The sequence below is a fragment of the Polymorphospora sp. A560 genome, assembly GCF_045781765.1.
GTDB classification, from domain to species: Bacteria; Actinomycetota; Actinomycetes; order Mycobacteriales; family Micromonosporaceae; genus Polymorphospora; species Polymorphospora lycopeni.
Window position 1 is genome coordinate 2,292,231 of sequence record NZ_CP122282.1, and the last position, 56,443, is coordinate 2,348,673.

The following is a 56,443-nucleotide window of genomic DNA, read 5'->3' on the forward strand; positions in this document are numbered from 1 at the left end:
GAGCCGGCCGACATGTGGCGACACATCCTGAGCCGGGTGGACAGCTTCCACGACGTGGAGACGCCGCTGATCAACGCCATGGAGCGGTTGATCGACTTCGTGACCGTGCCGCAGGATTGACAGCGCCGGACCCCCGGCTCGGCGTCAGGCCAGCCGGTCGGGGTCGCGGGTGAAGACGAACGTGGCGATGTCGAGGGCCCGGGGGGTGCCGTCGGCGTCGCGGCGTACGGCCAGGATCTCGCCGTCGTTGCTGCCCGAGCGGCCGCGCCAGCGGTCGGTGCCTTCCGGGGTGAACCGCCACGCGGTGGCGGCCGGCTGGTCGATCCGGCTGAGCACGAGTTCGCCGTCGCGCCACGCCGCCTGGACCTCGCGCCCCATCCACCACCAGCGGCCGGCCAGTTCGGCGGCCTCGGCCGGCGGCGGCGCGGTGTTGGCCCGCCACGGCCGGGGCGGTTCGGGTTCGGTGTCGAGCACCATGGTCAGCAGGTCCTGGGCGAGCCCGCCGAGCGAGCCGGTACGCAGCCCGTACGCGTTGGCGTAGCCGACGACGGCGGTGCGCGACGGGCGGTGCACGGCGAGCGCGGCGAGGTAGCCGGGCATCGAGCCGCCGTGGCCGACGTAGACCCGGTCACCGGTCCGGTAGAGCTCGAAGCCGAGGCCGTGGCCGCTGGTCCACGAGTCGAGATCGCTGATCACGACCGGCGCGGTCATCTCGGTGAGCGTGGCGGGGGCGAGTACGGCGGGGTCGGGCTCGGCGAGGAACGCCGCCCAGCGGGCCAGGTCGGCCGTTGTCGACCAGAGTTGCCCGGCCGGTGCCATCGCACCGGTGTCGGTGCGTGGTTCCTCGCGCAGCGTCTCGTGCCAGGGGTGTACGACGTAGCCGTGGGCGAACGGCTCGGTCGGGTGGTAGGTGGTGCGGTGCAGGCCGAGCGGTTCGAGCAGCCGTTCGCCGAGCACGGTTGCCCACGGCTTTCCGGTGATCCGTTCGATCACCCCGCCGAGCAGCCCGTACGCCAGGTTGGAGTAGTGGTAGGTGCGGTGCGGCGGGTAGGCGAGCTTGTCGGCGGTGAGGTTGCCCAGCAGGGTGTCGAGGTCGGTGCCGGCGGACCGTTCCCACCAGTCGCCCTCGGGTTCGCGTTGCAGCCCGGAGGCGTGGCCGAGCAGTTGCCGCAGGGTGACCGTGCCGACCGGGGTGCCCGGCAGGTGCCGGTCCAGCGGGTCGTCGAGTGCGACCCGGCCCTCGTCGCGCAACTGCATGATCAGTACGGCGGTCATCGTCTTGCTGATCGAGCCGATCCGGTACTGGCGGTGCGGGTCGGGGGCCGGCTCCTCGCCCGCGCCGGCGAAGTGGACCATGGTGCCGTTCCGGACGACGGCCATGATCAGCGACGGCGCGCGGCCGTCCGCCTGGGCCCGCGCGACGGTGCTGTCGATGCGTCGGGCGGTCTCGGGTAGCAGCGACACGGCGGCGGAACTCCTCGGCTCGGGCGGCCCCACAACGTTACCGTCACGCGCAGAAGTGGTCTCCTGTTGCCACTACGTGACACGATCGATGAGTGGAAGCTGTGCTCTGGATCGTGTTGGGTGTCGTGCTGGCGGTGGCCGAGATCTTCACCGTGAGCCTGTTCCTCATCATGTTCGCGGTCGGCGCGTTCGCCGCTGCGGGCGCGGCGGCGCTCGGCGCCTCCGTGCCGGTGCAGGCGTTGGTGTTCGCGGTGGTGTCGGCGCTGACCCTGGCCGCCAGCCGGCCGGCCGTGCGCCGGCACCGGGAGAAGACGGCGGAGACCGACCAGGAGGGGTTCGGCCTGCAGGCGATCGAGGGGTCGAACGCCCTGGTTCTCGAGCAGGTCGACGCCGATGGTGGAATGGTCAAGATCGACGGAGAGATGTGGACCGCGCGGTCGTACGACGGGACGCAGACCTTCGCGCCCGGTGAACGGGTCCGCGTGATCGAGGTCAAGGGCGTGACCGCCATGGTCTGGCGCGACGACATATGACGGCGGTGCCGCGGGCACCGCGACCAGGTGGGGATGACGGCGGTGCCGGAGGCGCCGCAGCTACATACATAGGGGATGACGGCGGTGCCGGAGGCGCCGCACCTACATATATTGGGAAAAGGTGAGCGCATGGAACTCGTGATCGCAGTCGTGTTCGGGGCGATCGCCCTGATCACGGTGGTCACCCTGATCCGCGCGGTGCGGATCGTTCCGCAGCAGCGGATGGATGTCGTCGAACGACTGGGCAGATACAAGAAGACCCTGGGGCCGGGCCTCAACCTGCTGGTGCCGTTCATCGACGCGGTACGCACCAAGGTCGACATGCGGGAACAGGTGGTCAGCTTCCCGCCGCAGCCGGTGATCACCTCGGACAACCTCGTCGTGTCGATCGACACGGTGCTCTACTTCAAGGTCGTCGACCCGGTGCGGGCGACGTACGAGATCTCCAACTTCCTGCAGGCCATCGAGCAGTTGACCGTCACGACGCTGCGGAACGTCATCGGCTCGCTCGACCTGGAGCGGGCGCTGACCAGCCGCGAGGAGATCAACCGGCACCTGTCCGGGGTGCTGGACGAGACCACCGGCCGGTGGGGCATCAAGGTCACCCGGGTGGAGATCAAGGCGATCGAGCCACCGCCGAGCATCCGTGACTCGATGGAGAAGCAGATGCGCGCCGAGCGGGACCGGCGGGCGGCGATCCTCAACGCGGAGGGGCACAAGCAGTCGCAGATCCTCTCCGCCGAGGGTGAGAAGCAGGCGGCGGTGCTGCGGGCCGACGGTGACCGGCAGGCCCGCGTCCTGCAGGCCGAGGGGCAGGCCAAGGCGATCCGGACCGTCTTCGACGCGATCCACCAGGCCAACCCGAGCCAGAAGGTGCTCGCCTACCAATACCTCCAGGCGCTGCCGCAGATCGCCAACGGTCAGGCCAACAAGGTCTGGATCGTGCCGGCCGAGCTGACCAAGGCGCTCGAGGGGCTCGGCGGTGCGCTCGGCGGGCTCGGCGCGATGGTCGGCGACGCGCCGTCGAAGGAGGTCGACTCCGGCGCGGTCGAGCGGGAGGCGGCGGCCGCCGCCGAAGCCGCGGCCGCCGAGGCGCAGCGGGTCAACGACGAGGTACGCGCCGCGGAGGCGCAGGTGGGTGGCGGCGGCCAGCAGGCTGGCCTCGCGGGGCAGCCGGGTCTGCCGGCGGCGCCGCCGATGACCGCGACCGACTTCCTGAAGAGCTCCACACCGGACCGCGAGCAGGGCTGACCGGGGCGAGGTTCATCCAGCTCAGGACGGATATCCGAGAACCGGTCACGTTACCGCCCGGCACCTGTCACGATCGTTTCTACGACCGGTCAGGTGCCGGTGCCGGTTCCGGCGCCGACCGTCCGAAGGCGACCGGTCGGCAGGTGCCGGGCACCGGCGGGATGCCCGGCCGCGCGGAAGGCCCGGTGCCCATGAACCACGCCAAGCACAGTCGTCCCTCGTTCCTGTCCTCCTCGACCGCGCGGACGGCGCCGCTGCGGATCGTCACCCGGCTCGACGCCGGCCTCGCGGTGCTGACCGCGGCCCCGCCGTCGACCCCGGCCAACCAGCCGGTCACCAACGCCACCTGGGCGTTCTCCGTACGCCGGTTCGTGCGCCTCGCGGTCTGGGCGACGCCGGCGTACGCCCTGCTGTACGGGCTGGTCACCGCCGGCAGTCTCGACGGCGGGCCGGCGCCGTACCTCGAACACGGGTCCGCGCTGCACCTGCTCGGCTGGGTGGCCGCGGTCTGGCTCGGCCTGGTCGCGCTGGTGGCGCTGGCCGGGGTGCAGGTGTCGGCACGCAGCCGCCGGGCCGCCGCCACGGCACTGATGATCGGCATCGCGGGTGCCGCGCTGATGCTCCCGTTCGCCACCCTGCCCGCCGACACGGCGGTCTACGGGCTGGACGCCGGTGTGCTGTCGCTGGCCGGTGCGACCGTCTTCAGCGTCGGCTGGCTGGTGATGGGCTGGTCGGTACGCGAGTCGGGGCTGTTCAACCGCAGCGACGGGGTGCTGCTGATGCTCGCCGCCCCGATGCTGGGCGTCGCCGGACTCCTCGTCGGTCCACTGCAGACGGTCGGGGCGCTGCTGGCGCTGGCCGGTGGCATCGGTGTCGCCATCGGCACCGGGCGGCTCATGCCGGCGGCCGCGAAGCCCGCCGCGGCGGAGCCGGTGACCGCGACGCTGCCGTTCGCCACCGAGGCGGAGCCGGCCACCGCAGCCCAGGCCGGGCCGGTGCCGGCGAGCGCGGCGGCCGCGTCCGGCCCGGCGGCGTCCGGCGCTGCGGTCTCCGGTCCGGCCAAGGTGCCGGCGGCGAGCGCGGTGGCGGCCGAGGCGGTGGCGGCCGGGGCCAGTGCCGTCGCCGCCCGGGTGGCCACCCACGGCAGCCTCGCCGCACCCTGACCGGTCCCGCGCGGTCGACGCCTGCCGGCCCGTCCCCGGGTGGACCCGGGTGCGGGCCGGTGGTGCCATGATCGTCTGCGGCTCGGGTGTTTCCCGCCCGGCGTGTCGGCCGCCTGGACCGCAGACGATCGAGGCAGCGCGGACATCGACGGTCGACCCGGTCCCGGCCCGGTCCGTCGTGGTTCGGCAGAATCGGCGGGTGCCCGTCGAGCTGATCACCGACCCTGACGACGAGCGGATCGGCGACTACCGTGCGCTGACCGACGTCGAGTTGCGTACCCGCTGGGAGCCACCGCACGGCCTGTTCATCGCCGAGGGCGAGCTGGTCCTGCGCCGGGCGCTGCGGGCCGGCTACCGGCCCCGGTCGTACCTGGTCGACGCGAAGCGGGTCGAGCAGCTCGGCGACACCGGGGACGCGCCGGTCTACGCCGCCAGCCAGGACGTGCTGGAACGGGCGACCGGGTTCCACGTACACCGGGGGATGCTGGCCTCGTTCCACCGGCGCGAGCTGCCGACGGCGGCCGAACTGCTCGCCGCGGCCCGCCGGGTCGCGATCCTCGAAGACGTCAACAACCATACGAACCTCGGCGCCGTCTTCCGCGGGGCGGCGGCGCTGGGTGTCGACGGGGTGCTGCTGTCGCCGTCGTGTGCCGACCCGCTCTACCGGCGCAGCGTACGGGTCAGCATGGGCGAGGTGTTCGCGGTGCCGTACGCGACGCTCACGCCCTGGCCGGACGGTCTGGAGCAGGTGCGCGCGGCCGGCTTCACGGTGCTGGCGATGACGCCGGCCGCCGACGCGGTGCCGATCCAGCGGCTGACCGCCGAGCAGCGGGGCCGGGCGGCGCTGCTGCTCGGCGCCGAGGGGCCGGGGCTGTCCCGGCAGGCGCTGGCGGCCAGTGACGTACGCGTCGGTATCCCCATGCGGCGCGGCGTCGACTCGCTGAACGTCGCGGCCGCGGCCGCCGTCGCCTTCTGGGAGCTGGGCCGCGACGACCCCCTCCCCACCTGACCCCTCTCTTGATCCGCGTGATCAGGGAGTAAGGGTGTCTGGTCCCGGGGCGGGCCCGGGACCGGGCGGCGGCGGTCAGGGAGCGTCGTAGCCCAGCGTGTAGGAGCCGGCTCCGCTGACCGACCGGACCTGGTACAGGTAGTACCCGGCCGTGCCGTTGTACGTCAGCGTCTCGTCGGCGCCGGCGGTGGCGCCGGAGGCGACCGTGGCCCACGCGCTGCCGTTCCACTTCTGCAGGTGCAGGTCGAACTCGCTGCCGGCGGGACCGTCCAGGCAGGCGCGGTGCTGGCCGGAGGCGGCGGTGTGGAAGTAGGTGCCGTCCGGCTGGTATGCCGTGCCGCCGCTGGACAGCGAGCCGGTGCGTGAACTCCCGTAGCCGGTGCAGCCGGGGCCGCCACTGATCCTCGCCGCGATGGCGCGGTCCATCACCGCCAGGCTGACCGAGTTGAACGGCTTGGCCAGGCTACGCATCAGCGAGTCCTGCGACGGCCGGTAGATGCCGTACGCGTACTGGTGCCCGCCCTGGTACGCGCCGATCACGCCACCGTCCGGGGTCGCCTGGCCCAGGTAGGAGGCCCACTTCGTACCGCTGGGGTTGGTGGTGACGTTCGGCTGTCGGGGCTCGGATCCGGTGTACGTGGTGCCGGCCGTGAAGTACTCGTCGGCCAGCCCGCCGACCGAGTGCCCCAGTTCGTGGATGGCGATACGGCCGGAGGACGCGTTGCCGCCGGACACCGTGGACAGGCTCGGGTAACCGGCGCCGCCGTACGTGGTGCTGTTGCCGATCGCCACGATCGCGTCGACGCCGGGGGCCTGTGCCGCGTACTGCTTGGCCTTGGTCTCGTTCAGGCACAGCAGTCGGGCGATGCCGCCGCACCAGAAGTACATGTCCAGTGCGGTGTCCCGGCGGACGCCCTGGGTGGGGTCGTTGTCCACCCCCGACTGGTTGGAGATCACGTTGACCAGCCATACGTTGATCGATCCGCGGTGTTTGTTCCAGGGCTCTGTCGCGGCGATCTCGTTCCATTTGGTCTGGGCGTGCTGCCGCAGCAGGCCCATCTGCGACGCCGTGTAGCCGTCGCCCACGATGACCATGTCGAACCGGGTGCTGGACGGTCCGGTGTTCTGCAGGGCGATCACCTCCGCCGCCGCGGCGGCGGCGGACTGCTGCGGCGTCATGGCCGTGGCGCGTTCCGTGGGCAGGTACATCTGGGTGATCGTGCCGTCGGGCGAGAAGACCTCTCGCCATTGCCTGTCCTGCGCCGCCGCCGCGGCGGGCGGCGTCGAGGCGAACAGCAGGGTCGCGGCGAGGACAGCGGCGGCGGCCAGGGGTACGGGACGTCGGTGCATGCGGACGCTCCAGGGGGTTCGAGTGACCTGGGGGGACAGCGCGTGGTGCGTCAACACCATGCCGGTTTCGCACCCGCCGGCGGCAATCCCGAACCGGCATAGCACCCACGTGATCTCGCCCCGTCGTACCACGCGATCAACACCGCCCTGCGGTGACCTACGCGGCGGCGTATGGCCGGGCGTGTAGCCCGCACTGCCACCCTGTGCGGCGTCCGATGATCGAACTCAGCCGGGGCGCTCCGCGAACGACAGGAGCATTCGCGCCTCCAACCGGATCCCGAGCGCCGCGACGCCGTCGTGGCGGAAGAGGCTCAACATGGACCAGGCCTCGACCCAGTCCTCGATCGCGGCCAGCCGGGCCTGTTCGAGCCGGGTGGTGTACGCCAGCGACCACTCGTACGGCTCCAGGCCGGCGAGCACGTCACCGCGCCACAACGCCAGTCCCCGGGCGAGCTGCCCGGCGGCGACCGCCCAGTCGCCGGCGGCCAGCGCCGTCCGGCCACCGGCCACGAGCTGCTCGAACACGTCGGCGTCGCACTCCTGCGACGACACGTCCAGGCGGTAGCCACGGGAGACCAGCCGTGGGCGCGGGTGTCCGGTGGCCGTCGCCCGGTCCAGCACGGCCCGCAGACCCGACATCACGAGTACAGGTTGGCCCGCGCCGAGGCCGGCGGTCGCTCGCCCCACAGCGCGTACTCGATCTCGTCGGAACTCACCACCCGCCCGGCGTGCACCAGCAGGTAGGCGAGCAGGACGCGTTGTTTCTGCCGGGGCAGGGCGACCGTCGTGCCCTCCCGGTCCCGGATCTCGAGTGTCCCGAGCGCGTGGAAGGTCACTGTCCACTCCGGATGGAGACGCCGGCTTCGGTCACCGCGGGCCCCGTCGTCGGTTCGGGGTCAGACACACAGGACACCGTCCGTTCTGCACACTCACCGGTCGCCAGGAAGTGTATGGCGGCGCCGGCCACGGGTCCGGGTCACGTTGTCGCGATCCGCTCGGCGAGCCACGACATCCAGTGCCCCCGGTACGCGTCCTGCAGCTCCGGCAGCCGCCAGTCGCGTCCGGTGACCGTCTGCCGGCACAACGGGCTGCCGCACCGGCAGGTCATCGACCAGGTCTCCGTGCCGGTGAGCGTGGCGTAGTCGATCGTCAGTTCCTCGCCGGTGGGGATGGGTCGGCGAGCGACGACCGTCACCGCGTCCAGGTGCCAGAGATTCGGGTCGCAGGAGTGGTTGCCGTAGCGCACCGGGTGCGCCGGATCGAGCAGCAGGTTGGTGTCCTCCGCGACGGCGACGCTGCTGTAGGGCGGAGGGACGGCGGCCAGTGCCGCGTTGTCCAGCACCGCACCACCGAATGCCATGACCGGCTCGTCCCGGTCGATGGCGTGGGTGGCGAACAGGCCGTGTCCCTCGATGGGCGACGGACCCACCCGGGCCCGCGGCGTCAGCCAGGAGTCGGACGGGTAGCGGCGATCCGGCATCGATGATCCTCCAGGCGCGGCACTGGACCGGCCGGCGGACCAAGGGTACCGGGCGCTGGCCGCCCGGCCCGCAAGGGGTCTAGCGGCAGAACTTAAGAAAATTAAGATCAACCTCTTGAAAATTAATATTCGGCACGGCTAGGTTTCAGGTATGAGAGAGCAGGCGATGGACTGGCAGGAGCTTACGAACCTGACCCGGGGGCAGCCGTTCGTCGTCGAGCGGGTGCGCCTGGCCGGCAACGGTGTCGCGATCGAGGGCGAGTTCGAGCCACCGCAACTGGCTCAGCTCAGCGTCGAGGACCAGGTCTTCGTCACGGCGTTCGTGCGGTGCCACGGCTCCATCAAGGAGATGGAGCGGATCTTCGGGGTGAGCTACCCGACGATCAAGTCGCGGCTGAACCGGATCACGCAGATGCTCGACTTCGTCGAGACCGACCCGGCGCCGTCCCGGGCCGACGTCATCGATCGGTTGCGTCGCGGCGAGATCACCGCGCAGCAGGCACTGTCCGAACTGGAGAGCCGGACATGATGCCGCAGTTGCTGACCGTACGGGTCGAGCGCCCGGCCGGTCGTCCCGTCCGGGTCTGGGTCCCGGTGCTTCCCGTGGTGCTGGTGTTCCTGCCGGTCGTGGTCCTGACCCTGCTGGTGGCGGCCGTGGCCTGCCTCGTTTACCGCGTCAGCGTGGTGCGGGCGTTAGGCACCGGTTGGCGCGTGGTGTCCGCCCTGCCCGGCACCCGGTTCGACATCGAGCACGACCGTACGGCCGTGCTCGTGGCTATCAGATAGGAGCGTGGAGATGAACGAACAGCGTAAGGACATCCTCGACATGCTGGCCGAGGGCAAGATCACCGCGGAGGAGGCCGAACGGCTCATCGCCGCGCTCGAACGGGACGAGCCGCCGCCGGCATCGAGCCTCGACGCCCGGCCGAAGGGCAAGGCCAGGTATCTGCGGGTGATGGTGGACGCCCTCGACGAGAACGGCGTGCCGGGGCGGGTCAACGTACGGGTGCCGCTGCAACTCCTGCGGGCCGGGGTCCGGCTGACGGCCCTGATCCCGCCGCCGGCACTGGGTAAGGCCAACGCCGAACTGGGCAAGTCGGGCGTGCCGATCGACCTGACGCAGCTCAAGCCCGAACAGCTCGAGGCTCTGGTGGATCACCTCGAAGAGATGACGGTGGAGGTCGATCAGCCCGATGCCAAGGTGCGTGTCTTCTGCGAGTAGGCGCCGTCCAGGTGGACGGACCCTCGAGAGGGTGCTGGAACACCCTCCCGAGGCCGCGCCCGCTACAGCAGAGCACGTGAACTGCCAACCTGAAGTCTAGCCACCCGCCGAACCAGCAGGGCCCAGGGCAGCTTCGTCGGTGGCCGCGCCCGTACGGCGCGGTCACCGACGGAGGCCTTCGGGTCGGCGAGGCGATCGGCCGGCAACCTCCAAGATCCGCGTGATCAGGGGCCGCGGCCCCCGACACGCCGGCGACACCCCGGACTTACTCCCTGATCACCGGAATCATGGGCGGCTACCGTTAGCGGGTGTTCCCTACGGTCCGTCACGTGCTGGCGCTCGCGCCGGTGCGGCACGGGGTGCCCCGGATGCTCGCCGGGGCGGCCAGCCTGGACCGGGCGGTGCGCTGGGTGCACGTCGCCGAGGTGCCCGACATCGCGACCCTGCTCGGTGGGGGTGAACTCGTCCTGATGACCGGGATCGGGTTGCCCACCGACGACGCCGGGCTGCGTGCCTTCGTCGCCGACCTGGCCGACGTCGGCGTCTCCGGCCTGGTCGTCGAACTCGGCCGGCGCTTCACCGGGACGTTACCGAAGGTGATGGTCGCCGCCGCCGAGCGGCGCGGGCTGCCGCTGGTCGAGCTGCGTCGGGCCACCCCGTTCGTACGGATCACCGAGGCGGTCCACGCGCTGATCGTCGACGCCCAGCTCACCGAACTGCGGGCGACCGAGGAGATCCATCAGAGGTTCACCGAGTTGTCGGTGGAGGGCGCCGAGCCGGCGGACGTCGTACACCAGGCCGCCGCCCTGGCCGGCTGCCCGGTGGTGCTGGAGAACCTGTCCCGGCAGGTGCTCGCGTACGACACCGCGGGGGAGTCCGCCGAGATGCTGCTCGACGGCTGGGAGCAGCACTCGCGCCGGATCCAGCCGACCGGCCGGACCGCGTACGACTCCGACTCCGGCTGGCTCGTGACCACGGTCGGCGCCCGCGGGCAGGACTGGGGCCGGTTGCTGCTGCGCTGGTCCAACGAGCTGTCCGGCAGCGACCCGCCGCCGACCCGGCTGACGATCCTGGTCGAGCGGGCCGCGTCGACCCTCGCCCTGGGGCGGCTGATCCGCCGGGACGCCGAAGGGCTCGAGCGTCAGATCCACCGCACGCTGCTCACCGCCCTGCTCGACCACTCCCGGCCGGTCGACGAGGTCGCCCTGCGGGCCCGCGCGCTCGGTGTCGCGCTGGAACGCCACCACCTGGTCGGGGTGGTGGTCCGGTTCAGGGCCGACGACGGCGGCGCCGAGGCCGGTACGGAGGCGGCCCAGGCCCGGCTGCGGGACCTGGCCGAGGCCGTCGGGCAGGCAATGCGGGACGCCCGGCTGACCGGTCTGACCAGTGCCCTCGACGACCAGGCGGTGGGGGCGCTGCTGGCGTTGCGCGGCGCCGACGACGAGGAGCGGGCGCTGTCCGCGTTCGCCGCCGCGCTGCGCCGGGTACGCCTCGACGCCGGACCGCCCGGCCGGCCCCGTACCGGCGGTCCGGGCGACCACGGACCGGCCGCCGTGGGTCCGGCGACGCCGGCGAACGGCGTCCCCCGCCCGGGCGGGCTGATCGTCGCGGCCGGCTCGGGGGTCGGCACCCTGCGCGAGGCCCGCCGGTCGCTGATCGAGGCGCGGCAGGTCGCCGACGCCGCCCGCCACGACCGGCGGGACGTGTCGGTGTTCCGGCTGCCGCACGTCGGCCTGGCCGGCCTGCTGCACCTGCTGCGTGAGGAGCCGCGCCTGCAGACGTTCGTCGAGCGGGAGCTGGGGGCACTGCTGGCGTACGACGCGAAGCATCCGCGCGAACAGTTGCTCGGCACGCTGCGGGCGTACCTGGAGAACGGGCGGAACAAGTCGGCGGCGGCGACGGCGGCGCACCTGTCCCGGCCGGCGTTCTACGAGCGGCTGGCCCGGATCGCCCGGATCCTCGACGCCGACCTCGACTCGGTCGACGCCTGCCTGTCGCTGCACGTGGCGCTGCTGGCGCTGGACGCCGTACGGGACACCTGAGCCGGGCGGATCAGCCGGTCAGCCGAGCCCGTTCCTCGAGCCGTTCGATGCGTTCGACGAGGGGGCGCAGCTCCTGCCGGATCGCCGCGCCGAGGACCGCCGTCATCTCCGGCCCGGCGGCGGGTCCGCCCTGCTGCGCCGGCCGGTCGGCCGGGCCGCCGTTCTGAACCGGCTGGGCGGTCTGGGCGCGCAGGTGGACGTATCCCGCCAGGGCGGCGGCGACCGCGCGGCGGGTCAGCCGTAGTTCGGCGCCGAGTGAGCGCAGGACCTTTCCGGCGACACCGTCGGGTTCGGCGATCAACCCCAGCAGCAGGTGCTCACAGCCGACGTAGTTGTGGCCGTACGCGGTCGCCTCGGTGACCGCCAGTTCCAGCGCGCCCGCCGCCGGCACGCTGAACCGCCGCGATCCGGCGGGGGTTACCGGGTCGCTTTCGGCCAGGGTTTCGCGGGCGAGGTCGCGCGCGATCCGGGTCGGCTCGATCTCCACGGCGGGCAGCACCTGCAGGGCGAGGTTGGCGCCCTCGGTCAGCAGGCCGTGCAGCAGATGTCCACTGCCGACGATGGGTGAGCCGTCGACGCGGGCCCGGTCGATGCCGAGTCGCAGCGCGTCGCGGGCCCGGGCGGTGAAGTGCGGCAGCCGGGCGGCGAGGTCGTCGCCGTCGACGTCGCCGAGGCTGGTCTCGCGGATGGCGGTCACCCGGCGTACGGCCTGTTCGAGAGCGCGCTGGCAGACGGCGGAGACGGGCACGCCCGCCTCGCGGACCGCCTCGGCGAGTTCTTCGGGCAGATACACGTTGATCTTCGGCATGGTCGGCTCCTCCTCGTCCCCACCTGTAACCCTGTTATACCCCCATTGGGGTTATAGGGCCAGTGTGAGCCGGAACCCGGATTCGGAACGCTCTTGATCGGGAAGGAAACAGGACGGCGTCGCCGATACAGGGACGCGCGCCGGCCCGCGCCACGGGCCGGCGCCGAGTCAGGCACGGGAGGAACCACCGTGGAGATCACCGGCATCATCACCGCACTGATCATCGGCGCCGTCGTCGGTGCGCTCGGCAGGCTCGTCCTGCCCGGCCGGCAACGCATCTCGTTCCTGCTCACCATCGCCGTCGGGATCGTCGCGGCCCTGCTGGGCACGCTGCTGGCCACCGTGATGGGGGTGGCCGAGACCCGTGGCATCGACTGGATCGAACTATTCATCCAGATCGCCCTCGCCGCGATCGGGGTCGGCATCGTCTCGGCCGCCGTCGGTCGCCGCTGACCGCCGACATCCGGCCGGCTTGATCAAATTCTCTAAACTGCCTGATCATGGCGGCACGACGACCGGACCAGGGCCCGATCGAGCACCGCGGGACACGCCCGCGACGGCGTACGGGGGGTCGGGTGGACCTGGACAAGGGCACCCGGCCCCGCCAGCGCCGGGACGTCTCGGTGCTGCCGGGCCTGCTGGCCCTCGTCGCGCTCATCGGCGGCCCGATCCTCGCCGGTGTGTTCGCCGTACCCATCCGCGCCACGGTGGCCGGCGCCGCCTGCCGGATCACCGGCTGCTCCGGCGTCGGCATGGTCACCGCCGGCTGGCTGGTCGTCGCACTCCCGCTCATGATCCTGATCACCGGCCTGCTGGTCGGCCGCCGGGCGGGCCGGATCGGCCAGGCCGCGTTCATCGTCGCGGGCATCCTGGCCGGCCTCGTGGCCCTGGTCTTCGTGCCCGGACGCGGCACCTCGTTCGCCTCGATCATGCGCGGCGTCGGCGCCGGCGCCGACCAGATGGCCACCGGCCTGCGGTGGGGACTGATCGGACTGGTCGCCGCCGGGGTGCTGGCCGTCGCCGCCCTGATGATGGCGCAGCGGCTGCGTAGCCCCGTCCGGGCGGCCACCGCGACCGTGGCCGCGCTGGCGCTGGTGACCACCCTCGGCGTCGCCTGGGTCCGTGCCACGCCCACCTACCTGACCGCCGCCGACGTCTTCTCCGAGGCGAGCTTCACCATCGGCGGCAACACCCTGACCCGGCAGAGTTCCGCGGACCGGCGCGGCTGTGCCGGCGTCCTGCCCGACGACGGGCCGCTGGAACGGGCACCCTGCATCCGTACGCTGCACGCCACCTTCACCACCGACGACAGCGACGCCCTGGTGAACTTCCGGGCCGTGCTCTATCCGAGCAACGACGACGCCCGGGCCGTGCGCGAAGCCCTGCCGGACGGACTCGCCCCGGCCGACGCGCACGGCGAGGTACGCACCGTCTTCTCGGTCGCCAGTTCCTGGCTGCTCATCGGCGCGGTCGGGCACGCCGACGGCCGTTCGATCCAGACCGGCGACCGCGGCTGGCTGCTGTGGGCGCTGAAGTGCGTCACGTACCGGTTCCTCGGCGTGCAGTCCGGCCTCGGCGTGGACCCGACACCGGAGAACGGCATCGGCCCGCGCCGCCCCTGACCACCGGACCGCGACCGCCGGCTAGAACAGCGCGGTCAACGCCTTGGCGTACGGCGGCGGCACGTGGTTGGGCCCGGCCGGGGTGAACACGTCGGTACGCGACGCCGCCGGCCACGCCTCCGCCGGCACCGCCGCCATCAGCGACCGGACGACCGGCGCCCCGCGCCACTGCTCCTGCTCGGCCAGCAGCCCCAGCGCCACCAGCGACTCCTCGACCTCGCCCACGCACTCGAACGGCTTGTGCGCGTCGATGCCGAGCAGTTCCAGGTAGCCCGGCACCTGCGCCGGGTCGGCGAGCAGGTCGGCACCGAAGATGCCGCCGATCCGGGCCCGCGACATGAACGGCGCCATCGCCAGGAACACGAACCGGCACTTCGGGCAGTCGCCGCACCACCGGGCGCTCGGGTCGTGCAGCTTGAACGCCGCGTTGCAGCTGGTCACCACCGCGTCGTAGCGGTCGAACCGGGCGAACAGCCGGGCGATGTGCAGCTCGGACAGCGACCGCAGCAGCGAGAAGTACGGCTCGGTCAGCCCGGCGTGCTCCGACAGCGCCGCCCGCAGCAGCCCCTCGGCCTCGACCCCCTTCGACCACTGGTGGTTGATCTCGTGACCGTTCCAGATCAGGTTGGGGTCGGACGCCGACCGCTCGTTCGACATCACCACCGGGCCCAGCCCGTGCAGCACCGCCGTGCCGACCGCGATCAGCGAGTTGATCGCGGTGACCGGGATGTGGCCGTTGCGGGCGCCGGCCTTGTTCAGCTCGAACAGCAGCGGGTCGAGCCGGCGGCGGGCGGCCAGCGCCGGCAGCCCGGCCGCCGCGTTCACCGACTCGATCACCGGGTTGGGGTTGACCGAGAACGGCACCGGGTCGAAGCCGCCCTGCCGCAGCGCCTCCAGGCTGACGATCGAGTCCTTGCCGCCACCGACGGCCGACAGCGGCCGCCGGTCGGACGTGTCGACCACCGTCGGCGCCGGCAGTTGCCCCACCGGTACGTCGAGTACCAGCTCCAGCACGTGCGGCAGGTCGTTGCGGTAGGCGTACTCGGCCAGGCCCCAGGTGTAGACGGCCTGGACCAGCGCGGTCGCGGCCGTGCCCAGCGGGGCCGGCGCCGCGAGCGACGGCGGTGCGGCCGCCTTGTAGTAGCTCACCCCGGCGAGCAGGTGCAGCAGCTCCAGCACCCGGTGGAAGGTCAGCATCGTCTCCGCCGCAGGCGGCCGCTCCGGCAGCGGGAACGTCACCGTCTCGGTGAACCGGACCTCGCCGTCGGGGCCGTCGAGGGCGTAGTCGAACGACGCCACCCCGCTGTCCGGATCGAAGGAGTACGACGGGAAGGTGAAGGAACGCATCCCCCGGAGCTGTTCGTTGCGCACACGCCATACTAGGCAGGCCCGACCCTGACCGAAGGAGAATGCCGGTGCGCCTGGCCGACCTGCGCGGACGTTCGGTGGCCGTCTGGGGGACCGGCCGGGAGGGCCGGGCGGCGGTCACCGCGATCGCCGCACACGCGCCCGCCCGACTGGTCGCCGTCGACGACAGCGCCAACTTCCTGTCCCTGCCCTGGGACGGCGAACTGGCCCGGATCGCCCCGCTGCACGGCGGCGACGAGGCGTTCGGGCAGCTGGCCGCCGCCGACGTCGTGGTCCGCTCGCCCGGCGTACCGCAGACCCATCCCTGGGTCGTCGCGCTGCGCGAGCGGGGCATCCCGATCACCGGCGGCACCGCCCTGTGGATGGCCGACCACGCCGACCGGACCGTCGGGGTCACCGGCAGCAAGGGCAAGAGCACCACGTCGAGCCTGATCAGTCACCTGCTCACCGCCGTCGGCCGGCCGAACGTCTTCGGCGGCAACATCGGCGTACCCCTGCTCGACCTGCCCGAGGCCGACCTCTATGTGCTGGAGCTGTCCAGCTACCAGTGCGGCGACCTGGCCGACTCGCCCCGCGTGGCGGTGGTGACCTCGCTGTTCCCCGAGCACCTCGACGCGCACGGCGGCGAGCGCGAGTACTACCGCGACAAGCTCAACCTGCTCGCCCACGACCCGGCGACGATCGTGGTCAACGGTGCCGACAAGCGCCTGCTCGCCGAACTCGCCGCCCTGCCGGCCGTCGCCGGCCGACCGGTCCTGACCGCCGGCCGCTCCGACGTCGCCCCCGGACCGCTGCCGACCGGTGGCCTGGTCGGCGTGGCCGGGCCGGCCGGCGAACCGACCGTGGTCGGCGGGCCCGGACCGGTGGGGGAGCCGGTACTCACCGACCGCCCCGGCGGACCGGTCGTCGACGGCGCCGACCGGTTCCACCTGGCCGTCGGGCCGGACGGCACCGAGTACGTCCACGCCGGCGACCGCCCGCTCTTCCCGCGTGCGGCCCTGCCGCTGGTCGGCCGGCACAACGGCCGCAACCTGTGCGTGGCACTGGCCGTCGTCGAGGCGCTCGGCGTCGACGTGATCGCCGAGGCCGACACGCTCGCCCGGGCGGCCCGCTCGTTCGCCGGGCTGCCGCACCGGCTGGCCGAGATCGCCGACCCGTCCGGGGTGACGTTCGTCGACGACACCCTGTCGACCAGCCCGTACTCGGCGATGCACGCCATCGACGCGTACGACGGGCGGTCGCTGACCGTGATCGTCGGCGGCACCGACCGGGGCCTGGACTACACCCCGCTGCGCGAGCACCTCGCCGACCGCGAGCTGACCGTGATCGGCATCCCGGACAGTGGCGAGCGGATCGTCGAGACGCTGCGCGACCTGCCCGGCGTACGCGCCGAGGTGGCCGAGGACCTCGTCGCGGCGGTGGCCCTGGCCCGTACGCTCACCCCGGCCGGCGGGGCGGTGCTGCTGTCGCCGGCCGCCCCGAGCTACGGCCGGTTCCGCAACTTCGAGCACCGCTCCGAGGTCTTCGTGAAGGCAATCGCCGACACCGCCTGACCTTCCCGGATCCTGCCGGCGCGGATGCCGGCGACCTCAGTCGCCGCCCCCGCAACCGCCGCCACATCCACCGCCGCAGCCCGAGGAGCCCGAGCCGCCGGCGCCACCGCCACCGGCACCCCACTTGTCGTTGTTGCTCGACCCACCATCGTCGGCGGAGGACATGATCAGCCAGGCCCCACCGCCGATGAGACCCAGGGTCAACACCCACTCCATGGCGTCCACGCCGCCGAGGATGCCGCTGAGGACGAAGATCCCGAACCAGATCTGCAACGCTTTCTTGACCACCATTACATTGAAGCTCGTAGGTGGTTGGGAGGTAAGGGTGATCGCGCTGCGCCGCAGGATCCGCATCGACCGGATGACCCGGGCCGTCGACGGTCTGGAGTTACCCGACGCCGTCTTCAAGACATGCCCCTACCGGCCCCGCGAACTCGTCGAGACCGGGCTGCGGCAGTGGCTGCGCTGCTGCGGTGCGGCGATGCGCGACAACCGGATCATCGGCATGCCCTCGCACGCCGTCGACGAGGCCTGGCACGGCCTCATCCTGTGCACCGCCCGGTACACGGCGTTCTGCGCGGCGGCGTACGGCCGCTACCTGCACCACCACCCCGAGGGCGGCGGTCTGCCGGGCACCGTCGCCGACGCGGGATCGATGCACGACCGGCTGGGCCGCACCGTCGTCGCCTGGTCGATGGTGGCCCGGCCCGGTGAGCGGTGCGTGCTGTGGGACCTGGACGCCCGGGTCGGCGTACCCGAACCGTGGGGCATCCCGGCCGAGCGGGTCACGGCGATCGAGGCACTGCTCCACACCGGCTAGGACAGGGTCGCGTGCAGAGCGCGCATCGAGCGGACGGCGGAGCGGATCTCCTGCAGGTAGCGGCCCGGCGTCAGCACCGGAACCGGCATCCGGTCGTCCAGGTCGGACGGCGGATGGCCGACGGTCTCGATGCCGCAGCCGTACGGCAGGCCCAGGGTGCGCAACGCGTCGCAGTGCTGGAACGGCACGTAGATCGGCGCGGTGACCAGCAGTACCGGGTCGCCGGGGGACAGCCGGATCCGGCTGGCCCAGAACCGCTGCGTGTCGGCGGTGTGCGCGCGACGTACGGCGGGGTCGCCCGAAGGGGCGGCCAGCACCCGGACCTGCGGGCCGCCGGCCGGCCGGTAGATCCGCTCCGACCAGGAGCGGTGCGGGTCCTCGCTGTTCTCGCCGTGCGTGGCGACCGGAACGTCCACGCCGAACTCCCGGCGGACCGTCGCGTCCAGGGCGTCCACCTCGGACCGGCAGCCGGTGACGCCGGCCGCCGCCAGCGACGCCGTCTCGTCGGCGGTCAGCGGCCGGAAGCTACCCAGCACGGCCACGGTCGCGGCGGTGAGCCCCACGCCGGCCGTCGCTGATCCGACCGCGGGACGCAGCAGCCGGGCGGCGCACCGGACGCGGGAGACGCAGGCGTGTGCCAGGCCGCCCAGGACGACCAGGTGGGCGTACCCGGACCTGGCCGGCGGCCGTGGGGTGACCAGGCCCAGGGCCCGCGCGGACGCCAGCACCCGGCGGGCGGTTTCCGGCGGCAGTGCGGGTTCGCGGGCCTCCGGCCGTTCCCGGCCGGCGCGGAAGTCCCAGTGTGCGGCCGAGAAGTCGTCGAGCCAGGCCAGGGTGGCGCCCAGGTCCGCCGTCGGCGGCCGGCCGCCGAACGCGGTGACCAGGTCGGACAGTGCCGGCGACCCGAGCCAGCCGGCGATGCCGGCGGCGACGTCGGCGGCCGTGGCACCGGGCGCACCGGTCGGCAGCGGTACGGCGGGCACGGTCACCGGCGGATCGTATCGGTAAACGGCGGGCCGCTCGGAGCGTTCCGCCGGTTGACGGAGTGTCAATCGACGCGTGTCGGTGAGCTACATCCTGACGGTTGCCACGGGTGGTCATCGGTGGCAGCGTGCAAAGATCCGCGTACCCGGGTGAGGGGTTTGCTGCCATGACCACTGACGACCTGCTGGCCCGGCACCGGGCTGTGCTGCCCTCCTGGATGCCGCTCTACTACCAGGAGCCGATCGAGATCGTATCCGGCGCTGGATGCCGGGTCACCGACGCCCAGGGGCGCACCTACCTGGACTTCTTCGGCGGCGTGCTGACCACGATGATCGGGTACGACATACCGGAGATCCGCGAGGCGGTCGAACGCCAGCTGCGCACCGGCGTGGTGCACACCTCCACCCTCTACCTCATCCGCCAGCAGGTCGAACTCGCCGAGAAGGTCGCCCGGCTGTCCGGCATCCCCGACCCGCGGGTGTTCTTCACCAACTCCGGCACCGAGGCCAACGAGGCGGCGCTGCTCGTCGCCACCAACCACCGCCGGTCGCACCAGATCCTCGCCGTACGCAACAGCTACCACGGCCGGTCGTACGCGGCGATGGGCATCACCGGACACCGCAGCTGGTCGGCGTCGGCGCTGAACCCGCTCCAGGTGAGCTGGCTGCACTCCGGCGACCGGCTGCGCGGGCTGCTGTCCCGCCTCGACCCCGAGCAGCACGTCGAGGCGGCCGTCGACGACCTGCGCGAGGTGCTGGCCACCCAGACCTCCGGCGACGTCGCCGCGCTGATCGCCGAACCGATCCAGGGCGTCGGCGGCTTCGTGCACGCCCCCGACGGGCTGCTCGGCGCCTGGAAGAAGGTGCTCGACGAGACCGGCATCCTGCTCATCTCCGACGAGGTACAGACCGGCTGGGGCCGCACCGGCGAGCACTTCTGGGGCTACCAGGCCCACGACGTGGTACCCGACCTGCTGACCTTCGCTAAGGGGATCGGCAACGGGTTCGCGCTCGCCGGGGTCGTCGGCCGGGCCGAGGTGCTCAACGAGGTGCACGCGACCAGCTTCTCCACGTACGGCGGCAACCCGGTCTCCACCGCGGCCGGCAACGCCGTCATCGACTACCTGCTCGACCACGACCTGCAGGCCAACGCCGCCCGGGTCGGCGCGATCCTCGGCGACGGGCTGCGGGCGGCGGTCACCGACCGGGGCATCGTCGGCGACGTACGCGGCAAGGGGCTGATGCTGGCGGTCGAGTTCGTCCAGCCGGGCAGCCGCGAACCGAACACGGCGGCGACCGTCGCCGTGTTCGAGGAGTGCCGGCGCGGCGGGCTGCTGGTCGGCAAGGGCGGCCTGTACGGCAACGTGCTGCGGATGGGGCCGCCGTTGACCCTGACCGAGGACGAGGCCCGCGAGGGCCTGGCGATCCTGGTCGACGCGATCACGAAGGTGGATGGGGCATGAGCGAGCGTATTACCCACTTTGTGGACGGGAAGCCGTGGACCGGGGAGCCGGGGCGTACCGGTGAGGTCTTCGATCCGGCGACCGGCACGGTCAGCGGTCACGTCGACCTGGCCGGCACCGCCGACGTCGACATCGCCGTCGCCGCCGCCGTACGGGCCGGCCGGGAGTGGCGCGACGCGTCGCTGGCCCGGCGTACCTCGGTCCTGTTCGCCTTCCGGGAGATCGTCAACGCGCGGCGGGACGAACTCGCCGCCACCATCACCGCCGAACACGGCAAGGTGCTGTCCGACGCGGCCGGCGAGGTCCAGCGCGGGCTGGAGATCATCGAGTACGCCTGCGGCATCCCGACGCTGCTCGCCGGCGGCCACAGCGAGAACGTGTCGACCGGCGTCGACTCTTACACGCTGCGGCAGCCGCTCGGCGTCGTCGCGGTGATCTCCCCGTTCAACTTCCCGGCGATGGTGCCGCTGTGGTTCGTGCCGATCGCGGTCGCCTGCGGCAACACCGTCGTGCTCAAGCCTTCGGAGAAGGACCCGTCCAGCGCCGGCCTGCTCGCCGCCTGGTTCAGCGAGGCCGGCCTGCCCGACGGCGTCTTCAACGTCGTACACGGTGACAAGGAGGCGGTCGACGCGCTGCTCGACCACCGGGACGTGAAGTCGGTGTCGTTCGTCGGCTCCACCCCGGTCGCCCGCTACGTCTACGAGCGCGGCACCGCCGCCGGCAAGCGGGTGCAGGCGCTCGGCGGGGCGAAGAACCACATGGTGGTGCTCCCCGACGCCGACCTCGACCTGGCCGCCGACGCCGCCGTCAACGCCGGGTTCGGGTCGGCGGGGGAGCGGTGCATGGCGATCTCCGTCGTCGTCGCCGTCGAGCCGGTCGCCGACGCCCTGGTGGAGCGGATCGCGGCCCGGATCGGCGGCCTGCGTACCGGTGACGGCCGCCGCGGCTGCGACATGGGACCGCTGGTCACCGCCGCGCACCTGGCCCGGGTGACGTCGTACGTCGAGGCCGGCGCGGCCGCCGGCGCGAAGGCGGTGGTCGACGGGCGGGACGTGGTGGCCGACGGTGCGGCCGGCGGCTACTGGCTCGGCCCGACCCTGTTCGACCACGTCACCCCGGACATGTCGATCTACACCGACGAGATCTTCGGGCCGGTGCTGTCGGTGGTCCGGGTCGCCTCGTACGACGAGGCGCTGGCCCTGGTCAACGCGTGCGAGTACGGCAACGGCACGGCGATCTTCACCAACGACGGCGGGGCGGCCCGCCGCTACCAGCACGAGGTCGAGGTCGGCATGGTCGGCGTGAACGTGCCGATCCCGGTGCCGATGGCCTACTACTCGTTCGGCGGCTGGAAGTCGTCGCTGTTCGGTGACACGCATGCGCACGGCCGCGAGGGCGTGCACTTCTTCACCCGGGGCAAGGTCGTGACGAGTCGCTGGCTCGACCCCAGCCACGGCGGCATCAACCTGGGCTTCCCCACCCAGACCTGAGTCCCGCCCGCCCCTGACGCGCCCCTGACGCGCGTTGATCAAGGAGAAGTCGCGCGACGAATCGCCGCGATCCGGGCACGGCTTCTCCTTGGTCAACGGCAGGGGGGTTCACTCCCGGTCGAGGACCCGGTACGTGCCGGCTTCGTCCGTGGCGCCGGCGAGATCGGCGAAGTCCACGTTCCCGATGGACAGGTTGGTCGAGACGTCGGCGTACCAGCGGACCGGCAGCCGGAACGTGCGGCCGGGTTCGTCGTACGTGTCGACGGCGAGCAGGGGATTCTCGTCGTCGGTCATCGTGATGGTGTCGGCGAGGAACAGATAGGTCAGCTTGTCGTCGTCGCGGGCGGCGGCATCGAGGTCGACGATCGCCTGGACCGAGATTCCGGCGTAGGCAGCGTCGCTGACGAAGGTCGCGTGGGGATGCCGGTCGAGAAGGCCGATCTGTTCTTGCAGGGCGTGCCATGCGGTGTCGTCGGCGAAGTCGGTGCGGAGAACCAGCGACGTCAGGTCGGCCGGCTGGGGCAGGCGGATCATGTCCGTGATCCTCGCAAGCGTCGGCATGCCGCCGGTGCCCGCAGAACCGGGCGGCCTCGTCCGGGTGTCGCTCAGGCCGGCCCGTAGGTTCTGGCGAGTACGCCTACCGTGGCGGCCATCGCCTGGCGCAGTTCGGCCGGCGCGACGACCTCGACGTCGATGCCGAGCCGCAGCAACTCACCGCAGGCGTGCCCGGTGCTCTCGGTCGGGATGACAGCCTCGATCCATCCGTCGTCGCCGACGGCGGTCGCGGTGGCATCGACTGCCCGGACCACCTCCGGCGGGACGTTGTCGGGCAGCCGCCGACGCCCCTGCGCGGACAGGCGGATGGTGGCGGTGCCGGTGTAGCGGCGGGCCTGGAAATCGTCGAGGTAGGAGGTCCAGTACGCGGCCAGGTCGAAGTCCCGCGGCCGGTCGAACCGTTCGTCGCTCGGCGTCGCGTCGAGGACCTGGGCGACCCGGTAGGTCGAGACGCGGTCGTTGGTGGCGGCCACGAGATACCAGACACCGGACTTGAGCACCAGGCCGTAGGGGCGAAGGTGGCGGTTCACCTCCTGCGGAGCCCGCCAACGGAGGTAGTGCACGTCCACCGCGCGCCCGGTGAGGATCGCGTCGGCGAACAGGGGCAGGTACGGCGTCTGTTCGGGTTCCCGATACCAGCCGGGCGCGTCGAGGTGGAACACCGCCGCGGTCCGCGTCGCCTCCTCGCGCAGCCCTGCCGGCAGCGCGGCCAGCAACTTGAGCCGGGCTGTCATCGTCTCCGCCGCGAGCCCCAGGTCGGCGGCGGGGCCCGGCAGTCCGGCGAAGAGCAGCGCCCGCGCCTCGCTCTCGCTCATTCCGGTGAGGCGGGTGCGGTAACCGTCGAGCAGTTGATAGCCGCCCCCGGGGCCCGGCTCCGCGTAGACCGGGACCCCGGCGGCCTGCAACCGCGCCAGGTCGCGGTAGGCGGTCCGTACCGACACCCCTAGTTCGTCGGCGAGCGTGCGGGCCGACATGCGGCCACGGGATTGCAGCAACAGCAGCACCGACAGCAGTCGACCGGCAGACACGGACGCATTTTCCCGGGAACCCTGACAGCACCTGGCACACGGCCGCCCTACCGTCGGTGCGTTCCCGGCTCGGACCGAACGAGCCGGGAACCCGTACCCGGAAATGAGAGCCGAACAGGAGCCCGTCGTGTCCCCTACCAACCCTGTCGACCGCATCCAAGTGATCGAGCTTCGCCAGTACAGGCTGCGGTCCGGCCGGCGCGACGAGCTCATCGAGCTGTTCGACCGGGAGTTCGTGGAGACCCAGGAAGAGGCGGGGATGGCCGTGCTCGGCCAGTTCCGGGATCTCGATGATCCGGATCGCTTCGTCTGGCTGCGGGGGTTCCGGGACATGGCGGCGCGTCACCGCGCACTGGCGGCCTTCTGCGAAGGTCCGGTCTGGGCCGAGCACGGTCCCCAGGCCAACGCCACCATGATCGACTCCGACGACGTCCTCCTCCTGCGTCCCCTGTCGGCCGGAAGCGGCTTCGTCACCTCCCCGGCCGGGCGGCCCCGGGCCGGCGCCCCGGCGCCGGAGCGATTCGTGTCCGCGACCCTGTGGTCCTTCCCTCCCGGGCGACACGAGGGCGTCGCGCTGGTCCGGGACGGTCTTCTCCCCGTGTTGCACGAGACGGGACCCGCGCCGCTCGCCGTCCTGGCCACCGAGACGGCCCACAACACGTTCCCCAGACTGCCGGTCCGCACCGGGGAGAACGTCGCCGTGATCTTCACCTCGTATCCCGACGAGAGGGCCTACCGGCAGCACCTCGCCGATGTGCGGGATCACCCCGTCGTACGGGACGACATCCTGCCGGGCATCGAGCGGGCGCAGACAGCAGCGCCCCGGGTACTGCGCCTGGCGCCCACCGGCCGCTCGCTCATCTTCTGACCTGGCCGTCGGGTTGGGGTGGGCGGGCGCGGGCGGTGGTGGCGCGGGCGAGTTCGAGGGCGGCGACGCCGACGAGGAACGATGCCAGTGCCCAGCCGGGCATCCCGAGCAGCTGCTCGCCCGCCCGTGGTGCGGCGTTGATGCCGACCAGGCCCGCGGTGGCCGCCGCGAAGCCGGCCACGGTCAGCGCCGACCGGGTCGTGGCCCGGCCGCCCCGCTGGTCGGGTACGGCGTCCCGCAGCCGGTGGGCGGCGCGGGTCTCGACCCGGCCGAAGACCGCGACCAGGCCGGCGAGCAGCACGATCAGCATGAGCAGCCAGGGCACCCGCCAGAGCCACCAGTCGAGCGTGCCGACCGGCGGGGTGGGCAGCACGCCGAGGGCGTCGAGCAGCCCGGCGAGCAGGAGTACGGCGCTGACGTGCCAGAGGAAGACCGTGAGCACGAACGCGTTGATCGCCACGACAAGCGTCCACCCCGCCGTAGCCCCGCCATCCCGCCCTTCCCCACGATCTTGCGGTTGTCGCCTCCCATTGTGGGCAGAAGGGGGAGACAAGTGCAAGATCGCGGGAAGCCGGGAGCCGAGCCGGCGCAGCAGCAGGATCAGGGCGATCTGGGTGGTGGCCAGGGTGAGCAGGGCGAGGCTCGGCGGTGACATGTTGTGCAGTCGCTCACCCGGAATGTTGATCATGCTGACCGGATACGGCCCGAGCCAGGTCAGCAGGACCGTGGCGGTGAACCCGCCGACCAGCAGCGGCACCAGCACCCGGGGCCGGGTCGGCCAGCCCGGCCGGCCCGCGCACGCGTCCCGCCAGGCGAAGCCGACCTGATGGATGGCGAGCCACCCGAACAGGAAACCGCCGACCGCCAGCCCGCCGTGCCCGGCCAGCCGGGCGAGATCCCCTAGTGCGACGAGGCCGGCGAGTACCAGCGGCACCGCGACGCCGTACCGGCGGTGCAGGGCGTACATGGGCCGGGTCAGCAGCACCACCAGCAGGTACGGCGACAGGAACCACAGCGGGATCGCCGCGAACCAGACCGCGTCGCGGACCAGTTTCGGGTCGGCGCCGGCGATCCGGGCGACGAGCGCGGCGAGGGCGAGCGTCACGAGCAGGACCGTGGTCGGTAGCAGCAGCCGGCGGCCCCGGTCGAGCAGCCAGGTGACGGTGCTGCCGCCGCGGTCGCGGTGCGCGGTCAGCGAGGCGGCGTTGGCATACCCGCCGACGAGGAAGAACACCGGCAGCACCTGGACCAGCCAGGTCAGCGGCCAGGCCCAGCGCAGGTCGGGTAGCGCGGAGTGCCCGGTGAGCCGCCCGTCCGGGGTGTGCGCGATGACGGTGACCAGCCAGTGCCCGAGGACCACCAGCGTGATCGCGAGGGCCCGCAGCGAGTCGACGTAGCGGTCCCGGCTCGCCGGGGTGCGCGCGGCGAGCTGACGCAGGCCGGCCAGCGGTCGGGGCATGCCCCGACGCTATGCGCCGGCCCGGCCACCGCGACCGCGAACGCGGCAAGCCGGCCGGCGCGGGTCCGACGCCGTACGGCTGTCGGGGGGCGCTAGGGTACGCACCGGTTTCGCGCCGGCCGGCCCGGGACCGCCGGGCGGGGAGGCGACGGATGGTGTCGGTGCACGAGGCGACGCTCAGCTCCGGCGACGGCATCGTCCTCGTCGAGGATCTGGACTACGAGGCCGTCTCGGCCGCGATTGGCGGGGCCTTCGCCGACTCGGCCGGGCCACCCGGGCACGCGCGGTGGCGCGAAGCTCTTCGGCAGCAGCGGCGGATCCTGCTCATCCGCTGCGCCCATCAGTAGAGCCGGCCCCTGATCCGGGTCGAGGTGTGGGACATGGTTCCGGCGGTGTTCGAGGCGCGAACGGAGATCTACCGGATCCAGGAGGAGACCTTCCGCCTCACGGCGACCGAGTCCGACGCCGTGTGGCGGCGGCTCATCGGTGTCGAGCGCTATCTCCTGCGGCTCTGGCCGGCCGAGGTCTAGCCGTCGGGCGTGAAGGCCGGCGGTACGGGTATGGACCCGCGTGGCCTCACCGCCGGTGCGTGACGTGCGGGTACGTCCCGAACTGCTCTACGTGGCCAGCGGCTGGAGCACGCTGGTCACCGACGTACGGGGGCGGGTCGGCGGCACCGATCCGCAGGGCTTCTTCGCCGACAACACCCGGGTGCTCAGCCGGGAACGGATCACCGTCGACGGGCGGACGCCGACCGTGTTCAGCACGGCCGACGTCGCCGCGCACGCGCAAATGTCGTACGCGGCGTTGGCCGAGGCGGAGGTGTTGCCGTCGGTCGCGGCGTACCTGGTGGTGGAGAGGTTCGTCGGCGCCGGGCTGCGGACCCGGCTGCGGGTGCTCAGCTACGCCGCGGCCCCGCTGTCGCTGCGGCTCGGGGTGGAGGTCGACGCGGACTTCGCCGACACCGTCGAGGCGGAGTCGGGGCGGCGCCGGCAGGAGGGGCCGGTGACCCGGTCGTGGGACGGCCGCGAGCTGCTGTTGACGTACGGGCGGCCGGGGCTCGACCGGGCGGTGGCGATCGGGGTGCACGGCACCGACGGGTTCGGGTACGCCGACGGCGCGTTCACCGTCGACCTGAACGTGCCGCCGCGTGGTGAGGCGTCGGTGGAGGTGCTGGTCGAGCCGGTCTTCGACGGCGTGCGCCGGTACGCCCCACCCCCGCTGTTCACCGACCCGCCCGCCGAGCCGCGATCTTGCACTTCTCGCCCGGCGAATCCGGCGAATGGAGGAGACAACCGCAAGATCGCGGGGACGGGGGAGCGGGACGCGGGGACGGGGGAGCGGGACACGGCGGCGGAGGCACGGGCGGAGCTGCGGCGGGAACTGTCCGGGCTGCGGTCGACGAATCAGGGCGTCGCCATGGCCTGGGCGACCGCCGTACGGGATCTCGCCGCGCTGCCGCTCGGCGAGCCGGCCGGCCCGACGGCGCCGTTCGCCGGACTGCCGGCGTACCAGCAGATCTTCGGCCGGGACACGCTCGCGACCTCCTGGCAGGCGCTGCTGGCCGGGCCGACGATGCTGCGCGACAGCCTGCGCCTCAACGCCGGCTACCTGGGCCGGCGGTTCGACGACTGGCGGGACGAGGAGCCGGGCAAGCCGCTGCACCAGGCCCGGCGGGGGCCGGTGTCGGTGCTCGGGCTGGACGCCTTCGCGCGCTACCACGGCGACTACGCCACCGGTCCGGACTTCCTGTTCGGCCTCGGCCAGTACCTGGCCTGGACCGGTGACCTCGACACCGTACGCGAGCTGATGCCGGCGGCCCGGCGGATCGTGGCGTGGCTGGACCGGTACGGCGACCTCGACGGTGACGGGTTCCTGGAGTACCGGTGCCGGTCGGCGGCCGGGGTGCGCAACCAGGGCTGGAAGGACTCCGACACCGCGATCGTCGACGAGCGGGGCGAGGTGGTGGGCAACCCGATCGCGACCAGTGAACTCCAGGCGTACTGGTACGCCGCCCTGCGGCACGGGGCGCTGGCGTTCGCCGCGACCGGCGAGCGGGCGTACGCGGTCCGGCTGGTCGGCCGGGCGGCGGCGCTGCGCCGGCGGTTCCAGCGGGCGTTCTGGCTGCCGGAGCACGGGTTCCACGCGATGGCGTTGGGGCCGGACGGCCGGCCGGTGGTGTCGGCCAACTCGAACGACGGGCACCTGCTGGCGGCCGGGATCGTGTCGCGCCGGGTCGCCCGGGTGGTGGCCGACCGGCTGATGAGTCCGGACATGTTCAGCGGCTTCGGGGTCCGGACGCTGTCGGCGGACCATCCGGCCTACAACCCGTTCAGCTACCACCGGGGCAGCGTCTGGCCGGTCGAGGCGGGCACGGTGGCGCTGGGGCTGGCCCGGTACGGCTGCTGGCCGCACCTGCATGCGGTGGCGGAGGGCCTGTTCGCGGCGGCCGGGATGTTCGAGGGGCACCGGCTGCCGGAGGTGCTGAGCGGGCTGTCCCGGTCCGAGACGCCGTACCCGGGGGTCTATCCGGACTCGTGCTCGCCGCAGGCGTGGTCGGCGAGCACGGTGGTGGCGATCGTGCAGGCGCTGCTCGTGGCCCGGCCGGTCGGTCCGCTGCGGACCCTGCTGGTCGATCCGCACCTGCCGGCGTGGCTGCCCGATCTGGAGATCGAGGGGGTACGGGTCGGTGGGGCGATGTTCGACCTGCGGGTCCGTCGGCGCCGCGACGGTACGGCCTCGGTGCGTACCCGGGGTGACCGGATCCTGGTGCTGCGCCGGCCGCCGCGGGACGCCCGGCGCTGACCGCCGCGCGTTCGTGCCGGTCAGGGCGTCGGGACCTGTTTGACAAGATCAAAGGTTAGGCTAACCTGAGTGACATGGTGGATGTGCTTCAGCCGGGAAGCGCCCGGCCGCGGCAACGCGACGGGCTGCGGGCGGCGAACCTCTCGCTGGGCTACCAGGGACACCCCGTCCTGCGCGACGCGGGGGTCGACCTCACCGAGGGCGCCGTCACCGTGCTGCTCGGGCCGAACGGCAGCGGCAAGTCCACGCTGCTGCGCGCGCTGGCCCGGCTGCACCGGGTGACCGAGGGCAGCATCACCCTCGCGGACGGATCCTCGGCGGCCGATCTCACCGCCCGGCAGTTCGCCCAGCGGGTGACCCTGCTCACCCAGAGCCGCCCGGTCCCCAGTGGAGTCACCGTCCGCGACGTCGTCGGCTACGGCCGCCACCCGTACCGGGGCGGCTGGCGCTCCACCGACCCCGACGGGCCGCGCGTCATCGCCTGGGCCATGGAGGTCACCGGCGTGGACACCATGGCCGGCCGGGGCGTCGACGAACTGTCCGGCGGTGAACTGCAACGGGTCTGGCTCGCCACCTGCCTCGCCCAGGACACCCGGATCATCCTGCTCGACGAACCGACCACCTTCCTCGACCTGCGCTACCAGGTGGAGATCCTCGACCTGGTCCGCGACCTCGCCGACACCCACGGCGTCGCCGTCGGCCTCGTCCTGCACGACCTCAACCAGGCCGCCGCGATCGCCGACCGGATCGTGCTGCTGCACGGCGGCCGGGTCCGGGCCGCCGGACCACCGGCCGACGTCCTCACCGAGGAGATCCTCACCGGGACCTACGGCATCCCGATCGAGGTGACCACCGACCCCGTCACCGGCCACCTCAACACCCGGCCGGTCGGCCGGCACACCCACCGGAGCACCGCCGCGGCCTGACCCGCCCCGACCACCAACCAGCCGCCCGCCGGGACCCGGCGGGCCGGTCCATCCTGCCTGTCGTCAAAGAGAGAATCATGAACCGACGCACCCTCCTCGTCACCGCCCTGTCCGGCGTACTCCTGCTCGGCGCCTGCGGCACCACCGAGCCGACCCCGACCGGGAACGATGCCGGCGCCGCCCCCAGCACCGGGCCCGTCACCTTCACCGACAGCCGGGACAAGGAGATCACCCTCGACGCCCCGGCCACCAAGGTCGTGGCCCTCGAATGGGCGGAGGTCGAGCAACTGGTCACCCTCGGCGTCATGCCGGTCGGGGTCGCCGACGTCAAGGGCTACGGCACCTGGGTGACCGCGGCCAAGCTCGACGCGTCCGTGACGGACGTCGGCACCCGCGCCGAACCGAGCGTGGACTCCATCGTCGCCCTGCAACCCGACCTCGTCCTCGCCCGCTCCAACCGCGGCGCCGAACTCGTCGCCCAGCTCGAGAAGTACGTGCCGGTGCTGGTCACCGCCGGCAGCGACACCGACGACAACCTGGGCCGGATGCGCGACGAGTTCCAGACCATCGCGACCGCGGTCGGCCGCACCGAGCAGGCGACGAAGGTGCTCGCCGACTTCGACGCCGCGATCGCCGACGGAAAGCAGAAGATCGCCGCCGCCGGCGCCGCCGGCCAGCAGTTCGCCATCGCCGACGGCTACCAGCAGGGCGGCAGCGTCTCGATCCGGATGTTCGGACAGGGCGCCTTCGTCTCCCAGATCGGCATCGCGCTCGGCCTGAAGAACGCGTGGCCAGGCGCCGGCGACCCGATGTGGGCCCTGGACCAGACCGACGTCGAAGGGCTGACCGCCATCAAGGACGCGGACGTACGCTTCTTCTACAACGCCTCCGACGGCGACGACGTCTTCGCCGGCGGCCTGTCCGGCAACCCGATCTGGCAGTCCCTCGGTTTCGTGCAGCAGAAGAAGCTGCACCGGATGCCGGACGGCATCTGGACCTTCGGCGGCCCGCTGTCCGGGATCCAGTACGCCGAGCAGCTCGTCGCGGCCTACACATCTTGAGCCAGGTCAGCACCCTGCCGCGGGTGACGCCACCGGCGTCACCCGCGCCGGCCGTCGGCCGCCTCACGGTCGCGTTCACGGTGGCGGTGGTCCTGACCGTGGCGGTCGCCCTCGTCCACCTCACCCAGGGCACGTCCTCGGTCGACGCCGTCGACCTGCTGCGGTTGGCCGTGGGTGGCGGCGACCCCGGCGCGGCCGAGGTGCTGGTCGGCTCCCGACTGCCCCGGCTCCTCGCCGGACTGACCGTCGGTGTCGCCCTCGGCTTCGCCGGCGCCGTCCTCCAGTCGCTGGCCCGCAACCCGCTGGCCTCGCCCGACACCCTCGCCGTCAACGCCGGTGCCCACCTCGCCGTGGTCGCCGTGGCCGCCGTCGGCATCAACCTGCCCGCCCTGCCGGCCGGGCTGGCCGCCTTCGCCGGCGGTCTGGCCGCCGCCGGCCTGGTGCTGGTCCTGTCGGCCGGCGGCGCCTCCGGACCGACCCGGCTCATCCTGGCCGGATCGGCGACCGCGCTGGCACTCAGCGCCCTGACCACACTGCTGATGCTCCTCTTCGAGGAGTCGACCATGGGACTCTTCGCCTGGGGCAACGGCTCGCTGGTGCAGGGCGACCTGAGCGCCGTGGCGCAACTCGCCCCGGTCGTGGCCCTGGGCGTCGCCGGCTGCCTGCTGATCGGCGGGCGGCTGGACATCCTCGCCCTCGGCGACGACACCGCCAGCGTGCTCGGCCTCGACGTCCGCCGTACCCGGCTGGTGGTGACCCTGCTCGCCGTCGGGCTCGCCGCGGCGGCGGTGACCCTGGCCGGCCCGGTCGGCTTCGTCGGACTCTGCGCACCGGTGGTCAGCCGCCTGCTCTCCCGCTGGGTGCCCGGGCTCCAGCGGCACCGGGTCCTGCTGCCCCTGTCCGGCATCGCCGGGGCCTTCCTCGTCCTGGCCTCCGACGTCGTCCTGCGCGCGACCCTCGGCGGTCAGGCCGGCGTCGACATCCCCACCGGCGTGGCCACCACCATTTTCGGCGCCGTGATCCTGGTCTGGCTGGCCCGCCGGCACCGCGACTCCGGGCCGACCCGGCAACCGCCCGCCGCCCGGCCGAACGCCGCCCGGTCCCGGACCCGGCTCGGCGTCGTCCTGGGCATCTGCGCCGGCGCGGCCGTCGGCGCCCTCGTCCTCGGCATGCTCGCCGGGGACACCTGGCTGCTCACCGGCGACGTCGTCAACTGGCTACGCGGAAACAGCGGCCTCGCGTACACGTTCGTCCTCGACCAGCGGTATCCACGCGTCGGCGCGGCACTGCTCGCCGGCGCCGCCCTCGCCATCGCCGGCACCACCGTCCAGGCGGTCTGCCGCAACCCGCTGGCCGAGCCGGGAATCCTCGGCATCACCGCCGGTGCCGGGGTCGGCGCGGTCTCCCTGCTCACCTTCGTCCCGATGGCCGGCGTCTGGGCGATGTCGACGGTGGCCGGCGGCGCCGCCCTGCTGACCTTCGCCCTGGTCTACGGCCTGGCCTGGCGGGGCGGACTCAGCTCCGACCGGCTCGTCCTGATCGGTGTCGGCGTGTCCGCCGCCGGCCTGGCGATGATCACCTTCATCGTCGTGCGCTCCGACCCGTGGAACACCGCCAAGGCGCTGACCTGGCTCTCCGGGTCGACGTACGGCCGTACCGCCCCGCAACTCCTGCCGGTCGCGATCGCCCTGCTGGTGCTCACCCCGGTCGTCGTCCTCGCCCGCCGGCACCTGGACCTGCTCTCCCTCGACGACGACACGCCACGGGTGCTCGGCGTACGGCTCGAACGCACCCGGCTGGTCGCGCTGGCCGGAGCGGCGCTGCTCACCTCCACCGCCGTCTCCGCGGTCGGCGTGATCGGGTTCGTCGGCCTCGTCGCCCCGCACCTCGCGCGGGCCCTCGTCGGCGGCCGGCACGCCCGGGTGCTGCCCGTCGCCGCCCTGCTCGGGGCGGTCCTGGTCAGCCTCGCCGACACCCTCGGCCGGACCGTCATCGCCCCTGCGCAGATCCCGGCCGGCCTGGTCACCGCCCTGATCGGCACGCCGTACTTCGTCTGGCTGCTCTGGCGCTCCCGGACCGACCGGGCGGCGACCGGATGACCCGCCCCGGCAACCGGCCATCCCGCACCCACGACCAAGGCAGGCCCCGATGACCGACCTCCGCCCCGCCCCGGAATCCGTCGCACCGTGGCGGCACTTCCACACCGAGACCGCCCGGTTGCGGCGCCTCAGCCCGTCGTTCCTGCGGGCCACGTTCACCGGCACCGACCTCGACCGGTTCGCCGACCTCGGCTACGACCTGCGGATCAAGCTCGTCTTCCCGCTCGCCGAACACGGCTTCCGGACGCTGCCCGAGGGACCGGACTGGTACCGGCGCTGGCGGTCGCTCCCCGCCGACCAGCGCAACCCGTTCCGCACGTACACGGTCCGGGCCGTACGGTGCGCGGACCGCGAGATCGACGTCGACCTGGTCCTGCACGACGGAGGTCCGCACGGCCCCGCCGCCCGCTGGGCCGCCACGGCCCGCCCCGGCGACCGGATCGTCGTCATGGGACCGGACAACGCCTACCACGGGGACCACGGCGGCCGGGAGTTCGTGCCGGCCCAGGCGGACCGCCCGATGCTGCTCGCCGGTGACGAGACCGCGGTGCCGGCGATCTGCGCCATCGCCGAGCGGCTGCCGGCCGACAGCCGGGGGGAGATCCTCATGGAGGTGCCGCTGCCGGAGGACGTCCTCGACTGTCCGGCACCCGCCGGGGTGACCGTCACCTGGCTGCCCCGGTCCGGCGCACCGCACGGCAGCCGGCTGGAACCGGCGGTCCGGGCGGCGGCCGAACGACTGTTCCCGGCCAGCCGCCCGGCCGCCGTCGAGGCCGGGGACGGCGACCCGGAGGAGATCCTCTGGGACGTCCCGGCCGGCCCGAGCTACGTGTGGCTGGCCGGTGAGGCCGGCGTCATCCGGCAGCTACGCCGGCACCTGGTGTCGACCCGGGGGATGGACCGTGGCTCCGTCGCCTTCATGGGCTACTGGCGGCAGGGGCACGCCGACCCGAGCTGACCGGGCGCTACCCGGGCGGGATCGGGGAACCCACCCGGTGCAGCGTCCCGTCCGGGTCGACGAAAGCGAACTCCCGCAGCCCGTACGGGGTGTCGGCCGGCTCACCCAACCGGCCCTCGACACCTGACCCGGCCCAGGCGGCGTGCACGGCGTCGGCGTCGGAGACGTAGAGGTAGACCGTCGCCGCCGTCCGGGCGGGGTCGTGCTCGGCCCACTCGGTGAGGTGCAGGGATATCCGGTCGCGGTCGACGAATCCGTACCGGTCGGCACCCGCGTACGGCCGCACGGTGAAGCCGAGCCGCCGGTAGCGGTCGAGCGCGGCGTCCAGGTCACGCACGGGCACGACGGGAGCGATCCGGTCGAACGTGATCTCCTCGGGCATGCGGTCCTCCACGTCGTCGACCCCGGCCGGCGTTGTTGGCCGGACGTCGGCACCGTACGACACCGGTCCGACATGCGACGGCAGGGCTCGGGAGCGGGCCCGGGGCGCCGGGGCGGGGGAGCGGCCTGGTCCACCCCGGCGCCGGGCTCGTCAGTCGACGACCGGTGGCGCGGTCCGGGCCGCTTCGGCCAGGGCCGCCGCCTCGCTGGCGTACGGGTTGTAGGTGTACGTGCGGGACAGGCCGCCGGGAACGGCGAAATACTCGGTGGACAGTTTCGCCGGATCGGTGGCGATCTCGCCGCGGGCCGGGAGGTCGTCGCCGTCGTCCCAGCCCCAAGGGGCGTTCGCCGAGTTGACCGAGCAGGCCCAGGTGCCGGTGCCGCAGCCGCCGGACGCGTCGCCGGCGAAGGTGCCGAGGTGTGCGAACAGGTCCGGGTTGGCGCGCTGCGCCCACAGGCCACCGGGGGCGAAGATGTCGACGAGCCGGTAGCGGACGTCGCGGTCGTCGGCGTGGCTCGGAGTCTCGGCCACCGTCGACGGGTAGTAGACGATGCCGTCGCCGACGATGTCGTACTGCGGGTGGGCCTTGAGACCGTGCCCCTTCGCCTCCTGGGCGGTCACCGGGTGCTGGTGCGGGTCGTGCGGCGAGGACTGGAACCGCACCGTGCCGTCCACGGTCTCCCGGCCACCGGTCCAGGTGCTGCCGGCCGGCGTGTACGAGAAGAAGTCGCCGTGCGCCACGGTCACCGCCGCCCGCAGGGTGCCGTACGTGGAGCCGTCGCGTTCCACGACGAACAGCACGCCCTCACCGTCGTTCTCGTGCTCGGTCTCGAAGAACGGATGGTCGGTCCAGTCGCGGGGATGGAAGAAGAAGTAGGTGAGGTACCAGTGGCTGGCCGTCTCCAGCACCGAGTAGTAGACGTGGGCGGCGAACGACACGTCCGGGGCGGCGGCCCGGTCCCAGTTGTTGCGCCCGGCGAGGTCGCCGTCGAAGTCGACGCGGGTGATGTAGTCGGACCGGCCGGCCAGTGCGTGGCTGCCGGTCACGTCGACGTCCTGGTAGTGGATCGGTGCCCAGCGCAGCGCCAGGTCGGCCCGGCTGACCGCGGCCCGGGCCGGCGCGGCCACGGTGAGCGTGACCGCGGCCAGCGCCAGCACCAGGGCGGCTGCCGTCCACGATCGCCGGATGGTCCGGCCACTGTCGATCATGTACGCCCCAATCACCAAACTGATAGATGGCAATCAATTTAGGTGATCGGTGGTGGCCGTCGGGTGACCACGGGGCGAAGGGTTGTCGGCCGGGCCGCTCTCACCGTGCCCGGTAAATCAGCTCGTGCGGCGTCAGGCTGCCGTAGCGGGTCCGCACCGCCACGGTCGCCCGGTGCTCACCCGGATCGGTGGCCAGCACCCACGCCCCGCCGACCGGCAGCGTCTCGGTGCCGGTGTCCGTCTCGATCCGGAACCCGTCGGCGAACGGGTGGTTCGTGACGGGACGTATCGCGGCCCACCCGTCGACCAGGTCGAGGCCGATCCCGACACCGGACAGGTCGGGGTAGAGGACGGCCGGGTCGTGCTCCAGCCGTGGCGTGCACACCAGGCCACGTTCCTGGTGTACGGGCACGAACGCGCCGGCCGCCCAGGTGCCGCCGGTCGTCGCCACCGCCGCGAAATGCGACCGCCAGACGTCGGTCTCCTCAGCGGAGAGACCGACGCCGCGGCGGACCGCCCGTACCGGCCGGCCCGCCCGGACCGCCGCCTGAAGCTGTGCCGCGCCCAGCGGCGTGCCGTCGGAGTCGACCCAGTGGCACCGGTTCTGTCCGTCGAGGACGATCCACCGGTCGAGGCCGTCGATCCACGCCTCGGTCGCCATGTGCCCCCGGGACAGGCCGACGTGATGGTCCGGCTGCCGCAGGTCGAGGCGGCGGGCCGGAATCCCGACCGCGTTGAGCGCCTGGGTCAGCACGAGCGCGTACTCGACGCAGGCGAACCGTTCGCCGGCGTCCACCCGCTCCAGGCAGGTCACCGCGTCGTCGACATCCAGGTGACCGTTCGCGTGCGCCCACCGCCGGCCGACCCACTCGGCCAGGCCGGTGGCCGTCTCCCACGCGCCGGTCGCCGGGGCGGGAATCCGCGCCCGCAGGTTGGGCTCGCGCTCCGGCGGCAACCGGAACAGTGCCGGCGGCGGGGACGTCGGCAGGACGGGCCAGGTGAGCAGTTCCAGCGACGGTGGCGGCGCGGGGGCGGCGAGCCTCCAGCGGCCGGGGCCAGTCGGGGTCGCCGCCGAACGCGGCTTCGAGCTCGCCGAAAAGCACCTCCGGTTGCCGGAAGCCGCCGTCGATCACCTCGTCGAGCAGGGCGTACGCGCCCGGGTCGCCGATCCGGTGTGCGGCGACGGCGCACCACGGCCCCCACATGTGGGTCCAGAAAACGACATCGCGCCGCAGTTCGCCGCGGTAGGCATGGATGCCCGCCCAGTCGCGGGTCCGGGTGAGATCGTCGCCCCGGGTACGCAGCTCGTTGAGCCAGTCGGCGGTGGTGGTTTCCGTCTTGTACGGTCCGGCGGCCATTCGTCCTCCTCGACGGGCGCAGCGTCCGACAGCGTGCCTGACACCGTAACGAGCCGGTCCAACGGTGGGTCCCGCGTTTGCGCTCTCGCCAGACCCGCCGAGCTGCGGGTGCGACCGGGACGGTCCGCTGCTCGGGACGCATCGGGGCCGGCCGTCCTTAACGGGAGGACGCCAGGGCGGGATGGTCGAGGATCGTAACGGTTCGGGGTTGGGGGCTTGCCGTCCACCGATCGATGTCGTAAGAATTCTTCAGGAACGCCGGATTACGTGAAGACAAGCACCAGGGGTGGAAAGTGCCGGTCGAAGGTCTGCAACGCCCTCCGTGATCCGAGGAGAGACCTTGACATCCTCCCTGCCCTAAAGGACGGGGATTCCCTTGGTCGCCCTCGGGTTTTCCTGTCTCGCCGACGACCGCCCCGTCCGAGAGGACTCTCGTTGAGGTCTTACACCGCCTCCACAGGCAATCACGGAGAGCCCCTCCGCGAGAACGTTGCGGGCCGCGTTGACGTCGCGGTCCTGGGCTGTGCCGCATCGGCAAATCCACGACCGGACGTTCAGCGGCATCCGCTCAGCGAGCGCACCGCACGTCGAGCACAGCCTGGAGGACGGAAACCAGCGGTCCACGACGACCAGGTTCCGGCCGTGCCAGTCGGCTTTGTATTCGAGCAGGGTGCGGAACTGCCGCCACGCCGCGTCGCTGATGGCGCGGGCCAGATGGTGATTTGCGAGCATGTTGCGTACGGTCAGGTCCTCGATCACGATCGTTTGGTTTTCGCGAACGAGTCGAGTGGTCAGTTTGTGCAGGTAGTCTCGGCGCCGATCGGCGATGCGGGCGTGGATGCGGGCGACCTTGGTACGGGCCTTCGCCCGGTTCGCGGAGTCTTTCTCCTTCCTGGCGAGGTTCCGCTGGGCACGGGTGAGCGCGGCCCGGTCCCGGCGTTCGTGCCGGGGGTTGACGATCTTCTCCCCTGTGGACAGGGTGAGCAGGCTGTCGAGGCCGGCGTCGATCCCGACCGCGCCCGAGGCCGGGGCGGTCTCGATCACGTCGTCGCACAGCAGCGACACGAACCAGCGGCCGGCCGCGTCCTGGCTGACCGTGACCGTGGACGGCGACGCACCTTCGGGCAGCGGACGCGACCACACGATATCGAGGGAGTCGGTCATCTTCGCCAGAGTGAGCCGGCCGTCGCGCCAGCGGAACGCGCTGGTGGTGTACTCCGCCGACCGCCGCGAGCGTTTCCTGCTCTTGAACGTCGGGTATCTGGCGCGCCTGGCCCAGAAGTTGGTGAACGCGGCCTGCAGGTGTCGCAGCGCCTGCTGCAACGGTACGGACGAGACCTCGTTGAGGAACGCCAGTTCCCCACTCTTCTTCCATCCGGTGAGCAGGGCCGAGGTGGTGTTGTAGTTGATCCGTTCCCGGCGCAGCGTCCATGCCTCGGTGCGGGCCCCCAACGCCATGTTGTAGACCAGCCGGACACACCCGAACGTGCGGGCAAGTTCGCCGGCCTGCTCGGGGGTCGGGTAGAAGCGGTACTTGAACGCCCGCTTCACTCCCCTTCTGGTCACGGCTCGCAAGTTAGCAGACCAGACATTGGACCTCGCGGTGGCGTGTGGGCGGACGCCCGCTCGCCCCGACGGCGAACCCGTTTTTCCTGCCCTGCCCCACAGGGGTTTCGTTTCCTCCCCGGCCTGAAGGCCGGAGTAGCCACGGAAGGATTCCGATGAAAAGGCGTGACATTCTGGGTCGCGTCGCCGCCGCCGGCGTACTCGCCACCCCCGCCGCCGCCCTGCTCGGCGGCTGCGCACTCGGCGGCGGCGGTGACGACGGTGACGGCGGCGACGCCAACCGGGCCGAGAAGACGGCCGACAACCCGCTCGGCGTCAAGACGGACGCCCCGCTCGAGGTCGTCATCTTCAACGGCGGCTTCGGCGAGGAGTACGCCAAGGCCCACCAGGCGATGTACAACGAGAAGCACCCCCAGGCGAAGATCACCCACTCCGCCACCCCGGAGATCAGCAAGACCCTGCAACCCCGCTTCGTCGACGGCACCCCGCCCGACGTGGTGAACAACTCCGGCGCCGGCCAGATCGACTTCAACGGTCTGGTCTCGCAGGACGCGCTCGCCGACCTCGGCGAGGTGCTCGACGCGCCCAGCCTCGACATCCCGGGCAAGACCGTCCGCGACACCCTGCTGCCCGGCGCCGTCGAGGTCGGCTCCTACGACGGCCGGTTCCTGGTCATGAACTACACCTACACCGTGTACGGCATCTGGCACTCCGCCAAGCTGTTCGCCGACCGGGGCTGGACCGACGCGAAGACCTGGGACGACCACATCGCGCTCTGCCGGCAGATCAAGGCCGCCGGCATCGCCCCGTGGACGTACGCCGGCAAGCACCCCCGCTACATGAGCTGGCCGGTGATCTCCACGGCCATCAAGTTCGGCGGACCCGAGGTCGCCACCGCGATCGACAACCTCGAACCCAACGCGTGGAAGTCCGACGCGATGAGGACCGCCGCCGACGCCTGGCACCAGATCGTCAAGGACGGCTACATCCTCGCCGGCTCACCCGGCCTGGACCACGTGCAGTCGCAGACCGCCTGGTGCCAGGGGCAGGCCGCCTTCATCTCCTGCGGCTCCTGGCTGGAGAGCGAGCAGAAGAAGGTCACCCCGGAGGGCTTCGACATGGCCGTCGCCCCGACGCCGAGCCTCGGCGCCGGGGACAAGTTGCCGTACGAGGCGATCCGCGGCACCGCCGGCGAGCCGTTCGTGGTGCCGGCCAAGGGCAAGAACGTCGCCGGCGGCCTGGAGTACCTGCGGGTCATGCTGTCGATGAAGGGTGCCCAGGACTTCACCCGCAAGGTCTCCAGCCTGACCGTGGTGGCCGGCAGCACCGAGGGCGTCGAACTGCCGCCCGGGCTGACCAGCGTCGTCAAGGCGCTCGACGCGTCCGCGACCAACGGCTTCAACTGGGTCTACCCCTCGTACTACCGCAAGCTGGAGCGCAATCTCGTCGACGCCGCCTGCGGCGAGTTCTTCAGTGGACGGATCGGACCGGCCGAGTTCCTCGACCAGTGCCAGAAGGGCGCGGACGAGATCGCCGCCGACAGTTCGATCACCAAGTACAAGCGGGCCTAGCAGCCACGCCGACGCGGGACCGTCCGCCGGTCCCGCGTCGGCCTCCGTGGGCAGGAAGAATCTCCGTGAGACATGGCAAGTATCCGCTGATCGTCACCTTCCTGGTGCCGCCGCTGCTGCTCTACGGCATCTTCGTGCTGTCGCCGTACCTGCAGGCGTTCCAGATCTCGACCACCAACTGGCTCGGCTACTCCGCGGAGGCCGACTTCGTCGGGCTGGAGAACTTCGCCACGCTGCTGCGCGACGGCTACGTCTGGAACGCGATCAAGAACAACGCGGTCCTGCTCCTGGTGCTGCCGCTGGTGACGATCGGGCTGGGCCTGTTCTTCGCCACCATGCTCAACATGGGTGGCCGGCGCGGCCGGGCCGGTGTGGTCGGGGTGACCGGTACCGCCGCCTACCGGCTGGTCTACTTCTTCCCGCAGGTGTTGTCCGTGGTGATCATCGCGATCATCTGGCGGGAGGTCTACCACCCCAACAACGGCCTGCTGAACGCCACCCTCGGGACGTTCGGCATAACCGGGCCGACCTGGCTCGGCGACCCGCGCTTCGCGTTCTGGTGCGTGCTCGCCGTGCTGATCTGGAGCAACGTCGGCTTCTACGTGGTGCTGTTCGGCGCCGCCATGCAGGCCATCCCGCGCGACATCTACGAGGCGGTCATGCTCGACGGGGCGTCGCGGTTCGTGACCCTGTTCAAGGTCACCATTCCGTTGCTGTGGGACACCGTCCAGGTCGCCTGGATCTATCTGGCCATCGCCGCCCTCGACGGGTTCATCCTGGTGCAGTTGATGACCAACGGCGGACCGAATTTCTCGTCCGACGTGATCGGCCTGCGGATGTACGACACCGCCTTCGGTAGTGAGACCAAGTTCGGGTATGCCTCCGCGATCGGTGTCGTCATGTTCTTCCTGACCCTCTCGGTGGCGGTGCTGGCCCTGCGCGCCGCCCGGCGTGATCGGATCGAATACTCATGAGCGAGCGTTGCGAGGCGACCCCGTGACCGTTCTTGATCGGTCTACCTCCGATGTGGCGAAGGTCCGCGAGAGCGATCCGGCCCCGCGCCGCGAGACCGGCGTCGCCAACGCCTTCTCGCACGGCTTCCTGCTGCTGTGGGGACTGCTGACCGCGTTCCCGCTGCTGTGGGTGCTGGTCAGCTCGTTCAAGAGCGACGCGGAGATCCTCGGCGACCCGTGGGGGCTGCCGTCCGCGCTGCGCCTGGAGAACTGGGCCCGGGCCTGGACCGAGGCGAACATCGGCCAGTACTTCCTCAACAGCGCGATCGTCGTCGCCGGCTCGCTGACCCTGACGATGTTCTTCGGCGCCACCGCCGCGTACGTCTTCGCCCGCTACGAGTTCCGCGGCCGGCAGCTCGCCTACTACCTGTTCGTCGGCGGGATGATGTTCCCGGTGTTCCTGGCCCTGGTGCCGTTGTTCTTCGTCGTCCGCAACGCCGGGCTGTTCGGCACCTGGACCGGCCTGGTCCTGGTGTACGCCGCGTACTCGCTGCCGTTCACCGTGTTCTTCCTGACCGCGTTCTTCCGTACGCTGCCGACCTCGGTCGCCGAGGCCGCGCTGATCGACGGCTGCGGCCACTTCCGGCTGTTCTTCCGGGTGATGCTGCCGATGGCGCGGCCGGGGCTGATCAGCATCGCGATCTTCAACTTCCTCAGTCACTGGAACCAGTTCATCCTGCCCCAGGTGCTGATGCAGGGCGACGAGTCGAAGTGGGTGCTGGCGCAGGGGCTGGCGGCGCTCGCGATCAACCAGGGTTACGAGGGCGACTACAGCGGCCTGTTCGCCGGCCTCACCCTCGCGATGCTCCCGGTCCTGGTCGTCTACATCGCCTTCCAGCGCCAGATCCAGAGCGGACTGACGGCCGGCCAGCTGAAGTGATCCGCGTCGTCGTGATCGTCTGCTGATCAGGCGGTCGACACGCCGTGTGGGCAACGGCGGAACAGCAGACGATCACGGCAGAACGCCAGCTCCGAGCAGGCGGTGGTGCAGGGCGGCCGGGTCGGTGACGTCGGGCAGGGTCCGGGCGGCCAGCCACGCCGCGCCGGCCGCGCCGTCCCCGGCGGTCACCAGGGGAGCGGCCGGCCACCGTTCGCGCAGCGCGTCGCCGAGCGCGGCCGAGAGCGGCGTGTCCCCGGTCAGCAGCCCGCCGCCGAGCACGATGGGGCCGCGGTCGCCGTCGCCGCGGATCCGGCCGACGCTGCCGGCCAGCAGGCGGGCGGCCGTGGCGATGACGTCGGCGGCGACGGGGTCGTCGGCGCGCGCGGCGCGGACGACGAGCGGGGCGAGGGCGGCCAGGGCGATCGGTGGGCGGGCGGTGACGGCCTGGACGAGGGCGTCGACGGTGCGCCGGGCCGGTCCGGCGCGGGGACCGCCGCCGGTGGCCGGGTCGCCGAGCAGTTCGGTCATCACCAGGTCGGGTAGGCCAGACCGTGGCTGACCGGTTTCGATCGCCGCGAGGGTGCGCCGTACGGCTTCCCGGCCGAGCCAGAATCCGGAGCCGGCGTCGCCGAGCAGCCAGCCGTGGCCGTCGGCGACCCGGTGCAGGGTGAGGTCGCGGATCTCGCCGGCGATGGCCCCGGTGCCGGCGATGACGATGCTGCCGTCGGGGTGCGGGGTGCCGGAGGCGTACGCGGCGAGGGCGTCGCCGGTGACGTCGTACCCGCAGCGCAGGCCGACCTGGTCCCAGACCCGGTCGAAGGCGGCGCGGGCGACCGGGTCGGCGAGTAGCCGGCCGGCGCCGGCGAGCCCCATGGCGGCGGCGCTGACCCGGCCGGGGTCGACCGGGGCGAGGGCGGCGGTGAGGGCGAGCCGCAGTTCGCCGGCGGCGGCGTCGGCGCCGTGCGTGGTGGGGTTGCCGCCGCCGGCGCGGCCCCGGCCGAGGACGGTGCCGGTGGTGGTCGCGACCAGCGCGCGGGTGGAGGTGCCGCCGATGTCGAGCCCCACCACGAGGGATTCGCTCATGAACCCTGGCCGCCTCTGCCGATGAAGTCGATGGAGCCGTCGGATCTGCGGCGTCCATGCTGCGCGGCGCGGCGGTCGCGGGCAACCCCGGGGTCCGGCAATCAGTGCCGGGCCGAGGTAACAGTTTGAAAACTTCACCCATGGCCTTGACAGGGAGGGGCCTTTAGTAAGAACTTTTACCACTAACAGTTAACACTCCTTTCCGAAAGGCGAAGGCATGGCTGAACGCGAGGTGGACGTCGCCGCGGTGACCGCCGTGGTCGACTCCTCCGCGGGCAGCCGCCGGCCCGCCGCACCCCCGTCGCTGTCGGTCGCCGACGACGGTGCCCTGCTGCGCGTACGGGCCCGGTTGCCCGAGTTCACCGGCGCCCTGCTGCGGGTCGCCGACCAGGTGCTCAGCGACCCCGACGCCGCCGCCCGGGCGACCATCGTCGAACTGGCCGAACGCAGCGGCACCTCGCCCGCCACGGTCACCCGCTTCTGCCGCGCGCTGGGCTACGAGGGGTACGCCGAACTGCGGCTCGGCATCGCCGCCGAGACCGGCCGGGCCCGCTCCGCCGGCTGGAGCATCGACATCGGCCGGGAGATCCAGCCCGGCGACCCGCTCGACCGGGTGCTCGACCAGATCATGGCGGCCGACACCCGGGCCATGCACGACACCGCCGCGCTGCTCGACCTGGCCGAGGTCGAGCGCGCCGCCGACGCCATCGCCGGCGCGCAGCGGGTCAACATCTTCGGCGCCAGCGGTAGCGCGCTGGTCGGCGAGGAACTGCAGTTCAGCCTGCACCGCATCGGTGTGGCGGCCTGGGCCTGGACCGACGTGCACAACGGACTGGCCAGCGCCGCCCTCCAGCGGGCCGGTGACGTCGCCGTCGGGATCTCCCACAGTGGACAGACCCGGGAGACGATCGAGATGCTCGCCGAGGCCGGCAGCCACGGCGCCACCACGGTCGCGCTGACCAGCTTCCCGCGCTCGCCGCTGGCCGAGCTGGCCGACATCGTGCTGGTGACCGCCACCCAGGCGACCACCTTCCGGCCCGACGCGCTCTCCGCCCGGCACCCGCAACTGGTGGTGCTCGACCTGCTCTACATCGCGGTGGCGCAGCGTACCCACGACGTGGCGCACGCGGCGTTCCAGCGCACCGCCCAGGCCGTCGACGGTCACAAGGCCGCCAAGGACGGGGGTGCGGCGTGACCGGGCTTGACGAGCGCAGCGAGAGGGGCCACGTGGTCAGCATGCAGGGGTACGCGGACGCCGTACGGCCGGTTCTCGACCGGCTGCTCGACTCCGAGGCCGCCGGCATCGCCCGGGCCGCCGACCTGATCGCCGGGAGCCTGCGCGAAGGCGGTGTGCTCCAGGCGTTCGGCGCCGGCCACTCCGAGGCGTTCGCCGCCGAACTCGTCGCCCGGGCCGGCGGGCTGGTGCCCACCAACCAGCTGTCGCTACGCGACCTGGTGTTGCACGGCGACGCCTCCCGGGACGTGCTCGGCGACCCCAAGCTCGAACGCGACCCCGCAATCGCCCACCAGATCTACGCGCTCGCGGCGCCACAGCCGCGTGACGTGTTCGTGGTGGCGTCCCAGTCCGGCATCAACGGCTCGGTCGTCGAGCTGGCGACGCTGGTCAAGGCCCGCGGCCACCACCTGGTCGCGGTCACCTCCGTCGAGCACACCGCGCGGGTCGCACCACGGCACCCGTCCGGCCAGCGGCTCGCCGACATCGCCGACGTCGTGCTGGACAACGGCGCGCCGTACGGCGACGCACTGCTGCCGCTGACCAGCGGCGGCGCGGTCTGTGCGGTCTCCTCGGTCACCGCGGCGCTGCTCGCGCAGCTGCTGACCGCAGAGGTCGTACGACGGTTCCAAGTAGCCGGTGAGGTACCCCCGATCTACCTCTCCGCGAACGTCCCCGGCGGGGACGAACACAACACCGCGCTCGAGTCGCGGTACGCCGGACGTATCCGGCGCACCGCCTGACCCGTGCCATCCGATAACTCGAATTCGACGCGACGTAACCGATCCGAGGAGCGAGACATGTCCGCAACCCCCGACAACACGTCGGACCTCACCCGGCGCACGGTTCTGCGCCGGGCCGCCACGGTCGGCCTGCTCGCCACGCCGGCCGCCGGCCTGCTCAGCGCCTGTGTCGGCAGCGGTGGCGACGAGCCCCAGGAGCAGGCGGAGGGCGAGAAGACCGCCGAGAACCCGCTCGGTGTCGACCCGAAGGCGCCGCTGGAGATCGTGATCTTCAACGGTGGCTACGGCGAGAAGTACGCCACCGACGTGCACCAGCCGCTGTACAAGACGAAGTTCCCCGAGGCCGAGATCAAGCACTCGGCGACGCAGGAGATCGCGACCACGCTCCAGCCGCGGTTCGCCGGCGGCAACCCGCCGGACTTCGTGAACAACTCCGGCACCAAGTTCATGGACTTCGGCGCGCTGGTGCAGGACGGCCAGATGCAGGACCTGACCGAACTGTTCGACGCCCCGTCGGTCGACGACCCGGCCAAGAAGGTCCGCGACACCCTGATCGCCGGCACCGTCGAGCAGGGCGTCTACAACGGCAAGCCGTTCGTGCTCTTCTACGTCTTCACCGTGTACGGCCTGTGGTACTCCGACAAGCTGTTCAAGGAGAAGGGCTGGGCGCCGCCGAAGACCTGGGCGGAGTTCACCGCGCTGCTGGACACCATCAAGGCCGCCGGCATCACGCCGTACTCGTACGCCGGCAAGAACGCCCCGTACTACCAGTACCTGGTGATCCTGTCGACGGCCGCGAAGATCGGTGGACCGGACGTCCTGAAGAACATCGACAACCTGCAGGACGGCGCGTGGACGGCCGAGCCGGTCAAGCAGGCCGCCGAACTGTGGGCGGAGATCGGCGCCAAGTACATGGACAAGAGCCACGAGGGTCTGATCCACACCGAGGTGCAGCTTCAGCAGAACCAGGGCAAGGTGGCGTTCTACCCCAGCGGTTCGTGGCTGGAGGCCGAGCAGACCCAGTCGACGCCGGACGGCTTCAACTACGCGGTGATGCCGATCCCGTCGGCGACCTCGGCGGACAAGCTGCCGGGGACCGCGGTGTACGCGGCCCCCGGTGAGGGCTACTTCGTCGCCGCCAAGGGCAAGAACCCGCGCGGCGGCATGGAGTACATGCGCCAGATGCTGTCGAAGGCCGGCACCAAGGGCTTCATCGAGCTCAACAAGTCGCTGACCGCGGTCGCGGGCTCGTCCGACGGCATCCCGCTGACGCCCGGCCTGACCAGCGCCAGCGCCGCGCTGTCCGCGTCCGCGCAGGACGCCTTCAACTACCGGTTCCCGGACTGGTACAAGGAGCTGGACACCGAGCTGCGTACCGCGACCAACGCCCTGATGTTCGGGCGGGAGAACGCCACGCAGTTCGTCGAGCGGATGCAGAAGAAGGCGGACGCCATCAAGTCCGACTCGTCCATCACGAAGTTCTCGCGCTGATCGGAGTACCGGGGTCATGCGGCACGGCAAGTACCCGTTCGTCATAGGGTTCCTTCTGGCACCCGTGACGCTGTACGTCGTTTTCGTCATCGCGCCGTACGCGCAGGCGTTCTACATGGCGGCGACCAACTGGCGCGGCCTGTCGCCGGGACAGTTCGTCGGGTTCGAAAACTTCGAGCGTCTGTTCCAGGACGACGTTTTCTGGAAGGCGTTGCAGCACCACGGCGTTCTGCTGCTTGCCCTGCCGCTGCTCACGATCGCGATCGCCCTGTTCCTGGCGTTCATGCTGAACGTCGGCGGCGGGGCGAAGCAGGGGGTCATGGTCGGGGTCCGGGGGTCGAAGTTCTACCGGGTGGTGTTCTTCCTCCCCCAGGTCCTGGCCGTGGCCATCCTCGGTGTGCTGTTCCAGGCGGTGTACCGCGCCGACGAGTCGGGTCTGATCAACGGTCTGCTCGGCGGCCTCGGCATGGAACCGCTCGGCTTCCTGATCAATCCCGACATCGCCCTGTGGTCGATCATCGGGGTGCTGGTCTGGCAGGCCGTCGGCTTCTACGTCGTACTGTTCTCCGCCGGGATGGCGTCGATCCCGAAGGACATCTACGAGGCGGCGATGCTCGACGGCGCCTCCCGGGTCGGCCTGTTCTTCCGGGTCACCATCCCGCTGCTGTGGGACACGCTCCAGGTCGCCTGGGTCTATCTGGGCATCATGGCGTTCGACGCGTTCGCGATCGTCTGGACGCTCTCGGTCGACCAGGGCGGCCCGGACGGGTCGACCACGGTGCTCGGCGCCGAGATCTACCGGAACGCGTTCGTCTTCTCGAAGTACGGCTACGCCTCGGCGATGGGCGTCGCGCTGTTCTTCCTGACGCTCACCTTCGCCGCGCTGAGCCTGCGGGTCAGCCGGCGCGAATCCGTCGAGATGTGAGGGAGGTCGGACGATGACCATCGGTACTGACAAACCCGCCCCGGTCCAGCCCGCCCCGCCTCCGTCCCGGGGGGCGCGGCGGCACGGCCGGGAGGGCACCAAACGCGAGGTCGGCCTGCTGTCCTCGGTCGGACACATCTTCCTGGTGGTGTGGGCGGCGCTGGTGATCCTGCCGCTGCTGTGGACCTTCCTCGCGTCGTTCAAGAACAACGAAGAGATCTTCGGCAACGCCTGGTCGCTGCCGGGTGCGCTGCGGTTCGAGAACTGGGCCCGCGCCTGGGAAGAGGCGCACGTCGGCCAGTACTTCCTGAACAGCGTCTTCGTCGTCGGGGTGAGCACCTTCGGCACGATGCTGCTCGGTTCGATGGCCGCGTACGTCCTGGCCCGTTACAAGTTCTTCGGCAACCGGGCGATCTACTACCTGTTCGTCTCGGGGCTGGCGTTCCCGGTGTTCCTGGCCCTGGTGCCGCTGTTCTTCGTGGTCCGCAACCTGGGCCTGTTCAACACCCACACCGGGCTGATCCTGGTCTACATCTCGTATTCGCTGCCGTTCACGGTGTTCTTCCTGGCGGCGTTCTTCAAGACGTTGCCGAACTCGGTGGCCGAGGCGGCGATGATCGACGGCTGCTCGCATACCCGGCTGTTCTTCCGGGTGATGATGCCGATGGCGAAGCCGGGCCTGATCAGCATCACCATCTTCAACATCATCGGGCAGTGGAACCAGTACATCCTGCCGCTGGCGATCATTCCCGGCACCGATGTCGAGGACAAGTGGGTGCTGACCCAGGGCATCGCCAACATCAACACCTCGGCCGGCTTCAACGCCGACTGGGGCGGCCTGTTCGCCGCGCTGACCATGGCGATCCTGCCGATGATCATCATATACGCCATCTTCCAACGCCAGATCCAGTCCGGCCTCACCGCCGGCGCCGTCAAGTAGTTCCCCGCGATCTTGCACTTGTCGCCCGACAAATCCGACGAACAGGGGAGATAACCGCAAGATCGCGAGAGCCCGGGATGGCGAGAGTTGTCGCAGGTGGGCGGCACAATGAGGCCATGCTGGTGGCGGTCGTACCCGACGGCCCCGACGCCGGACCCGGCGTCGGGGCCGTCAGGGCTGGGCGGCTGCTCCGGCTCGACCACGCCGGGCGGCCCGACGGGGCGCCGGAAACCGTCACCGACCTCGCCGCCGCAGTCGCCGACCTGGAGAAACGGCACCGGCCCCGGTGGCTGTGGCCGTCGACCGCGACCGCCTACCCACCGCTGCTGCACGCCGGCATCCGCGTCGACCGCTGCCACGACGTCGAGCTGACCGAGGCGCTGCTGCTCGGCCACGCCGGCCGCTGGGGCGAGCCGCGCGCCCTGCCCGCCGCCCTGGCCCGGATCACCGGGGCGCCGGTGCCGCCCGACCCGCCGCCCCGGCCCGCCGCACCGCCCGGCGACCTGCAGGGCACCCTGTTCGAGACCGCCGCCGCACCACCGGCCACGCCCGGCTCCGACCAGCTCCGGGCCCTGACCGACGTGTACGCCGACCAGCGGCGCCGGATCGCCGGCACCGACTCGCCCGGCCGGTTCCGGCTGCTGGTCGCCGCCGAGTCGGCCGGTGCCCTGATCGCCGCCGAGATGGGCGCCGACGGCCTGCCGTGGCGGGCCGACGTACACGACGAACTGCTGGTGGAACTGCTCGGCGAACCGTCCCGGGTCGGTGGGCCGCCCCGCCGGCTGGTCGAGCTGAACGCGCGGATCGCCGACGCGTTCGGCGTACGGCAGTTGCACGCCGAGTCGCCGGCCGAGGTGCTGCGCGCCTTCGCCCGCGCCGGCATCGACGTGCCGAACACCCGGGCCTGGGTGCTGCGCGGCGTCGACCACCCGGCCGTGCCGCTGCTGCTGGAGTTCAAGGAGCTGTACCGGATCTGGACCGCGCACGGCTGGGCGTGGTGCGACACCTGGGTGCGCGACGGTCGGTTCCGCCCCGAATACGTGCCGGGCGGGGTCGTCTCCGGCCGTTGGGCCACCCGGGGCGGCGGTGCCCTGCAGATCCCGAAGGTGGTCCGGCGGGCCGTGCGCGCCGATCCCGGCTGGCGCCTCGTGGTCGCCGACGCCGGCCAGTTGGAGCCGAGGGTGCTCGCCGCGGTCTCCGGCGACGCCCGGCTGGCCGCCGCCGGGCAGGCCGCCGACCTCTACGCGGCCCTGGCCCACGACTCGTTCGGCGGTGACCGGGCGAAGGCGAAGCTGGCCCTGCTCGGCGCCATGTACGGCCAGACCGGCGGCATGGCGGCTCCGGCGCTCGCCGTACTGCGGCGCAGTTATCCGCTGGCCTACGACCACGTCGAGTCGGCGGCCCGGACCGGGGAGGCCGGCGGGCTGGTCCGGTCGTGGCTGGGGCGTACCTGCCCGCCGGCGTCGGTGGTGATCCGCGACGAGGACGGGTTCGACGCGTTCGACGCACCGGCCGACCCGGTCCGGCCCCGGTCGGCGGACCGGGCCCGGGGCCGGTTCACCCGCAACTTCGTCATCCAGGCGACGGCCGCCGAGTGGGCGCTGACGATGCTGGCCACGCTGCGCGGCGAGTTGGCCGCGACCCCGGCCCGGCTGGTGTTCTTCCAGCACGACGAAGTGCTGGTGCACTGCCCGGCGGGGGACGCCGACCGGGTCGCCGCGCTGGTCCGGGCGGCCGGGGTCCGGGCCACCCGGCTGCTCTTCGGCGACACCCCGGTGCGGTTCCCGCTCGACCTGTCCGTCGTGGAGTGCTACGCCGACGCGAAGTAGCGACGCCGCGTACGCCCGGAAGTCGGCACGCCCGGGCGGCGACACCGTGGGCGCGGCGGATCGTTGGTCCGTTGTGCGTTCCACGGGGGTGGTCGCCCGGCGTGGAGCGCCGCGGCCGTCCCCGGACCGGCGGAGCCGGTCCCGATCGAACAGATACACCTCCCGGGCGCGGCCGGCTGTCCCGGGCGGGGTGGTCGGTCACCGATGGTGGAGGTGACGTAGCTGAATCGCACCGCAGGACTGATAATCGCCGCGGGCGGGGGGCGCCGGATCGGCGGCCCGGAGGCGTTGTTGCACCAGGGCGACAAGTCGCTGGTGGACCAGATGTTGGAGACCGTACGTGACGGCGGGTGTGCGCCGGTGGTCGTGGTACTCGGCGCGGCGGCGCACCGGGTACGCAAGACCGCCGGGCTGACCGGCGCCAAGGTGGTCGTGAACCGCAAGTGGGGGACCGGGGTCGGCTCGTCGATGCGGGCGGGGCTGGACGCGCTGGCCGACGACGACGTCGAGGCGGTCGTGGTGGTGCCGGTGGACATGCCGGGCGTCACCGCCGACGCGGTACGGCGGGTGGCGGCGCTGCCGTACCCGGACGTGCTGGTCTGTGCCACGTACGAGGGCCTGCGCAGCTATCCGATGCTGTTCGGGCGGCGGCACTGGCCGGGCATCGCGTCGCTGACCAACGCGGACGTCGGCGCGCGGGCCTACCTGCTGGCGCACAAGGACGACATCGTCGAGATCTCCTGTGACGGGATCGCCGACGGTGCGCGGGTCGACTCGCCGGAACTGGTCGAGGCGTGGGGGTTGACGGTGCCGGCCCAGCGCGAGGGGGACTGACGCCGGGGGGCCGGGTCGCGTGTGCGCGGCCCGGCCCCCTCGGCCGTCCGATCTTCAGATCTCGATGTCGAATCTGCGCAGCACGGCCGGGGCGATCAGGCCGGCGGCGGCGAGCAGGGAGATGACGGTGAAGACGCCGCGCAGCACCACGGTCTCGACCTTGCTGCCGGCCTTGATGGCGATCTTGTCGGGGAGGCTGATCATCCGCCACATCCGCCGCTTGATCGGGATCGGCCACAGGATCGGCACCCCGCTGCGGGTGATCATGTCGCCGAGGATGTGGACGAAACAGCCCACCCCGACGGCCAGGCCGATCATCGGATAGCCGCGGTCGCCGGGCAGGTTGAGGAAGGTGAAGTAGGCGGCGGCGGCCGACACGAGGGTGACGATGACCCAGCCGGCGCGCTTGGCCCACTCGTCGAACAGGCCGCGCAGCGCCAGGCCGATCATGAAGAAGAGGATGCCGATGACGGCCCACTTGCCGTACGCGGCGCACAGCGCCGTCGTTCCCCAGCCGACCAGCACGGTGAACGGGATGGTGTGGGTCAGGGTCCGGTGGCCGTTGTTGCGGTGCGGGTCCTTGCTGAGCTTGGTGGCGTGGTAGACGCCGAGTGAGATCTTCTCGACCACCTCGGCGATGAAGAGCGAGACCACCCCGAAGGTCTTGGCCACGGTGGCGCCGCCCTGGTTGCGGGTGACCTTGCCGGACAGGTCGAGGTCGGGGAAGAGTGCCGCACCGGCGCAGACCGCGGTACCGACGGCGATGGCCAGCGGTGACTGTTCGTAGTCGGCGAACTGGTGCAGGGCCCAGGAACCCGCCAGCCAGACGGTGGCGCCCGAAAGCGCGTGCGATGGCCCCATCATGGTCGTGCACCCTCCCCAGGGTTGGTCTGCGAGCGCCCCACTGTGTCAAACACGAGATCACCGTTCAAACACCTGTCCGTCTACAGTGGATTCGAAGGGTGCGGTGCCGGGCCGGCGCGACCCGGCCGGCCCGGGGCAGCGGCAGCTCAGGTCGGGTGGACCCGCGGCCGCCACCGCTCCGCCGCCGGCCGTGCGGCGACCGGCGGCACCGCTGCTGCGCGTGTCGTGTACGCCCCCCGGGGTAGCCGGCGGCGGGCCTACGCCCCGCGTCGTACGTCCGCCGCGCCGGGGCGCCGACGCCGGTGCCGGCCCCGGTGGCATACCGTCGACAGGTGCGGGACGACGGCGCCGGGTGGCTGCCCTGGCTGGTGGAGGAGGCGCCGTGGAAGCCTGCTCCCGGGCGCTGGCGCCGGCACGTGATCCTCGCCGGCGTGCTCGCGGCGATCCAGGTCATCGGCGCCGTCGCCGCCAAGGCCGAGCCGCCCGCCGCCCGCCCGCTCGACGTCGCCGGGGTCCTGCTGCTGGTCGCCGGGCCGGCCGCCCTGATCGCCCGGCACCGCTTCCCGGCCGCCGTACTCGCCGTCAACCTGGCGGTGGCGGTTGCCTACCCACTGGCCGGCTATCCCCGGGCACCGTTCTTCCTCGCCGCGACCGTCGCCCTGTTCACCGCCGTGGTGGCCGGCCGCCGCACCGCCGCCTGGGTGCTGGTGCAGGTCGCCTACCTCGCCTATCTCGGCATCGGATGGTTCTGCGCGAACCGGCTCGGACTGCCGGCGAGCGCCCGCCCGGAGGTGCACGAGGCGGTCGTGGTCGCACTGTGGATCCTGGTGGTGTTCGTGCTCGCCGAGGCGGCCCGCATCCGGGGCCAGCACTACGCCGAGATCACCCGGACCCGCGTCGAGCAGGCCCGCGCCCGGGCCGAGCAGGAACGCCGGCAGGCCAGCGAGGAGCGGCTGCGGATCGCCCGGGAACTGCACGACGTGCTCGGCCACCACCTGTCACTGATCAACGTGCAGGCCGGGGTCGGTCTGCACCTGATGGACAGCCGGCCCGAGCAGGCCCGCGAGGCGCTCACCGCGATCCGGACCGCCAGCGCCGAGGCCCTTCGCGAGGTACGCGGCGTCCTCGGCGTGCTGCGGCCGGAGCAGGAGGCGGCGCCTCGGGCGCCGGCGCCGACCCTCGACCGGCTCGCCGAACTGACCGCCGACGCCGGCATCCCCGTACGGACCCGGGTCCGGGGCACCGCCCGGCCGCTGCCCGCCGAGGTGGACCGGGCCGGCTACCGGATCGTGCAGGAGGCGCTGACCAACGTGCGCCGGCACGCCGGCCCGGCCGCGACCGCCCTGGTGACCATCGGGTACGACGACGACGCCCTCGCCGTACGGGTCGACGACGACGGCCGGGGCGCCGCGGCACCGGTCGACGAGGCCGGCAACGGCATCGCCGGGATGTGGGCCCGGGCGGCGGCCCTGGGCGGCACGCTGACCGCCGGGCCGCTGGACGGGGGCGGGTTCCGGGTCGACGCCCGGCTGCCGACGGGCGACGAGTCGTGAGTAGGTGGATGTCGTGATCAAGGTGTTGCTCGCCGACGACCAGGCCCTGGTCCGGGCCGGATTCCGGGCGCTGCTCGACGCCGAGCCGGACATCACCGTCGTGGGTGAGGCCGCCGACGGCGCCGAGGCGGTCCGGCTCGCCGCGCAGACCCGGCCCGACGTGGTGCTGATGGACATCCGGATGCCGGGCGTCGACGGGCTGGAGGCGACCGGCCGGATCGTCGCCGACCCCGGCCTCGGCGCCACCCGCATCGTCATCCTCACCACGTTCGAGCTGGACGAGTACCTCTTCGAGGCGCTGCGGGTCGGGGCGTCCGGCTTCCTGGTCAAGGACACCGAGCCGGTCGAACTGCTGCGCGGTGTACGGGCGGTCGCGGCCGGTGACGGGCTGCTCTCGCCGCGGGTGACCCGGCGGGTGATCGCCGAGTTCGCCGGCCGGCAGCGACGACCGGCCGTCCCGTCGCCCGCCCTCGACCAGCTCACCGACCGGGAGCGGGAGGTCGTCGCCCTGGTCGGCGAGGGGCTGTCGAACGACGGCATCGCCGGCCGGTTGATGGTCAGCCCGGCGACGGCGAAGACGCACGTCAGCCGGGCGATGATCAAGCTCGGTGCGCGGGACCGGGCGCAGCTGGTCGTGTTCGCGTACGAGGCGGGGCTGGTCCGGCCCGGCTGGCTCACCTGACTCCGGGCCGCCCCGGTACGGCCTGTCGCCGGCGGCGGTTCACCCGGCCGGGGTGATGCCGGGCCACCGGAGCGGCGGCGACACTGCGGCGGGAAGGCAGTGGGCGGCCGTCGGTGGCGCCGGAGCGTACGGGAGGCGGACTGTTGGGGGCGACCGAGGCGTTCTTCGAAGAACTCGGCCAGCGGGAAACCGGGGAGGTGCCGTCGTACGTCACCGGCACGATCCGATTCGACCTGCACCACGACGAAGAGGTGGATGCCTGGAACGTCACGTTCAAGCGCGGCATCGTGTTCGTCTCGCGCCACATCTGCGGCGAGCCGGACTGCGTGGTGATCACCGACCGGGGGACCTTCGAGGGGATGACCACCGGGCAGATCAACGCCGCGGGCGCCGTACTCCGCAACGAGATCGTTTTCACCGGGCAGCTCACCCTGTTCCTCTATTTCCAACGGCTGCTGCCCGGCCCGCCCGGCAGCCACGACCCGCGCCCGCCCAGGGTCCGCGAGCTGCGCCCGCCCGCGACCGCGGAGCTGCGCACGGCCGCCGCCGGAAGGCCGAACCGATGAACGAAGACATCGTGAAGATCCTGGACGGCAACAACTTCATCGTCAGCGACCGGCGGGGCGACGTCGATCCCTCACCGTCGGTGCCGACCGGGCTGTTCTCCCTCGACACCCGCTTCCTGTCGCTGTGGCGGCTCAGTGTCGACGGACAGCGCCTGCACGCGCTCTCCGTCGACGACCTGCACTACTTCGAGGCGCGGTTCTTCCTGGTGCCCGGCGAGCCGACGCACTACGTCGACGCCAAGATCTCGGTCATCCGGCAGCGGACCATCGGCGGCAGCTTCGACGAGCGGCTGACCGTGCTCAACCACCAGGAGGAGCCGGTCGACCTCACCCTCCGCATCGACGCCGGCTGCGACTTCGCCGACATCTTCGAGATCAAGGACGTCCAACACAAGAAGGGACACATCACCACCATCGTCAACGAGGACCGGCTGCGACTGATCTACGAACGGCAGACCTTCCGCCGGGAGACCGTGATCAGCGTCGACCGGCCGGCCCAGTTCGACGAGGGCGGGCTGACCCTCACCGCACACGTCAAGCCGCACGGCGACTGGGTCGCCGAGGTACACGTGGAGACCATCGCCCGGTCCGGCGGCGCGAAGGACGTACGCCCGAACGTGCACCACATGCCCGGCGAGATCCAGCAGGGCATGGAGGCCGAGATCGAACGCTGGCTGAGCCGGGCACCGATCCTGCGGTGCGACTCCGAGCAGTTGGACAAGGCGTACGAAACCACGATGGTCGACCTGGCGGCGCTGCGCTTCCCGATCCTGACGACCCCCGGCGCCGCGGTGCCGGCCGCCGGCCTGCCGTGGTTCATGGCGCTGTTCGGCCGCGACAGCATCATCACCAGCTACCAGGCCCTACCGTTCACCCCGGAGCTGGCCAACACGACCCTGCGCATCCTGGCCCTGCTGCGCGGCGCCAAGCTCGACGACTTCAGGGACGAGGAACCGGGCAAGATCCTGCACGAGAACCGGTACGGCGAGTCCGCCGCGTTCGAGGAGCAGCCGCACTCGCCGTACTACGGCACCGCCGACGCCACCCCGCTGTTCGTGGTGCTGCTCGACGAGTACGAACGCTGGACCGGCGACGCCGCACTCGTCCGCGAACTCGAGGACGACACCCGCGCGGCACTGCGCTGGATCGACGAGTACGGCGACCTGATGGGCAACGGCTACATCTCCTACAAGCGGCGCAACAACGTCAACGGCCTGGAGAACCAGTGCTGGAAGGACTCCTGGGACGCCATCACCTTCCGCGACGGCACCCTGCCCGGCTTCCCCCGCGCCACCTGCGAACTACAGGGATACGCGTACGACGCGAAGATGCGCGGGGCGCGACTGGCCCGCGAGTTCTGGAACGACCCCGGCTACGCCGACCAGCTCGAAACCGAGGCGGGGGCGCTACGGCGGCGCTTCAACCGGGACTTCTGGGTCGAGGACGGCGAATACTACGCGCTGGCCCTGGACCAGGACGGCCGGCGCGTCGACTCGCTGTCGTCGAACATCGGCCACCTGCTGTGGAGCGGCATCGTCGAACCGGACCGCGCCCCGCACCTCGCCGCCCACCTGACCGGTCCCCGGATGTTCTCCGGCTGGGGCGTGCGGACCCTGGCCGAGGACCAGGGCGCCTACAACCCCGTCGGCTATCACGTCGGCACGGTCTGGCCGTTCGACAACTCCCTGATCGCGGCGGGGCTGGCCCGCTACGGCTTCCGCGAGGAGGCAGGACGGATCGCCCTGGCCATGATCGACGCGTCGCAGTACTTCGACGGCCGGCTACCGGAGGCGTTCGCCGGCTACCACCGCAGCCTGACGAAGTATCCGGTCGAGTACCCGACCGCGTGCAGCCCGCAGGCCTGGTCGGCCGGCACCCCGTTGCTGCTGCTACGCACCATGCTGGGCCTCGAACCGTACGGCGAGCACCTGGTCGTCGAACCGTCGCTGCCGGAGGGGATGGGGCGCATCGAACTGTTCGACCTGCCGGGACGGTGGGGGCGGGTGGACGCGTTCGCCCGTGGCCGGCTGCGCGAGCAGCCACCCCGTACGTCCATCCGCCGCACCTGACCCCGCCCCGCCGGTGCGTAACCCGGGGTGCCTCCGCGGAGGTCGCCACACGGCGGGGCCAGGCGTCGCTTCGGCGCCTCGCCCGATCGGCTGGTGGGCAGCGACGAACGGCTATTTCCATGTGCGATGGGCATCCCTGATTCCCTAGGAAGGGAGGCATGGCCAACGAGGTGACCGTTCCGTTCCTGCCCTGCGTTTCCATCGACGACATGGTCAACTTCTACGAGGTCCTCGGCTTCGGCACGACATACCGGCAGCGCCGGCCCCACCC

The 56,443-nt window shown here is 72.0% G+C and carries 54 protein-coding genes and 3 pseudogenes (2 of these 57 only partly in view); 39 read left to right on the forward strand and 18 right to left on the reverse strand.

Features of this window, described 5'->3' with window-relative positions; genetic code table 11:
• Nucleotides 1–120, forward strand: the 3' portion of a protein-coding gene (locus QCD66_RS10425) for a DUF3097 domain-containing protein (protein ID WP_375736697.1). It extends 687 nt beyond the left edge of the window; only the last 120 of its 807 coding nucleotides appear in the window; its start codon lies off the left edge, out of view; the stop codon is at nt 118–120.
• 24 nt (nt 121–144) lie between these two features.
• On the opposite strand, the gene QCD66_RS10430 is transcribed toward QCD66_RS10425, so the two are convergent.
• Nucleotides 145–1,464, reverse strand: a complete 1,320-nt coding sequence (locus QCD66_RS10430) for a serine hydrolase domain-containing protein (protein ID WP_375736696.1) — start codon at nt 1,462–1,464, stop codon at nt 145–147.
• Between the two features lie 92 nt (nt 1,465–1,556).
• On the opposite strand from QCD66_RS10430, the gene QCD66_RS10435 reads away from it, so the two are divergent.
• The 4 genes from QCD66_RS10435 (at nt 1,557) to QCD66_RS10450 (ending at nt 5,420) form a co-directional block, all read left to right on the forward strand.
• A complete protein-coding gene (locus QCD66_RS10435; protein ID WP_375736695.1) occupies nt 1,557–1,997 on the forward strand; it encodes an NfeD family protein in 441 nt (146 codons plus the stop codon).
• 129 nt (nt 1,998–2,126) lie between these two features.
• Nucleotides 2,127–3,248, forward strand: coding sequence for an SPFH domain-containing protein (locus QCD66_RS10440; RefSeq protein WP_364215159.1), 1,122 nt, complete (start codon nt 2,127–2,129; stop codon nt 3,246–3,248).
• 185 nt (nt 3,249–3,433) lie between these two features.
• Entirely contained in the window at nt 3,434–4,411 is a 978-nt protein-coding gene (locus tag QCD66_RS10445; protein WP_407567095.1) for a hypothetical protein, read from the forward strand.
• A 67-nt stretch (nt 4,412–4,478) separates the two neighbouring features.
• Entirely contained in the window at nt 4,479–5,420 is a 942-nt protein-coding gene (locus QCD66_RS10450; RefSeq protein WP_375734106.1) for a TrmH family RNA methyltransferase, read from the forward strand.
• Between the two features lie 390 nt (nt 5,421–5,810).
• On the opposite strand, the pseudogene QCD66_RS10455 reads toward QCD66_RS10450, so the two are convergent.
• The 4 genes and pseudogenes from QCD66_RS10455 to QCD66_RS10470 all read right to left on the reverse strand — a co-directional run.
• A pseudogene (locus QCD66_RS10455) lies at nt 5,811–6,770 on the reverse strand (M64 family metallopeptidase); the annotation flags it as partial.
• A 225-nt stretch (nt 6,771–6,995) separates the two neighbouring features.
• Nucleotides 6,996–7,409: a BTAD domain-containing putative transcriptional regulator gene (locus QCD66_RS10460; protein WP_375734107.1), complete on the reverse strand. Its 414-nt coding sequence runs from the start codon at nt 7,407–7,409 to the stop codon at nt 6,996–6,998.
• Nucleotides 7,409–7,606 carry a hypothetical protein gene (locus QCD66_RS10465; protein ID WP_375734065.1) on the reverse strand — a complete coding sequence of 66 codons (198 nt, stop codon included), beginning with the start codon at nt 7,604–7,606 and terminating at the stop codon, nt 7,409–7,411. Before QCD66_RS10465 ends, QCD66_RS10460 begins: the two co-directional genes overlap by 1 nt.
• Before the next feature lie 140 nt (nt 7,607–7,746).
• Complete coding sequence (locus QCD66_RS10470) at nt 7,747–8,250, reverse strand: SET domain-containing protein (protein ID WP_364215147.1); 504 nt, start codon at nt 8,248–8,250, stop codon at nt 7,747–7,749.
• A 151-nt stretch (nt 8,251–8,401) separates the two neighbouring features.
• Here QCD66_RS10470 and QCD66_RS10475 point away from each other — a divergent pair, with 151 nt between their 5' ends.
• The 4 genes from QCD66_RS10475 to QCD66_RS10490 all read left to right on the forward strand — a co-directional run bounded on the left by QCD66_RS10475 (nt 8,402) and on the right by QCD66_RS10490 (nt 11,514).
• Nucleotides 8,402–8,779 (forward strand): DUF2089 domain-containing protein, encoded by a 378-nt coding sequence (locus QCD66_RS10475; protein WP_364215144.1) that lies wholly within the window; start codon nt 8,402–8,404, stop codon nt 8,777–8,779.
• A complete protein-coding gene (locus tag QCD66_RS10480) occupies nt 8,776–9,036 on the forward strand; it encodes a hypothetical protein (protein ID WP_375734066.1) in 261 nt (86 codons plus the stop codon). The genes QCD66_RS10475 and QCD66_RS10480 overlap by 4 nt, the downstream gene beginning before the upstream one ends.
• 10 nt (nt 9,037–9,046) lie before the next feature.
• On the forward strand, nt 9,047–9,472 hold the full coding sequence (locus tag QCD66_RS10485; RefSeq protein ID WP_364215141.1) for an SHOCT-like domain-containing protein: 426 nt from the start codon (nt 9,047–9,049) through the stop codon (nt 9,470–9,472).
• 368 nt (nt 9,473–9,840) lie between these two features.
• A complete protein-coding gene (locus QCD66_RS10490) occupies nt 9,841–11,514 on the forward strand; it encodes a PucR family transcriptional regulator ligand-binding domain-containing protein (RefSeq protein WP_364215598.1) in 1,674 nt (557 codons plus the stop codon).
• Nucleotides 11,515–11,524: 10 nt separating this feature from the next.
• Here the strand turns inward: QCD66_RS10490 and QCD66_RS10495 are convergent, their stop codons facing one another.
• Nucleotides 11,525–12,322: a Clp protease N-terminal domain-containing protein gene (locus tag QCD66_RS10495; RefSeq protein ID WP_375734067.1), complete on the reverse strand. Its 798-nt coding sequence runs from the start codon at nt 12,320–12,322 to the stop codon at nt 11,525–11,527.
• 189 nt (nt 12,323–12,511) lie between these two features.
• Here QCD66_RS10495 and QCD66_RS10500 point away from each other — a divergent pair, with 189 nt between their 5' ends.
• Nucleotides 12,512–12,775, forward strand: a complete 264-nt coding sequence (locus tag QCD66_RS10500; RefSeq protein WP_364215135.1) for a GlsB/YeaQ/YmgE family stress response membrane protein — start codon at nt 12,512–12,514, stop codon at nt 12,773–12,775.
• A 122-nt stretch (nt 12,776–12,897) separates the two neighbouring features.
• Nucleotides 12,898–13,944 carry a hypothetical protein gene (locus QCD66_RS10505; protein ID WP_375734068.1) on the forward strand — a complete coding sequence of 349 codons (1,047 nt, stop codon included), beginning with the start codon at nt 12,898–12,900 and terminating at the stop codon, nt 13,942–13,944.
• Between the two features lie 21 nt (nt 13,945–13,965).
• On the opposite strand, the gene QCD66_RS10510 is transcribed toward QCD66_RS10505, so the two are convergent.
• Entirely contained in the window at nt 13,966–15,315 is a 1,350-nt protein-coding gene (locus tag QCD66_RS10510; RefSeq protein ID WP_375734069.1) for a hypothetical protein, read from the reverse strand.
• Nucleotides 15,316–15,359: 44 nt separating this feature from the next.
• Here QCD66_RS10510 and QCD66_RS10515 point away from each other — a divergent pair.
• Both QCD66_RS10515 and QCD66_RS10520 read left to right on the forward strand, forming a co-directional pair.
• A pseudogene (locus QCD66_RS10515) lies at nt 15,360–16,091 on the forward strand (Mur ligase family protein); the annotation flags it as partial.
• A gap of 144 nt (nt 16,092–16,235) precedes the next feature.
• A pseudogene (locus tag QCD66_RS10520) lies at nt 16,236–16,865 on the forward strand (UDP-N-acetylmuramoyl-L-alanine--D-glutamate ligase); the annotation flags it as partial.
• Between the two features lie 36 nt (nt 16,866–16,901).
• On the opposite strand, the gene QCD66_RS10525 reads toward QCD66_RS10520, so the two are convergent.
• A complete protein-coding gene (locus tag QCD66_RS10525) occupies nt 16,902–17,156 on the reverse strand; it encodes a hypothetical protein (RefSeq protein ID WP_375734070.1) in 255 nt (84 codons plus the stop codon).
• 34 nt (nt 17,157–17,190) lie between these two features.
• Here QCD66_RS10525 and QCD66_RS10530 point away from each other — a divergent pair, with 34 nt between their 5' ends.
• A complete protein-coding gene (locus QCD66_RS10530; protein ID WP_375734071.1) occupies nt 17,191–17,685 on the forward strand; it encodes a hypothetical protein in 495 nt (164 codons plus the stop codon).
• Here QCD66_RS10530 and QCD66_RS10535 read toward each other — a convergent pair.
• Nucleotides 17,682–18,674, reverse strand: a complete 993-nt coding sequence (locus QCD66_RS10535) for a hypothetical protein (RefSeq protein WP_375734072.1) — start codon at nt 18,672–18,674, stop codon at nt 17,682–17,684. The genes QCD66_RS10530 and QCD66_RS10535 overlap by 4 nt on opposite strands.
• A gap of 161 nt (nt 18,675–18,835) precedes the next feature.
• Between QCD66_RS10535 and QCD66_RS10540 the strand changes: the two genes are divergently transcribed.
• Both QCD66_RS10540 and QCD66_RS10545 read left to right on the forward strand, forming a co-directional pair.
• Nucleotides 18,836–20,131, forward strand: a complete 1,296-nt coding sequence (locus QCD66_RS10540) for an aspartate aminotransferase family protein (protein ID WP_364215120.1) — start codon at nt 18,836–18,838, stop codon at nt 20,129–20,131.
• Nucleotides 20,128–21,621, forward strand: a complete 1,494-nt coding sequence (locus tag QCD66_RS10545; RefSeq protein WP_364215117.1) for a CoA-acylating methylmalonate-semialdehyde dehydrogenase — start codon at nt 20,128–20,130, stop codon at nt 21,619–21,621. The genes QCD66_RS10540 and QCD66_RS10545 overlap by 4 nt, the downstream gene beginning before the upstream one ends.
• Nucleotides 21,622–21,729: 108 nt before the next feature.
• On the opposite strand, the gene QCD66_RS10550 is transcribed toward QCD66_RS10545, so the two are convergent.
• Both QCD66_RS10550 and QCD66_RS10555 read right to left on the reverse strand, forming a co-directional pair.
• A complete protein-coding gene (locus QCD66_RS10550; RefSeq protein WP_375734073.1) occupies nt 21,730–22,155 on the reverse strand; it encodes a DUF6924 domain-containing protein in 426 nt (141 codons plus the stop codon).
• A 71-nt stretch (nt 22,156–22,226) separates the two neighbouring features.
• Nucleotides 22,227–23,204 carry a helix-turn-helix transcriptional regulator gene (locus QCD66_RS10555; RefSeq protein WP_375734074.1) on the reverse strand — a complete coding sequence of 326 codons (978 nt, stop codon included), beginning with the start codon at nt 23,202–23,204 and terminating at the stop codon, nt 22,227–22,229.
• Between the two features lie 127 nt (nt 23,205–23,331).
• On the opposite strand from QCD66_RS10555, the gene QCD66_RS10560 reads away from it, so the two are divergent.
• Entirely contained in the window at nt 23,332–24,072 is a 741-nt protein-coding gene (locus QCD66_RS10560) for an NIPSNAP family protein (protein WP_407567096.1), read from the forward strand.
• Here QCD66_RS10560 and QCD66_RS10565 read toward each other — a convergent pair.
• Nucleotides 24,062–25,531: an acyltransferase family protein gene (locus tag QCD66_RS10565; RefSeq protein ID WP_375734076.1), complete on the reverse strand. Its 1,470-nt coding sequence runs from the start codon at nt 25,529–25,531 to the stop codon at nt 24,062–24,064. The genes QCD66_RS10560 and QCD66_RS10565 overlap by 11 nt on opposite strands.
• Before the next feature lie 152 nt (nt 25,532–25,683).
• On the opposite strand from QCD66_RS10565, the gene QCD66_RS10570 reads away from it, so the two are divergent.
• From QCD66_RS10570 to QCD66_RS10600, 7 genes are all read left to right on the forward strand, one after another.
• Entirely contained in the window at nt 25,684–25,878 is a 195-nt protein-coding gene (locus QCD66_RS10570) for a hypothetical protein (protein ID WP_375734077.1), read from the forward strand.
• 33 nt (nt 25,879–25,911) lie between these two features.
• The gene (locus tag QCD66_RS10575) at nt 25,912–26,061 is read left to right on the forward strand and encodes a hypothetical protein (RefSeq protein WP_375734078.1); all 150 of its coding nucleotides are present in this window, start codon (nt 25,912–25,914) and stop codon (nt 26,059–26,061) included.
• Nucleotides 26,062–26,116: 55 nt separating this feature from the next.
• On the forward strand, nt 26,117–28,336 hold the full coding sequence (locus QCD66_RS10580) for a glycogen debranching N-terminal domain-containing protein (protein ID WP_375734079.1): 2,220 nt from the start codon (nt 26,117–26,119) through the stop codon (nt 28,334–28,336).
• A gap of 74 nt (nt 28,337–28,410) precedes the next feature.
• On the forward strand, nt 28,411–29,262 hold the full coding sequence (locus QCD66_RS10585; RefSeq protein ID WP_375734080.1) for an ABC transporter ATP-binding protein: 852 nt from the start codon (nt 28,411–28,413) through the stop codon (nt 29,260–29,262).
• A gap of 77 nt (nt 29,263–29,339) precedes the next feature.
• The gene (locus QCD66_RS10590; RefSeq protein ID WP_364215093.1) at nt 29,340–30,323 is read left to right on the forward strand and encodes an iron-siderophore ABC transporter substrate-binding protein; all 984 of its coding nucleotides are present in this window, start codon (nt 29,340–29,342) and stop codon (nt 30,321–30,323) included.
• A gap of 23 nt (nt 30,324–30,346) precedes the next feature.
• Entirely contained in the window at nt 30,347–32,422 is a 2,076-nt protein-coding gene (locus QCD66_RS10595) for an iron ABC transporter permease (RefSeq protein WP_407567097.1), read from the forward strand.
• Between the two features lie 49 nt (nt 32,423–32,471).
• Nucleotides 32,472–33,380 (forward strand): siderophore-interacting protein, encoded by a 909-nt coding sequence (locus tag QCD66_RS10600; RefSeq protein WP_375734082.1) that lies wholly within the window; start codon nt 32,472–32,474, stop codon nt 33,378–33,380.
• Nucleotides 33,381–33,387: 7 nt separating this feature from the next.
• Here the strand turns inward: QCD66_RS10600 and QCD66_RS10605 are convergent, their stop codons facing one another.
• The 4 genes from QCD66_RS10605 to QCD66_RS10620 all read right to left on the reverse strand — a co-directional run bounded on the left by QCD66_RS10605 (nt 33,388) and on the right by QCD66_RS10620 (nt 38,135).
• Nucleotides 33,388–33,762, reverse strand: coding sequence for a bleomycin resistance protein (locus QCD66_RS10605; protein WP_375734083.1), 375 nt, complete (start codon nt 33,760–33,762; stop codon nt 33,388–33,390).
• A gap of 150 nt (nt 33,763–33,912) precedes the next feature.
• Complete coding sequence (locus QCD66_RS10610) at nt 33,913–34,971, reverse strand: hypothetical protein (RefSeq protein WP_375734084.1); 1,059 nt, start codon at nt 34,969–34,971, stop codon at nt 33,913–33,915.
• A 100-nt stretch (nt 34,972–35,071) separates the two neighbouring features.
• Complete coding sequence (locus QCD66_RS10615) at nt 35,072–35,926, reverse strand: transglutaminase domain-containing protein (protein ID WP_375734085.1); 855 nt, start codon at nt 35,924–35,926, stop codon at nt 35,072–35,074.
• Between the two features lie 760 nt (nt 35,927–36,686).
• Nucleotides 36,687–38,135 (reverse strand): RNA-guided endonuclease InsQ/TnpB family protein, encoded by a 1,449-nt coding sequence (locus QCD66_RS10620; RefSeq protein WP_407567098.1) that lies wholly within the window; start codon nt 38,133–38,135, stop codon nt 36,687–36,689.
• Here QCD66_RS10620 and ngcE (QCD66_RS10625) point away from each other — a divergent pair.
• The 3 genes from ngcE (QCD66_RS10625) to QCD66_RS10635 all read left to right on the forward strand — a co-directional run bounded on the left by ngcE (QCD66_RS10625) (nt 38,051) and on the right by QCD66_RS10635 (nt 41,359).
• Nucleotides 38,051–39,466, forward strand: a complete 1,416-nt coding sequence (ngcE, locus tag QCD66_RS10625) for an N-acetylglucosamine/diacetylchitobiose ABC transporter substrate-binding protein (RefSeq protein ID WP_357539484.1) — start codon at nt 38,051–38,053, stop codon at nt 39,464–39,466. The genes QCD66_RS10620 and ngcE (QCD66_RS10625) overlap by 85 nt on opposite strands.
• Before the next feature lie 65 nt (nt 39,467–39,531).
• Nucleotides 39,532–40,440, forward strand: a complete 909-nt coding sequence (locus QCD66_RS10630) for a sugar ABC transporter permease (protein ID WP_357539482.1) — start codon at nt 39,532–39,534, stop codon at nt 40,438–40,440.
• A 22-nt stretch (nt 40,441–40,462) separates the two neighbouring features.
• A complete protein-coding gene (locus QCD66_RS10635) occupies nt 40,463–41,359 on the forward strand; it encodes a carbohydrate ABC transporter permease (protein WP_375734087.1) in 897 nt (298 codons plus the stop codon).
• 72 nt (nt 41,360–41,431) lie between these two features.
• Here the strand turns inward: QCD66_RS10635 and QCD66_RS10640 are convergent, their stop codons facing one another.
• Nucleotides 41,432–42,442 (reverse strand): N-acetylglucosamine kinase, encoded by a 1,011-nt coding sequence (locus QCD66_RS10640; RefSeq protein ID WP_375734088.1) that lies wholly within the window; start codon nt 42,440–42,442, stop codon nt 41,432–41,434.
• 217 nt (nt 42,443–42,659) lie between these two features.
• On the opposite strand from QCD66_RS10640, the gene QCD66_RS10645 reads away from it, so the two are divergent.
• The 7 genes from QCD66_RS10645 (at nt 42,660) to QCD66_RS10675 (ending at nt 50,438) form a co-directional block, all read left to right on the forward strand.
• Nucleotides 42,660–43,637 (forward strand): MurR/RpiR family transcriptional regulator, encoded by a 978-nt coding sequence (locus QCD66_RS10645; RefSeq protein WP_364215068.1) that lies wholly within the window; start codon nt 42,660–42,662, stop codon nt 43,635–43,637.
• 32 nt (nt 43,638–43,669) lie between these two features.
• A complete protein-coding gene (locus QCD66_RS10650) occupies nt 43,670–44,419 on the forward strand; it encodes an SIS domain-containing protein (protein WP_364215589.1) in 750 nt (249 codons plus the stop codon).
• Between the two features lie 57 nt (nt 44,420–44,476).
• The gene (ngcE, locus tag QCD66_RS10655; protein WP_364215065.1) at nt 44,477–45,910 is read left to right on the forward strand and encodes an N-acetylglucosamine/diacetylchitobiose ABC transporter substrate-binding protein; all 1,434 of its coding nucleotides are present in this window, start codon (nt 44,477–44,479) and stop codon (nt 45,908–45,910) included.
• 16 nt (nt 45,911–45,926) lie between these two features.
• Complete coding sequence (locus QCD66_RS10660) at nt 45,927–46,835, forward strand: sugar ABC transporter permease (protein WP_357539473.1); 909 nt, start codon at nt 45,927–45,929, stop codon at nt 46,833–46,835.
• 13 nt (nt 46,836–46,848) lie between these two features.
• The gene (locus tag QCD66_RS10665) at nt 46,849–47,775 is read left to right on the forward strand and encodes a carbohydrate ABC transporter permease (RefSeq protein ID WP_364215061.1); all 927 of its coding nucleotides are present in this window, start codon (nt 46,849–46,851) and stop codon (nt 47,773–47,775) included.
• A gap of 116 nt (nt 47,776–47,891) precedes the next feature.
• A complete protein-coding gene (locus QCD66_RS10670; RefSeq protein WP_375734089.1) occupies nt 47,892–49,604 on the forward strand; it encodes a bifunctional 3'-5' exonuclease/DNA polymerase in 1,713 nt (570 codons plus the stop codon).
• Between the two features lie 240 nt (nt 49,605–49,844).
• Nucleotides 49,845–50,438, forward strand: coding sequence for an NTP transferase domain-containing protein (locus QCD66_RS10675; protein ID WP_357539678.1), 594 nt, complete (start codon nt 49,845–49,847; stop codon nt 50,436–50,438).
• A gap of 54 nt (nt 50,439–50,492) precedes the next feature.
• On the opposite strand, the gene QCD66_RS10680 is transcribed toward QCD66_RS10675, so the two are convergent.
• On the reverse strand, nt 50,493–51,302 hold the full coding sequence (locus tag QCD66_RS10680) for a metal-dependent hydrolase (protein ID WP_357539467.1): 810 nt from the start codon (nt 51,300–51,302) through the stop codon (nt 50,493–50,495).
• A 332-nt stretch (nt 51,303–51,634) separates the two neighbouring features.
• Between QCD66_RS10680 and QCD66_RS10685 the strand changes: the two genes are divergently transcribed.
• The 5 genes from QCD66_RS10685 to QCD66_RS10705 form a co-directional block, all read left to right on the forward strand.
• A complete protein-coding gene (locus tag QCD66_RS10685) occupies nt 51,635–52,855 on the forward strand; it encodes a sensor histidine kinase (RefSeq protein ID WP_375734090.1) in 1,221 nt (406 codons plus the stop codon).
• Between the two features lie 13 nt (nt 52,856–52,868).
• Entirely contained in the window at nt 52,869–53,537 is a 669-nt protein-coding gene (locus QCD66_RS10690) for a response regulator transcription factor (protein ID WP_357539463.1), read from the forward strand.
• Nucleotides 53,538–53,680: 143 nt separating this feature from the next.
• Nucleotides 53,681–54,103: an SCP2 sterol-binding domain-containing protein gene (locus QCD66_RS10695; protein ID WP_375734091.1), complete on the forward strand. Its 423-nt coding sequence runs from the start codon at nt 53,681–53,683 to the stop codon at nt 54,101–54,103.
• A complete protein-coding gene (locus tag QCD66_RS10700; protein ID WP_375734092.1) occupies nt 54,100–56,172 on the forward strand; it encodes a glycogen debranching N-terminal domain-containing protein in 2,073 nt (690 codons plus the stop codon). Before QCD66_RS10695 ends, QCD66_RS10700 begins: the two co-directional genes overlap by 4 nt.
• Nucleotides 56,173–56,330: 158 nt before the next feature.
• Nucleotides 56,331–56,443: the 5' end (the start) of a VOC family protein gene (locus tag QCD66_RS10705; protein ID WP_375734093.1), read on the forward strand. 625 nt of this gene lie beyond the right edge of the window; only the first 113 of its 738 coding nucleotides appear in the window; its start codon is at nt 56,331–56,333; its stop codon lies off the right edge, out of view.

Excerpts from the sequence above, each read along its gene's own strand:
- QCD66_RS10440 (WP_364215159.1), top strand. The coding sequence starts at position 2,127 with ATGGAACTCGTGATCGCAGTCGTGTTCGGGGCGATCGCCCTGATCACG.
- QCD66_RS10450 (WP_375734106.1), top strand. The coding sequence starts at position 4,479 with ATGATCGTCTGCGGCTCGGGTGTTTCCCGCCCGGCGTGTCGGCCGCCT.
- QCD66_RS10460 (WP_375734107.1), bottom strand. The coding sequence starts at position 7,409 with ATGTCGGGTCTGCGGGCCGTGCTGGACCGGGCGACGGCCACCGGACAC.
- QCD66_RS10470 (WP_364215147.1), bottom strand. The coding sequence starts at position 8,250 with ATGCCGGATCGCCGCTACCCGTCCGACTCCTGGCTGACGCCGCGGGCC.
- QCD66_RS10475 (WP_364215144.1), top strand. The coding sequence starts at position 8,402 with ATGAGAGAGCAGGCGATGGACTGGCAGGAGCTTACGAACCTGACCCGG.
- QCD66_RS10480 (WP_375734066.1), top strand. The coding sequence starts at position 8,776 with ATGATGCCGCAGTTGCTGACCGTACGGGTCGAGCGCCCGGCCGGTCGT.
- QCD66_RS10485 (WP_364215141.1), top strand. The coding sequence starts at position 9,047 with ATGAACGAACAGCGTAAGGACATCCTCGACATGCTGGCCGAGGGCAAG.
- QCD66_RS10490 (WP_364215598.1), top strand. The coding sequence starts at position 9,841 with ATGCTCGCCGGGGCGGCCAGCCTGGACCGGGCGGTGCGCTGGGTGCAC.
- QCD66_RS10495 (WP_375734067.1), bottom strand. The coding sequence starts at position 12,322 with ATGCCGAAGATCAACGTGTATCTGCCCGAAGAACTCGCCGAGGCGGTC.
- QCD66_RS10525 (WP_375734070.1), bottom strand. The coding sequence starts at position 17,156 with ATGGTGGTCAAGAAAGCGTTGCAGATCTGGTTCGGGATCTTCGTCCTC.
- QCD66_RS10540 (WP_364215120.1), top strand. The coding sequence starts at position 18,836 with ATGACCACTGACGACCTGCTGGCCCGGCACCGGGCTGTGCTGCCCTCC.
- QCD66_RS10545 (WP_364215117.1), top strand. The coding sequence starts at position 20,128 with ATGAGCGAGCGTATTACCCACTTTGTGGACGGGAAGCCGTGGACCGGG.
- QCD66_RS10550 (WP_375734073.1), bottom strand. The coding sequence starts at position 22,155 with ATGATCCGCCTGCCCCAGCCGGCCGACCTGACGTCGCTGGTTCTCCGC.
- QCD66_RS10565 (WP_375734076.1), bottom strand. The coding sequence starts at position 25,531 with ATGCCCCGACCGCTGGCCGGCCTGCGTCAGCTCGCCGCGCGCACCCCG.
- QCD66_RS10570 (WP_375734077.1), top strand. The coding sequence starts at position 25,684 with ATGGTGTCGGTGCACGAGGCGACGCTCAGCTCCGGCGACGGCATCGTC.
- QCD66_RS10575 (WP_375734078.1), top strand. The coding sequence starts at position 25,912 with ATGGTTCCGGCGGTGTTCGAGGCGCGAACGGAGATCTACCGGATCCAG.
- QCD66_RS10585 (WP_375734080.1), top strand. The coding sequence starts at position 28,411 with ATGGTGGATGTGCTTCAGCCGGGAAGCGCCCGGCCGCGGCAACGCGAC.
- QCD66_RS10590 (WP_364215093.1), top strand. The coding sequence starts at position 29,340 with ATGAACCGACGCACCCTCCTCGTCACCGCCCTGTCCGGCGTACTCCTG.
- QCD66_RS10600 (WP_375734082.1), top strand. The coding sequence starts at position 32,472 with ATGACCGACCTCCGCCCCGCCCCGGAATCCGTCGCACCGTGGCGGCAC.
- QCD66_RS10605 (WP_375734083.1), bottom strand. The coding sequence starts at position 33,762 with ATGCCCGAGGAGATCACGTTCGACCGGATCGCTCCCGTCGTGCCCGTG.
- QCD66_RS10610 (WP_375734084.1), bottom strand. The coding sequence starts at position 34,971 with ATGATCGACAGTGGCCGGACCATCCGGCGATCGTGGACGGCAGCCGCC.
- ngcE (WP_357539484.1), top strand. The coding sequence starts at position 38,051 with ATGAAAAGGCGTGACATTCTGGGTCGCGTCGCCGCCGCCGGCGTACTC.
- QCD66_RS10640 (WP_375734088.1), bottom strand. The coding sequence starts at position 42,442 with ATGAGCGAATCCCTCGTGGTGGGGCTCGACATCGGCGGCACCTCCACC.
- QCD66_RS10645 (WP_364215068.1), top strand. The coding sequence starts at position 42,660 with ATGGCTGAACGCGAGGTGGACGTCGCCGCGGTGACCGCCGTGGTCGAC.
- ngcE (WP_364215065.1), top strand. The coding sequence starts at position 44,477 with ATGTCCGCAACCCCCGACAACACGTCGGACCTCACCCGGCGCACGGTT.
- QCD66_RS10660 (WP_357539473.1), top strand. The coding sequence starts at position 45,927 with ATGCGGCACGGCAAGTACCCGTTCGTCATAGGGTTCCTTCTGGCACCC.
- QCD66_RS10665 (WP_364215061.1), top strand. The coding sequence starts at position 46,849 with ATGACCATCGGTACTGACAAACCCGCCCCGGTCCAGCCCGCCCCGCCT.
- QCD66_RS10670 (WP_375734089.1), top strand. The coding sequence starts at position 47,892 with ATGCTGGTGGCGGTCGTACCCGACGGCCCCGACGCCGGACCCGGCGTC.
- QCD66_RS10680 (WP_357539467.1), bottom strand. The coding sequence starts at position 51,302 with ATGATGGGGCCATCGCACGCGCTTTCGGGCGCCACCGTCTGGCTGGCG.
- QCD66_RS10700 (WP_375734092.1), top strand. The coding sequence starts at position 54,100 with ATGAACGAAGACATCGTGAAGATCCTGGACGGCAACAACTTCATCGTC.